The organism is Kitasatospora phosalacinea, from assembly GCF_030268885.1.
GTDB classification, from domain to species: domain Bacteria; phylum Actinomycetota; class Actinomycetes; order Streptomycetales; family Streptomycetaceae; genus Kitasatospora; species Kitasatospora phosalacinea_C.
The window spans coordinates 341,101-398,771 of the sequence record NZ_BSSA01000003.1 but is presented as its reverse complement, the minus strand read 5'-3'; the positions used below and the strand labels follow the sequence as shown (position 1 = coordinate 398,771).

Below are 57,671 nucleotides of genomic sequence, written 5' to 3'. Positions count from 1 at the left end.
CGGGCGATGTGCACCAGCAGCCGGTCGCCCGCGGTGTGGCCGAGGGCGTCGTTGAGGGAGCGGAAGCGGTCCAGGTCGAGCAGGATCAGGCCGACGCCGTGGCCGGGTTCGGCCTCGTGCCTGGCCAGCGCCTCCTGGGTGGCGATCAGCAGGGCCTGCCGGTTGGGCAGGTCGGTGAGCGGGTCGGTGAGCTGGTCGCGCGCCCGGTCCCGGGCGATCCGCCAGGCGGCGACCAGCACGGCGAGGGGAACCGCGAACAGCGGGAGCAGTTCGGGTTCGTAGCGGTACACCAGGACGGCCAGCGGGATGAGCGGCGCGGCCCCGGCCAGCAGCACGCCGAGCAGCAGGACCGCCCCTGCCACCCCCTGCGGCGGGCGTGTGGGCGCGCCGCCGGTCGTACGATCCATAAGCCCAGTCCTCCGTCGGGCCCGCCCCCCGGCGGGGCCGCCTCACGGTGAGGCACCCCTCTCCGGGAGGTGCCGGTGGACGTCAGACGAGGGCGTGTCCCCGGGGCTCCGGCACAGGGCCGGCTCCACACACTCCTGCTGACAGTTCGTAGCGCCCAGGGTAAGCCGGGGTGCCCCACCTGGGCGCACTTTCGGGCCAGCTCCGGGCGCAACGTCATATCCGCGCGTTGTTCAGTGACACAATGCCCGATTTCCTTCTCGAACACCCGGCTGACGCGGCATCAGGACGATAACGACCCGTCAGGAAACCTTCTTCTCCGCCCCTTCTGCGACATTCTCCCCCACCGCGTCCGGCTCGTTCGCACCGGTTCCGACGGGTTCCGGGGCGGCGAGCGGCTCCAGGCCGAGGTGTTCCCGGGCGGCGTCCGCCCCCCGGTCGAGCAGGACGGCGAATCCCTCGTCGTCCAGCACCGGAACGCCCAGTTGCAGGGCCTTGTCGTGCTTGGAGCCGGGATTGTCGCCGACCACCACGAAGTGCGTCTTCTTCGACACCGAGCCGGTCACCTTGGCGCCGCGCGAGGTCAGCGCCTCCTTGGCGCCGTCCCGGGTGTGCCCGGCGAGGGTGCCGGTGACCACCACGGTCAGGCCCTCCAGCGGGCGCTCGGCCGGCTCGTCCCCGGCCTCCTCGGTGAAGACCACGCCCGCGGCGCGCCACTTCTCCAGGATCTCCCGGTGCCAGTCCTCGGCGTACCACTCCTTGACGGCGCGGGCGATGGTCGGGCCGATGCCCTCGACGGCAGCGAGTTCGCTCTCGTCGGCGGCGAAGACCCGGTCCAGGTCGCGGAACTCGCGGGCCAGCGCCTGGGCGGCGACCGGGCCGACGTGCCGGATCGACAGGCCGTTCAGGAAGCGCCACAGCGGGCGCTCCTTGGCCCTGGCCAGGTTCTCCAGCAGGACGCCGGTGTTCTTCTTCGCCGTGCCCGCGTTGTTCGCGAAGAAGAACACCTCCTTCTCCTCACCGGTCTCGTCGTCCAGCCTGGGCATGCCGGTCTTCGGGTCGCGCACCAGGACCTTGATCGGCAGCAGCTGCTCCTCGGTCAGGTCGAAGAGGTCGCCCTCGTTGCGCAGCGGCGGCTCGACCGGCGGCAGCGGCTGGGTGAGCGCCGTGGCGGCGACGTAGCCGAGGCCCTCGACGTCCAGGCTGCTGCGGCCGCCGAGGAAGGCGATCCGCTCGCGGATCTGGGCCGGGCAGTACCGGGCGTTGGGGCAGCGCAGGTCGATGTCGCCCTCGGACATCGGGCGCAGCCCGCTGCCGCACTCCGGGCACTCGGCGGGCATCACGAACTCCCGCTCGCTGCCGTCCCGCAGGTCGTAGACCGGGCCGAGGATCTCCGGGATCACGTCGCCGGCCTTGCGCAGCACGACGGTGTCGCCGAGCAGCACGTCCTTGGCCTTCACCACCTGCTGGTTGTGCAGGGTGGCGTACTGCACCATCGACCCGGCCACCTTCACCGGCTCGGCCAGCACCGCGTACGGGGTGGCCCGGCCGGTGCGGCCGATGCCGATCTTGATGTCGGCGAGCTTGCCGGTGACCTCCTCCGGCGGGTACTTCCAGGCGATCGCCCAGCGCGGCGACTTGGAGGTGGCGCCGAGCCGGCCCTGCAGCGGGATCTCGTCGACCTTGACCACCACGCCGTCGATCTCGTGCTCGACCGAGTGCCGCTGCTCGCCGAAGTGCTTGATGAACGCCCGCACCTCCTCCAGGCTGCCGACCACCTTGTTGTGCTTGGCGGTGGGCAGGCCCCAGTCGTGCAGCAGCTGGTACGCGTGCGACTGGCAGTCGATGTCGAAGCCCTTCCGGGCGCCGATGCCGTGCACGACCATCCGCAGCGGGCGGGCGGCGGTGACCAGCGGGTCCTTCTGGCGCAGCGACCCGGCGGCGGCGTTGCGCGGGTTCATGAACAGCCGGATCATCGCCCGGGGCCGCTTGCCCTCCCTGGCGCGCTCCTCGTTCTCCTGCCGGCGGCGCTCGTTCTCCGCCGCGAAGGAGGCGTTCAGCGCGTCGAACTCCTCGGTGGGGAAGTAGACCTCGCCGCGGATCTCCACCAGCTCCGGCAGGTTCTCGCCGTGCAGCCGGTGCGGGACCTCCCCGATGGTGCGGACGTTGGGGGTGATGTCCTCGCCGACCCGGCCGTCGCCGCGGGTGGCGGCCTGCACCAGCACGCCGTTCTCGTACGTCAGGTTGACGGCCAGGCCGTCCACCTTCAGCTCGCACAGGTAGTGGTACTCGATGCCGGACAGCTCGGTGGCGACCCGCTCGGCCCAGGCGGCCAGCTCCTCGCCGTCCATCGCGTTGTCCAGGCTGAGCAGCCGCTCCCGGTGCTCGACCGGGGCGAACAGCACGGTCGGCGCGCCGCCGACCTTCTGGGTGGGCGAGTCCGGCGTCACCAGCGCCGGGTGGGCGGCCTCCAGCGCCTCCAACTCGCGCATCAGGGCGTCGAACTCGGCGTCGGTGACGACCGGCGCGTCCTGCTCGTAGTACCGGGCCCGGTGCTCCTCGATCTCGGTCGCCAGCTCGGCGTGCCGCGTCCGCACCTCCGCCGGGATCTCCTCCCAGCCCTCCACAGCCGCCACCGCGCCGTCCTCCTCGTCTCGCTACTCCGGGTTGTCCACCAGGCTCCGGGCGGCGCGGACCGCGGTGGCCAGCGCCCGGCGCGCGTACGCCGGGGAGGCCCCCGCCAGCCCGCACGTGGGCGTCACCACCACTCGTCGGCCCAGCAGTTCGGGGGCCAGACCGAGCCTGCGCCACAGCGTCCTGACACCCTGGACACTACCGGCCGGGTCCGACCTTTCGACGTCGGTGGCGGGCACCACACCGGCGAGGATCAGCGTGCCGCCCTCGACGGCCTCGCCCAGGTCGTCGTCGTCGCGTTCGGTCAGCAGGCCGAAGTCCAGGCTGATCCCGGCCACCCCGGCCCGGCGCAGCAGCGGGATCGGCACCCCGGGCGCGCAACTGTGCACCAGGACGGGCGCGTCGAGGCCGCCGACCAGCTCGCGCAGGGACTGCTCGGCGAGTTGGCGGTCGACCGCGCGCAGCCGCTGGAAGCCGCTGGCGGTCTTCACCGACCCGGCGAGGACGGCGGGCAGCAGCGGCTCGTCGAGCTGCAGGACGACGGTGGCGCCGGGCACGCGGCGGCGGACGTCGGCGAGGTGGCGGCGCAGGCCCTCGGTGAGCGAGCCCGCGATGTCGCGGCACGCACCGGGGTCGCTGAGCGCCTTCTCGCCGTGCCTGAGCTCGATCGACCCGGCCAGCGTCCACGGCCCGGCGGCCTGCACCTTGAGCAGGCCGGTGTAGCCCTGGGTGTACTCCTCCAGCGCGTCCAGGTCCTCGCCGAGCCGGGACACCGCCCGCCTGGTGTCGCGCCCGGGGCGGTCGGTGAAGCGCCAGCCGCTGGGCTCGGTCTGCACGAACAGCTCGGTCAGCAGCCCGGCGCCGCGCCCGATCATGTCGGCGCCCGGCCCGCGCGCGGGCAGTTCGGGCAGGTGCGGCAGCTGCTCCAGCTCGGCCACCACGCCCCGGGCCATCTCCCGCACGTCCCCGCCGGGCATCGAGCCGACCCCGGTCGCCGCGCCGGACAGTTCCGCGAAAACGTCCACGTCAGTCACGGGGAGAGCCTACGAGGCGCGCCGGGGGCGCGGGAAACGACCCGCGCCCCCTTGCGGTCGTGCTACCTGCCAGGCCGGACGGTGATCTCGGTGATCTCGGCGTCCCGCGGCAGGTCGAGCGCGGTGAGGACGGCGGTGGCCACCGACTCCGGCGCGATCCAGCGCTCCGGGTCGTACTCCGCGCCCTCCTGCTGGTGCACCTTCTGCTGCATCGGGGTGGCCGTCCGTCCCGGGTAGACGCTGGTCACCCGGACGCCGTTGGCGTGCTCCTCCTGGCGCAGCGCGTCGGCCAGCGCACGCACCGCGAACTTGCTGGCCGCGTACGAGCCCCAGGTCGGGTCGGCGCGCAGCCCGGCACCGGAGTTGACGAACACCACGTGGCCGCGGGCCAGCCGCAGCGAGGGCAGCAGCAGCCGGGTGAGCTCGGCGGGCGCGACCGCGTTGACGTTGAGCTGGTGCTGCCACGCCTTGACTGGGGTCTCGGCCACCGTGCCGAGCTCGACCACCCCGGCGACGTGCAGCAGCGAGTCGAGCTCGACCGGGAGCGTCTGGTGCCCGAAGGCCCAGGACAGCTTGGCCGGGTCGTCCAGGTCGCCGACCAGGGTCCTCGCGTCGGGGTGGCGCTCGCGCAGCTGGGCCGCGCGGCGGGCGTCCCGGGCGAGCAGCCAGAGCTCCTCGCCGCGGGCGGCGAGCCTGTCGGCGACGACGGCGCCGATGCCGGAGCCGGCGCCGGTGATCAGGTGAACACCCAATTCGATCTTCCTTACTGGGGCTGGTGGGCGGACAGGTGGGCGAGCGCCTCGGCGGGGGTCCGCACGAAGGTGACCAGCTCGGCGAGCGGACGGGGCAGGAAGCCCTCGGCGTCCATCCGCTCCAGCTGGAGGCGCAGGCCGGTGTAGAAGCCCTCGCTGTCCAGGACCACCACCGGCTTGTCGTGCAGGCCGTGCTTCTTCAGCTCCAGCACCTCGGTGATCTCGTCCAGCGTCCCCACCCCGCCGACCAGCACCACCAGCGCGTCCCCGTGCGCCAGCAGTTCGGCCTTCCGGGTCGGCAGGTCCGGCATGGTCACCAACTCGTCCGCGCCCTCGTACGCCTTGTGCCGCAGGAACTCCACCGAGATCCCGACCAGCCGCCCCCCGGCGGCCTTGACCCCGTCCGCGAGCTCGCCCATCAGCCCGGCGTGCGACCCGCCCCACACCAGCGTGTGCCCGGCCTCGCCGAGCAGCCGGGCGAACTCGGCCGCCGGGGCGGTGTACTTGGCGTCGAGGGGGTTGGCGGAGCAGAAGACCGTGATGTTCATAGTGCCTCCAGTCCTACCACCGCCCCGCGCGCCCGGGTCAAACCGGTTTCGCCGGACCGCCGCGCCCCCGACCGCTCCGCTGCCGCCCGCGCCGCTCCGCCCGGCCGGGCGGGAACGGTCCGAGTGAGGTGCGTCACAACGCCTGACCGTTCTGCGGCGCTTCGTGGCGGATGGCCGTTTCCATCGGTTCGACCGGGGTCGGGCCGCTGGCTACGGTCTGCGCGATGAGATCCCTTCGCACACTTCCCTTGGGTGCGGCCGTCGCCACGCTGGCCGTGTTCCAACTGGGCGCGGCGGGCTACGCCCACGCCGCCGACCCGTCCGACTACGCGTTCTCCATCGAGTGGGGCGGCACCGACACCCACCCGGTCTCCGTGTTCGCCCCCGGCAGCGACGTCGGCTACGGCCTGACGATCGTCAAGGGCGGGTCGATCCCGATGGCGCCCGCCACCGACGGCAACGTGCTCCTGGTGGTCCGCCCCACCGGCGCCGCCCAGCCCGGGCTGCCCACCGGCGTCACCGTGGACTTCCCGTACGGCAACTGCGCCGGCACCGGCGAGCCCGGGGTGTTCCTGTGCGACAACTCGAAGCCGAGCCGTTCGGGCGGCCCCGGGCTGTACGGCCAGGCTTCGGTGAACGTGCACATCGGTGCGAACACCCCCGACCGGACCCGGTACGACCTCGACGCCCTGATCGTGCCGAGCGCCGACACCACCTATGCCAAGGTGCTCGCCGACCAGGCCGGTGGCAAGCGGTTCCCCGCCCAGCGGACCCAGCACATCGAGGTCGAGTCCCAGGAGCGGGTGGCCAAGGACACCGTCGCCTTCGAGACCAAGGACCTCACCGGCGGCGGCACCGTCGTCCAGACGGTCAAGGTGCACGCCGAGGACAGCCCCGACTTCATCCTGTGGACGGAGAGCGGCGATCCGAAGGCGCCCTGGCAGGACTCCGAGGGCCGGCCCGCCAACGCGGTCGACGGCCTGGACCTGGTCGGCCTCACCTCCGACAACGGCGGGAGCTGCCAGGTGCGTCCGGTCGCCGACCAGCACAACTCGGTCGGCGAGCGCCCGATGCTGGCCCAGTGCCGCCTGAATCCGGGTGACAGCACGCTCAAGGCCACCTTCAAGGTCGCGGCCGCGCTGAAGCAGACCGTCAAGCTGAACGGCGACTACCTGGTCTACGCGGACAAGGGCGGCTGGCCCGAGTTCACCCGCAGCGCCACCTTCGCCGTGCGCCCCGCGGCCGCGTCGACCGCCCCCTCGCCGACGGCCAGCGCCTCGCCCACGGCCAGCGCCTCGCCCACGGCCGACGCCACCCCGACCTCCGGCACCTCCGGCACCTCCGGCACCTCCGGCGGCACCGGCACCGGCACCACCTCCACCTCCACCGACCAGGAGCTCGCCACCACCGGCTCCTCCGGCACCGGCTGGTACGCCGGCGCGGGCGCCGCGCTCGTCGTCCTGGGCGCCGGGACGGTGGCCCTCACCCGTCGCAAGCGGCGTTCCGCCCGGGCCTGATCCCGGACACGCCACGGGGCCGTGCCCTCCCCGCCGGGCGACCGGCGGGGAGGGCACGGCCCCGACTGCTTCCCCGTGCTCCTGAACTACTGGACCCCGACGGCCCGCTCGGTGCTCGCGATGGTCGCCGAGCCGACCACCCGGGTGCCGTCGTAGAGCACCACGGCCTGCCCGGGGGCGATGCCGCGGGCGGGGGCGTCGAGCCGGACGTGCAGCTGGTCGTCGCTCAGCACGGCGGTGACCGGCACCTCCTCGCCGTGCGCCCGCAGCTGGGCGGTGTAGCGGCCCTCGCCGGTGGCGGGGGTGCCGCACCAGCGGGGGCGGATGGCGGTGAGGGCGTGCACGTCGAGTCCTTCGACCGGGCCGACGGTGACGGTGTTGTTCACCGGGGAGATGTCGAGGACGTAGCGGGGCTTGCCGTCGGCGGCGGGGCGGCCGAGCCGCAGGCCCTTGCGCTGGCCGATGGTGAAGCCGTACGCGCCGTCGTGCTCGCCGAGCTTGGTGCCGTCGGTGTCGAGGATGTCGCCGGGGGCGGTGCCGAGGCGCTCGGCCAGGAAGCCCTGGGTGTCGCCGTCGGTGATGAAGCAGATGTCGTGGCTGTCGGGCTTCTTGGCGACGGCGAGGCCGCGCCGTTCGGCCTCCGCGCGGATGACGTCCTTGGTGGTGTCGCCGAGCGGGAAGAGCGAGTGGGCGAGCTGTTCGGCGTCGAGCACGCCGAGGACGTACGACTGGTCCTTGGCGGCGTCGACGGCGCGGTGCAGTTCGCGGGTGCCGTCGGGGTGGTCGACGATCCGGGCGTAGTGGCCGGTGCAGACGGCGTCGAAGCCGAGGGCGATCGCCTTGTCGAGCAGCGCGGCGAACTTGATCTTCTCGTTGCAGCGCAGGCACGGGTTGGGGGTGCGCCCGGCGGCGTACTCGGCGACGAAGTCCTCGATCACGTCCTCGCGGAAGCGCTCGGCCAGGTCCCAGACGTAGAACGGGATGCCGATCACGTCGGCGGCGCGGCGGGCGTCCCGGGAGTCCTCCAGGGTGCAGCAGCCGCGGGCGCCGGTGCGGAAGGACTGCGGGTTGCTGGCGAGCGCCAGGTGGACGCCGGTCACCTCGTGGCCCGCTTCGACGGCCCGGGCGGCGGCGACGGCGGAGTCGACGCCGCCGGACATCGCGGCGAGCACGCGCAGGCGGCCGGTGGACGGGGTGGTCGGGGCGCCGGGGAAGTCAGTCATGGTGCCTCCAAGCGTAACGGTGGCGGGCGGCGCCCCGACGGTCAGCCGTGCACCAGGACGGGCGGTTCGGCGTCGGCGGGCGCGGCCGGGCGGCCGGGCCGGGGCAGGGCGAGGGCCAGCAGGAAGGCGGCGGCCAGCAGGGCGGCTCCGGTGCCGAAGGCGAGGTGGAAGCCGCCGGTGCCGCGTCCGGCGGCCAGTGCGGTGAGGACGGCGACGCCGAGCGCGGCGCCGACCTGCTGGGTGGTGTTGAGCAGGCCGGAGAGCAGTCCGGCGTCCTCGGGCCGGGCGTCGGCCATGCCGAGCGCGGTGAGGGCGGTGGCGGCGAGGCCGAACCCGGCGGCGCTGAGCGTGGTGGGGAGCACGTCGGCGGCGTAGTCCAGGTGTCCGGCCGGGAGCCGGGTGAGCAGGCCGATGCCGACGGTGAGCAGGGCCAGACCGAGCAGCAGGGTGCGGCGTTCGCCGAGCCGGGCGATGGTGCGGGCGGCGAGCAGCAGGGAGACGGCGGCGATGGTGAGGGCGGCGGGCAGCATGGCCAGGCCGGTGGCCAGGGCGCTGTAGTGCTGGACCTGCTGGAGGTACAGGGCGAGCAGGATCTGGAAGCCGAACAGGGCGGCCAGCATGAGGAGTTGGATCAGGTTGGCGAGCGCGGTGGTGCGCCGGGCGAGGATCCGCAGCGGGAGCAGCGGGGTGGCGGTGCGGGCCTGTCGGCGCAGGAAGGCGGCGAGCAGGACGAGGGCGGCGGCGCCGGTGGCCAGGGTGCGGGCGGAGGTCCAGCCGGCCGGGCCGCCCTCGACGATGGTGTAGACCCCGAGCATCAGTCCGGCGGTGACCAGGACGGCGCCGGGGGCGTCGGCGCCCGCCTTCAGGCCGGGGCCGCGGTCGTCGGCGAGCAGGCGGCGCCCGGCGAGCAGGGCGGCGGCGCCGATCGGCAGGTTGATGAAGAAGATCCAGTGCCAGCCGAGGCCCTGGGTGAGGACGCCGCCGAGCACCTGGCCGAGCGAGGCGCCCGCGGCGCCGGTGAAGCCGACGGCGCCGAAGGCCCTGGCCCGGTCGGCGGGGTCGGGGAAGAGCGCGACGACCATGCCGAGGCCGACGGCGGAGGCCATCGCCCCGCCCGCGCCCTGGAGGAACCGGGCGGCGATCAGCGTCCCGGCGTTGACGGCGAGGCCGCACAGCACGGAGGCGGCGGTGAAGGCGGCGATCCCGGCGAGGTAGACCCGGCGGCGGCCGAGCAGGTCGCCGAGCCGTCCGGCGAGCAGCAGCAGTCCGCCGAAGGCGACCACGTAGGCGTCCACCACCCAGGCCAGTCCGGCCGGACCGGTGTGCAGGTCGGCCTGGATGGCGGGCAGCGCGACGGTGGTGATGGACCCGTCGAGGATCACCATCAGCATTCCGGCGCACACCACCGCGAGGGCCAGCCAGCGGGCGCGTGACGGGTTCTCGGACACGGTTCTCTCCCTCCCCGGGGGTGCGCGGGCGTGCGCTCCCGATAAGAGAGACCGTAGCAGATAGTTTTGTAATAGACGATCTGGAGCGGGACGGCCTTCGGGGCTAGCCCTACCGGGACCGCCGCGGTCGGCGCACCACGCCGCCCTCGCCGACCATCGGGAACTCCGTCGCCTGCTGCAGCCGGTCCAGCGCGTCCACGAACACCTGCCGCTCCCCCGCCGACAGCTCGCCCAGCGCCTCGCCGTGCACCCGGTCGACGATCACCTCGCCGCGCCGCACCAGCTCCGCACCCGCGGGGGTCACCCGGATCACCTTCACCCGCCGGTCGGTCGCGGACGGGTGGCGCTCGGCCAGGCCATCGCGCTCCAGCTCGTCGGCGGTGACCACCATGGTGGTCTTGTCCAGTCCGGCGATCGCGGCCAGCTGCGACTGGGTGCGCTCGGCCTCCATGGCGTGCACCAGCACGCAGTGCTTGCGCGGGGAGCTGTCGATCTCGGCCAGCGCCAGCGACAGCCGGGTGTTCATGGCGTGCGCGGCCTGGGCCAGCAACCCGGTGAGGTCACGGACGGTGCGCTCGGGCAGGGGTGCGTTCATGTCCCCAGAATACGACCGGAAGCAGAAGGTTCCGCCGTGGAGGAAATCGGGCCTCAGCGGGCGGCGCGCACCAGCCCGGCCCGCCGGGCCCGCTCCACCGCGCCGGGCAGCGCCGCGGCCAGCGCCGCCACGTCGGCGGCGGTGGAGGTGTGGCCCAGCGAGAAGCGCAGCGAGGCCCGGGCCAGCTCCGGGTCGACGCCCATCGCCAGCAGCACGTGGCTGGGCTGCGGGACGCCGGCCGAGCAGGCCGAGCCGGTGGAGCACTCGACGCCCGCCGCGTCCAGCAGCATCAGCAGCGCGTCGCCCTCGCAGCCGGGGAAGGAGAAGTGCGCGTTGGCGGGCAGCCGCCCGTCCGCGCCCGGGTCGCCGTTGAGCACCGCGTCCGGCGCGGCCGAGCGGACCACGGCCAGCAGCTCGTCGCGCAGCGCGCCGACCGCGCCCGCGTACCCGGGCTGCCGCTCGACGGCCAGCGCGGCGGCCACCGCGAACCCGGCCGCGCCCGGCGCGTCCAGCGTGCCGGAGCGCACGTCGCGCTCCTGGCCGCCGCCGTGCAGCAGCGGGACGGGCTTGGCGGAGCGGGCCAGCAGCAGCGCGCCGACCCCGTACGGGCCGCCGACCTTGTGGCCGGTGACGGTGAGCGCGGTCAGCCCGGAGTCGGCGAAGGAGACCGGCACCTGCCCCAGCGCCTGCACCGCGTCGGAGTGCATCGGCACGTCGAACTCGGCGGCGACGGAGGCGAGTTCGCGGATCGGCTGGACGGTGCCGACCTCGTTGTTGGCCCACATCACGGTGACCAGCGCGACCGTCTCCGGGCCGCGCCCGATCGCCGCGCGCAGCGCCTCGGGGTGCACCCGGCCCAGCCCGTCCACCGGCAGGTACTCGACCTCGGCGCCCTCGTGCTCGGCCAGCCAGTGCACCGCGTCCAGCACCGCGTGGTGCTCGACCGGGCTGCACAGCACCCGGCGGCGGGCCGGGTCGGCGTCGTGCCGGGACCAGTACAGGCCCTTGACCGCCAGGTTGTCGGACTCGGTGCCGCCACCGGTGAACACGATCTCGCTGGGCCGGGCGCCCAGCGACTCGCCGAGCGACTCCCGGGACTCCTCGACCACCCGGCGGGCCCGCCGACCGGCGGCGTGCAGGGAGGAGGCGTTGCCGACGGCCCCGAACTGCGCCGTCATCGCGGCGATCGACTCGGGCAGCATCGGGGTGGTGGCGGCGTGGTCGAGGTATGCCATAGCGGGACCCAGTGTAGGCGGCCGAAGAGTCACGATTTGGCCATTGCACCCTCTGCAACGCGCCGTTACCCTTCCGGCCACGCCGATGTGAGAGGGAGGGGACGTGTCCCAGACGGTCGACCGTGCGCTGACCATCCTGGCGTCGCTCGGCGAGGGCCCGGCGTCGCTGGAGCAGGCCGCCGCGAAGATCGGCGTGCACAAGTCCACCGCGCTGCGGCTGCTGCGCACCCTGCAGGAGCACGGCTTCGTCCACCGGCAGTCCGACCAGCGCTACCGGCTCGGCGGCCGGCTGTTCGCGCTCGCCCACCAGGCGCTGGAGGGCATCGACATCCGGCAGGTCGCCGCCCCGTACCTGGCGGTGCTGAACGAGCGCTACGGGCACACCGTGCACCTGTCCGTGCTGGAGGAGGACGAGGTGCTGTACCTCGACAAGGTCGAGGCCAAGTACCCGGACCACGGCCGCAGCTGGCTCGGCGAGGCCAGCCGGATCGGCAAGCGCGCCCCCGCGGTGGCCACCGCGGCGGGCAAGGTGCTGCTGGCCGACCTGCCCGCGGAGAAGCTGGCCGCGTTCCTCGCCGAGGCCGACTTCCCGGCCCGCACCCCGCAGTCGATCCGCGACCCGGAGGAGTTCCGGGCCGAGCTGGCCGAGGTGCGCCGCCGCGGCTGGGCGGTGGACCAGGCCGAGTACCAGGAGTCGGTGAACTGCATCGCCGCCCCGATCGCGGGCACCGAGGGCACCGCCATCGCCGCCTGCTCGATCTCCGCCCCGGTCCGGGTCGCCTCGGTGACCGAGCTGAGCAAGCTGCTGCCGGAGCTGCTCTGCACGGTCGAGGCGATCTCGCTGGCGTACGGCGGCTCCCCTACTCCTCGCTGGTGCGAGAACCGTTGCGGTGCCAAGCACGAGGTGCGCGCCAGCCGTACCTGAGCGCCAGCATCCGCATGGTGAAGGCGACCACGGCGGCCAGCGAGGCGTTCAGCGGGGTCAGCTGCCCGGTGCCGATCAGCACCGCCACCACGGCCGAGCCGACCAGCGCCGGGACGGCGTAGATCTCGCGGTCCCAGCGCAGCAGCGAGGGCGGCTCCATCGCCAGCAGGTCGCGGATCACGCCGCCGCCCGCCGCGGTCAGCATGCCGCAGGCCACCGAGGGGACGGCGCCCAGCCCGTAGGTGTGCGCCTTGATGGTGCCGGTGACGCAGAACAGGCCCAGGCCCGCCGCGTCCAGCACCATCACCGCCCGGGTGATCCGCTCCACCTCGGGGTGCAGGAAGAACACCACCACCCCGGCGACCAGCGGGGTGGGGAAGTACCCGAAGCTGGTGAACGCGGCCACCGGCAGCGCCCCGATCACCAGGTCCCGCAGCACGCCGCCGCCCAGCGCGGTGGCCTCGGCCAGCACGCAGATGCCGAAGATGTCCATGTTCTTGCGGACGGCCATCAGGCCGCCGGACAGCGCGAACACGAAGATGCCGACCAGGTCGAGGACCTGTTGGACGGTGTGCGGGAAGATCTCGGAGGTCACCTGGTCAGTGTGCACACCGGCCTCCCGCGGTCCGCCGCCGGGCGGTCAGGCGAACTGCTCGTGCGGCGCGGGCCCGCCCAGCGCGTTCAGCCGGGCCGGCATCTTCAGCGTGGTCATCCGCCGCCAGCCGCCCGCCCGCTCGTACGCGTACACCGCGTGGATGCCCGCCGCCAGCGCCGCCGACTTCGCCCTCGGCCAGCGCAGCAGCTCCCCCAGGTGCGCCATCACGGCCAGGCTGACGTCCCGGTAGGTGCGGATCTCCGCCCGGGCGGTGGCCTGCAGGGTGTCCAGGATCGCCCGACCGTGCCCGTGGTACGCGAGCCGCAGCAGCTCCTCGTGGCAGAACGCCAGGTGGTTGTCCTCGTCGTTGGAGATCATCCGCACCGCCCGCCCCAGCTCCGGGTGGTCACCGAAGATCCGCTTCAGCATCAGCATCTGCTCGGAGGCCCGCTGCTCGGTGACCCGGCTGTGCGCCAGGTACGTGATCACGTCCTGCTCGGTCAGCGGCTCGTCGCGGCGCAGCCGGGCGTGCGCCAGGCCGATGCCCTGCCGCTCCAGGATCATCGTGTAGTCGGTGTCGTCCGGGACGTCGCGCTCGGTCAGGCCGCGCTTGTGCATCAGCGCCTTGAAGATCCGGCCGTGCTTGTCCTCGTCGGCGCCGTGCCGGGCCACCTTCGGCGCCAGCACCGGGTCGGGCACCAGCCGGGCGATCCGGCCGTTCTCCCAGCCGCCCTGGTCCTCGCCCTTCGCGGCGATCGAGCAGAACAGCCGGAACGCCTGGTCGTCGTCGTGGATCTCCTGGAACAGACTGCGGGCCGACAGCATGGTGACCTACCCCTCGCGCGGGAGCTGGGACATTCCGCTCCAGTCAAGGCACCGCCCCGGCCCCCGGCAACAGCTCGGACCGCGGGCTGCGCCGGACGAAGGACGGCCCGGCCCGCGGGGGCTAGCCGACCAGTCGGCGCCGCCAGTCCAGGCCGGTCACCCGGATCGCCTCGTCCGGCTCCCCGTTCCAGGCGGTCGTCAGGCCCGCTCCGGCCAGCGCCGCGACGACCTCCCGGCCGACGGCGGCGGTGGTCCGCCCGGAACCGTCGAAGCCGCCGTAGTACAGCCACAGGTCCCCGCCCTCGGCGACCGCCGCGGTCGACTGGGCGTGGAAGAAGACGAACCCGCGGGCGCCCGGCGCCGCCTCGTCGCCGATCCCGGCGTAGCCGCAGCTCCCGCAGCAGGCGTAGTCCTCCCGGGCGGTGATCCCGGCCGCGTCCAGCGCCCGGAAGGCCCGGGTGAGCCGCTCCGGGTCGGTCTCGCCGCTCCAGGTGCGCTGCTCGGCGACGCGCTCCCGCCACATCCGGTCGGCCAGCTGCCTGGCCTGCTCCCTGCTGACCGGTCGCTCCTCCCCGTCGACCAGGCACTCCTCGGCGACCTCGGCCGCCTGCGCGAGCGTCGCGTACCCGCCCACCAGCAGCCGTCGCACCTCGGCGACCAGGACCTCCTCGTCCTGCGCCGACAGCTCCAGCGGCGCGGGCTCCGGGTCCGGCCCGAGGTCGAGCCGCTCCCACTCCTCCCCCGCCGCCCAGTCCGCGTCCTGCCGGGCCCACCCGGTCAGCAGCTCGGCGACCCGCTCCAGCTCGGTCACCCGCGCGGCGAAGTGCCGCGACGGCGCGCCGTCCCGGTACTCGACCGTCCAGGCGCCGTCCTGCGGACAGGCCTGCGCATAGGTGTCCGGCAGGTCGGGGACGCGCTGGAGCACCAGGAAGGCGCCCGGCCACTGCCCCATGTCCCGTACCAGGTCACGGAGTTCGTCCTCCGAGACCCGCACCCCGACCCGACCGGACCTGTCCTGCACCGCGATCTCCAGCATGCCCCCACCCTGCCATCCGCCCCTGTCACTCCCGCACGGACGACGAGGTCCGCCCGGCGAAAGGGACCCCCGCCGGACGGACCTCGTGGACGGAGGACTACTCGCCCGCGTTCTCCGGGAAGTGGCAGGCCACCTGGTGCCCGGCCTCGGTGGTGGCGAGCGGCGGCTCCTGGCTCGCGCACACGTCCTGCGCCTTCCAGCAGCGGGTGCGGAAGCGGCAGCCGGACGGCGGGTTGAGCGGGGAGGGGACGTCGCCGGTGAGCAGGATGCGCTCGCGGCGCTCCTTGCGGCGCGGGTCGGGCACCGGCACCGCGGACATCAGCGCGTTGGTGTAGGGGTGCATCGGCCGGGAGTAGAGCGCGTCCCGGTCGGCGATCTCGACCACCTTGCCGAGGTACATGACGGCGACCCGGTCGGAGACGTGCCGGACGACCGAGAGGTCGTGCGCGATGATCAGGTAGGTGAGGCCGAGCTCCTGCTGGAGGTCGTCCAGCAGGTTGACCACCTGGGCCTGGATGGAGACGTCCAGCGCGGAGACCGGTTCGTCGGCCACGATCATCTTGGGGCGCAGGGCCAGTGCGCGGGCGATGCCGATGCGCTGGCGCTGGCCGCCGGAGAACTCGTGCGGGTAGCGGTTGTAGTGCTCGGGGCTGAGGCCGCAGAGCTCCAGCAGGTCCTGGACGGCCCGCTTGACGCCGTGTTCGGTGGCGACCTTCTGGAGGCGGAAGGGCGCGCCGACGATGGTGCCGATGGTGTGCCGGGGGTTCAGCGAGGAGTACGGGTCCTGGAAGATCATCTGGATGTCGCGCCGGTACGGCCGCATCGCCGCGACGCCCAGGTGGGTGATGTCCGCGCCCTCGAACTCGATCGTCCCGCCGGTGGGTTCGTCGAGCCGGGTGACCAGCCGCCCCATGGTGGACTTGCCGCAGCCGGACTCGCCGACCACGCCGAGGGTCTCGCCGGCCCGGACCTCGAAGTCGATGCCGTCGACCGCCCGCACCGCGCCGACCTGGCGCTTCAGCAGCCCCTTGGTGACCGGGAAGTGCCGGGTCAGTCCGGTGACCTTCAACAGGGGTCCGCGGTCGGGCCCGGGCGCCTGGGCGGGCACCTTCGCGAGCTGCGGCACCGCCGCCTGACTGTCCGTCATCGCTGCTCTCCAAATGGGTGGTACGTGCTCACAGCCGGGGCGCGATCTCTTCGGTGAAGATCCGGTGGCGTTCGGCGATCGGCAGGTGGCAGGCGGCGTGGTGCCGGGGCGCGGCCTCGGCGAGCACGGGCACCTCGCTGGTGGAGCGGCCGCCGGTGAGCTCGGCGTACGGGCAGCGCGGGTGGAACGCGCAGCCGGACGGCACGTTGATCAGGCTCGGCGGGGTGCCCTTGACCGGGATCAGCCGGTCCTGGAGCTCCCGGTCGAGGCGGGGCATCGAGCCGAGCAGGCCCCAGGTGTAGGGGTGCTCGGGGGATTCGAAGATGGTGGCGGCGGGGCCGCGCTCGACGGGCTTGCCGCCGTACATGACCAGGATGTCGTCGGCGAGTTCGGCGACCACGCCCAGGTCGTGGGTGATGATGATGACCGCCGAGCCGAACTCCTTCTGCAGGTCGCGGATCAGGTCGAGGATCTGCGCCTGGACGGTGACGTCGAGGGCGGTGGTCGGCTCGTCGGCGATCAGCAGCGAGGGGTCGTTGACCAGCGCCATCGCGATCATGGCGCGCTGGCGCATGCCCCCGGAGAACTCGTGCGGGTAGTTGTCGACCCGCTTGTCGGGCTGCGGGATGCCGACCCGGTCGAGCATCTCGACCGCGCGCTTGCGGGCCTCCTTCTTGGAGGCGCCGGGGTGGTGGGCCCGGTAGCCCTCGACGATCTGGGCGCCGACCGTGTAGTAGGGGTGCATCGCGGTCAGCGGGTCCTGGAAGATCATCGCCATCTTCTGGCCGCGGAGCTTGCGCACCCGGTCGGGGCCGGCCGCGACCAGGTCCTCGCCGTCCAGCCAGATCTCGCCGGAGATCCGCGGGGCGCCGCGCTTGGTGCCGGTGCGGTGCAGGCCCATGATCGACAGCGAGGTGACGGACTTCCCGGAGCCGGACTCGCCGACGATGCCGAGCGTCCTGCCCCGCTCCAGGTCGAAGCTCAGTCCGTTGACGGACTTGACCAGTCCGTCGTCGGTGGGGAAGTGCACCTTCAGGTCGCGAACGGAGAGGAAAGGCTTGTCGGTGTTGCTCATGTCAGCCTCACCCGGGGGTCGACGACGGCGTACAGCAGGTCAACCACGAGGTTGGCCATGACGATGAAGAAGGCGGCGAACAGGGTCACGCCCATGATCACCGGGAGGTCGCTGGACTGGATCGAGGTGACCGCCTCGTAGCCGAGCCCGCGCAGGTTGAAGGTCTTCTCGGTGAGCACGGCGCCGCCGAGCAGACCGCCGAGGTCCATGCCGAAGATGGTCAGGATCGGGGTCAGCGTGGAGCGCATGGCGTGCTTGCCGATGACCACCGGCTCCTTGAGGCCCTTGGCCCGCGCGGTGCGGATGTAGTCCTCGCCGAGGACGTCCAGCAGGGTGGCCCGGCTGAGCCGGGCGTAGGTGGCGGCGTACAGGAACGCCAGGGTCACCCAGGGCAGCACCAGCCCCTCGAACCAGGCGACCGGGTCGTCGGCGAGGTCGGTGTAGTTGATGGGGAACCAGCCGAGTTGGTGACCGAAGACGGCGAGCGCGACCAGGCCGGTGAAGTACATCGGCAGCGAGACGCCGGCCAGCGCGACGGTCATGGTGAGGCGGTCCAGCGCGGTGCCGCGGCGCAGCGCGGAGACGACGCCGGTGGCGGTGCCGAAGACCAGCCAGAGCACGCAGGCGCCGGCGGCGAGCGAGAAGTCCACGCCGACCCGGTTGAGCAGGAGCGGCCAGACCTCCCGCTCGGTCTTGAACGAGTAGCCCAGGCAGGGGGCCGCGCAGTGGGTCATGTCGGTGCCGGCGTTGTAGTCGCGGCCGACGAACACGCCCTTCAGGAAGAGCCAGAACTGTTCGATGATCGACTTGTCGAGGCCCATCTTGTGGCGGATGCCCTCGACGGCCACCTTGTCCGCGATCTTGCCCACGTAGAGCATCGCGGGGTCGGTCCCGGTGAGTTTCGGCACCATGAAGAAGATGCCGAAGGTCACCGCGGCGACCACCAACAGCATGAAGACGACGTTGACCAGTCGCCTGAAGAGATACACGAGCACTGCGGTCGGCCCTGCCGCGGGCCGGCCGGGTCCCCCGGTGGGGGGCGTCCCGGCCGGCCCGGGCAGGGCCTTCACCTGCCCTTCGGACTAGCGGTGAGAACTAAGGGGCGGGCCAGGTCACTTGCCGTCGGAGACGCCGAGCGCCTGGAAGTCCACCTCGCCGAAGGCGTCGGAGATGTAGACGTTGGTCAGGCGCGGGTTGCGCCAGTTGAGGGCCTTGTCGGCGACCATCGGCAGGTAGTAGGCGCCGTCGACGACCTTGTGGTTGATCTTCTTGTAGAGCTCGGCGGCCTTGGCCGGGTCGGTCGACTGGGCGGCCTCGTCGAACCAGCCGTTGATCTCCGGGTCGTTGATCTCGGCGTAGTTGTTGTTGCCGTTCTGGGTGATGAAGCGGCCGTCGACCAGCGGCTGCAGGTAGCCGGAGCCGGTCGGGTAGTCGGCGCCCCAGCCCATCACGATCAGGCCGTAGCCCTTGGACTTGACCACGTCGGGCGCGCCGATGACCGAGGAGATCAGCTTGCCGTCGTACTGGTCGACGGTGACGTCGATGTTGACCGCCTTGAGCGCGGTCTGCAGGGCCACCGCGGAGTTGACCTCCTTCGGCTTGTTGCCGCGCACCGCGATGGTGGTCTTGAAGCCCTCCGGCTTGCCGCAGGCCTTCAGCTCCTCCTTGGCCTTGTCCAGGTTCGGCTTGCCCTTGGTCAGGCCGAACGGGTCGTAGTCGTCGGAGCCGAGGATGTTCGGGGGCAGCATCGAGCCGTACAGCGAACCGGCCACCGAGCCGCCGCGGGCGGTCTGCAGGGCGGTGGTGTCGGCCGCGTACAGCACCGCGTTGCGGCAGTGCTGGTTGTCGAACGGGGCGACCGACGGGGCCATCGTGACGTACCGGATGAAGCCGTTGTACGGGTCGTCGGTGTTGGCCTTGAGCGCCGGGTCCTGCAGCACCTTGACCTGGGCGGCCTGCGACAGGCCGGTCTGGGCCCAGTCGAGGTCGGCGGTGTTCGCCAGCAGGCGGGCGTCCATGTCGTCGGCGTTGGTGGTGACGGTCAGCTTGACGACGTCCGGCAGCGCCTTGCGGAACGGGTCGGAGGCCGGGTCCCAGTTCTCGTTGCGGACCAGCTCGTAGCCCTTGCCCGGCTCGACCGACTTGAACTTGTACGGGCCGGAGGAGACCGGCTTGTCGCCGTACTTGGAGCCGGTGTCCAGCTTCTGCGGGACGGGGGCGGCGGAGCCCATGGCCAGCAGGAACGGGAAGTCCGAGTTCGGCTTGGCCAGGTGGAAGACGATCGTGGTGTCGTCCGGGGTCTCCACCGTCTTGAGGCCGAGCTTGTTCGGGTCGGAGTCGGTGTAGGGGCCCTTGTAGTCCTGGCCCTGGTCCAGCTCGTTGATCAGGTAGGTCGGGCCGCCGGAGACGACGTCCTGCGCGAAGATGCGCTCGATGCCGTACTTGATGTCCTTCGAGGTGATGACCGAGCCGTCCTCGAACTTCAGGCCGGGCTTGAGCTTGAAGGTGTAGGTCTTGCCGTCGGCGGAGATCTCCGGCTGGGCGGAGGCCAGGTCGGGGACGAGCTTCAGGCCGTCCTTGCCGGGCTTGGCGTCGAAGGCGAGCAGGGTGCGGGTGTAGAAGCGCTCGTAGTTCCACACCGAGGCGTAGTACGCGCGACCGGGGTCGAGCGAGTCCACGTCGGTGGTGGTCCACATCTCCAGGGTCCCGCCCTTCTTGGTGGACGGGTTCACCACCTTGTCGGCCGCCGCGTTGAAGCCCGCCGCCGCACCGGCCTTGCCGGAGGCGTTGTCGCTCCCGCCGTTGCTGCCGCCGCCCTTGCTGCCGCCGCAGGCGGCCGTGGTGAGGGCGAGGGTGGCCACCAGCGCGGCGGCCGCGAGCGTCCTGTTTCGCTTCATGGGTTGGGGAACCTCCAGAGTTGCGGGCTCAGTTGCCCTTGGGGTCGAGAGCGTCACGCAGGCCGTCACCGAAGAGGTTGAAGGCGAGCACGGTGATGAAGATGGCGAGACCGGGGACCACCATGTACGTGGGGTCCGCCTGGTAGATCCCGACCGCGTCCGAGAGCATCTGCCCCCAGGACGGGGTGGGCGGCCGGACGCCGGCCCCGAGGAAGCTGAGCGCCGCCTCGTTCAGGATGTTGGTGGGGATGATCAGGGTCGCGTAGACCAGGATCGGCGCCGTCAGGTTGGGCAGCAGCTCGCGGAAGAGGATGTGCGCACGCCCCGCACCGAGGCTGCGGGCGGCGTCCACGAACTCGCGTTCGCGCAGCGACATGGCCTGGCCGCGGACGATGCGCCCGATGTACGGCCAGCCGAAGAAGCCGATCACGGTCACCAGGACCGCCACCCGCACGCCGGTGTCGCCCAGGCCGAGCAGCTTGTTGGGCATCACCGAGACCAGCGCGATGCTGAACAGCAGCTGCGGGAAGGCCAGCAGGACGTCCATGACCCGGCTGATGGCCGAGTCCACCCAGCCGCCGAAGTACCCGGCCATGATGCCCATCACGACGCCGATGCAGACCGACAGCGCGGCGGCGAGGAAGGCCACCAGCAGCGAGATCTGCGCGCCGTAGACGATCCGGGAGAACACGTCGCGGCCGAAGGTCGGGTCGACGCCGAGCAGGAAGTCGCCGCTGATGCCGCCGAACGCGCCCTTGGGCAGGCCCAGGTCGGGGTTGATCTGGTCCGGGTGCGGCTCGTCGACCGGGTGTCCGAACAGCGCGGTCAGCACCGGGGCGAAGACCGCCGCCAGGATCAGCAGCACCACGACGGCGCCGCCGGCCAGCGCGACCTTGTCGCGCTTGAGCCGGCTCCAGGCGATGCGGCCCGGCGAGCGGCCCTCGATCTTCTTGGGCGGCTCGGGAGTTGACGCGCCATCAGGCTGCGCCCCGGACGCCGGACCCGAGGTCTCGATGGGTGTGGTCATGAGTCAGTTCGTTCCCCTCGCCGACGGTGGCCGGCCCACGGAGTCGCGTGCGGTGCGGAGGTGCAGAGCGGTTCGGTGGTGCCGGGTGCCGATGCGGCGGTGCAGAAGTGCGTTGAGCAAGCAGGGCGTTGCTGGTGGTGCCGGGTTCCTCCGGGCAACCCTCCGGTCGGGGGGCGCCCGGCACGGTGGCGGTCCCGGGCGGGACGCCTCCGACGTGCACGTGCGGCCGCACGAGATGCGCATCGTGCGGTTCATGCTCTGGCGGGGTCGCGTTCACCTTCGTGAGGCTCTGCTCGCACCCCGCATTGCGCAGCACTCTCTGTCATGGGAAGTGCCCGACGGAAGACCTCCATGCCGAAGGATGCCCAACTGTGATCTGTCCGCATGCACTTCCGTTGCGCACGCATATCGCTCTTCACACAGCTGTTACGCGTCCGTCAAGGGGCACACTGACGACACCCCGCCACTGGCGGGAAAACGCCAGTTGGCGCCGGGGGTTGCGCGCGTAGATCACGAGTGGGCAAGGGGAGGCAAAAAACCCCCGCCGACCCTGGGAAGGATCGGAACGGGGGTTTCTCGGGAGTGCGTCAGGGTAGGTTCAACGGCTCGGGTAGCCCGGCCAGGGGGCCTGCGGCCAGCCCTGGGCGGGCCCGGCGGGTGGTTGCGCTCCGTAACCGAAGCCGGTCGGGTGGGCCTGCGGGGCGCCCTGCCGGTCGAAGAACGGGCGGGCGTTGGCCCACATCCACATCGCCACCGGGTCGTACTCGTCCGCCATCATCACGGTGGACACCCCGGGCCCCTCGGGCGCCTGCGCGGCGGCCCGCTGCACCAGCGCCCGGGCCGCCTCCACCGACGGCGGGGAGGCGTCGTACAGGTCGAGCCCGATCGCCAGGTACGCCTCGCCCAGCACCGGCTGCACCCAGGCCCGCCGCAGCGAGCGCAGCGGGCGCACCTCGCCCGCCTGCTGCTCCAGCACGGCGAAGAACGGGGAGGCCTGCACGGCGGGTTCGGAGATCCGCAGCGGGCCGGCCGGCAGCCGGTCCAGGCCGAGCGCGATCCGCCGCAGGTCGGCCCAGGGCACGCCTACGCCGCCGCCGGGGCGGTGCGGGTCGAGCCACAGGCCCCAGCGCGTCCGGTACAGCGCGGCGGCGATCTCCGGGCCGGAGACCACCTCGTGGGCCCGCGTCCAACCGCTGGCCGCCAGCTGGGCCGGGGAGGTGGCGCAGGGCGCGTAACCGTGCCCGCCGACGTCCATGTTCCCGTACTGGGCGTCCGGGCTGCCGGGGCTGCCGTGCCACAGCAGCATCCAGACCTGCCCGCCGGCCAGTGCGCGCAGCAGGCCCTCGTACGCCTCCCAGCGCTCCGGTGCGACTGCTGCGAGGGCGTGCTCGACCGCCCCCGGGTCGCCGGCTGCTCCCGTCACGTCGCCGCCCTACTCTCTCGTCCGCTCGCCACCGCGCTCCGGTGTGCCGGGGCAACCCTATGGGGCGCACCCGACGGCCGTCATGCCGCCGTACCGCGTGCGGCCGAGGAGCGGGCGCGAGCGGCCGTCACGGGCGCACGTAGAAGGGCTGCACCCGCCCCAGCAGCCAGTCCACCACCGGATCGGCCACCAGGTCGAGCAGCACCAGGTGGACGCCCCAGGCGGGCGGCGCGGTTCCCAGCGCCCGGCCCAGCGCGGTGTTCACCTCGACCGGGTCGGCGGGGGCCACCGGGTCGAGCTGGACGCCGACGTACAGCAGGGTCGGCTCGCCCTCCACCCGGGCCAGTGCCCGGCGGGCCGTCAACACCCCCGGCAGTGCGACGAGTTCGGTGGTCGCGGCGGCCAGGAAGGCGAACGGCTCCTGGTGCGGCTCGGGCTCCTTGAGCGCGACCCGGGCGCCCTCGGTGACGCCCTGCGCCTCCCACTCCTCGCCGCGCGGCCCGCGCCGCAGCTCGCCGACGCCCTCCGGCGGCACCGGGATGCCCACCGGCGCCTCCGGGTTGACCGCGATGCCGATGCCCAGCGGCAGCCCGCGGGCGAACTCCCACATCGGGGCGATCGCGAACGGGATGCCCGGGCAGTGCTGCAGGTACTGCTCCTGCGAGGAGTACACCGGCACGTACGGCGCCCCGGCCAGCTCCAGCGTCGGCAGGTCGAGCGCCTCGGCGTCCGGGGTGGTGCCGGAGGGCAGCGGGATCCACACCTGGCTGCGGGCCAGCACCTCGATCACCCGGGGCGTCGCGCCCGGGTCGCCGAGCGCGGCGGTCAGCACCCGCTCCAGCTCGTTGACCGGCCAGGCCCCGCCCTCCGGAACCCCACCCAGCGGGAACCCCATGTCGCCCCTCCACGTCCGCAGTTGCGATCAGGTTAGCGGCGCGCGGGGGCACCCCGGTGCGCCGGCCGTCGGCCCCCTCTCCCACGAGCGGGCCCCGGCATGCCATGATGGGCCCGCCCAAACTTCATACCGGCCGCTCGAACCCGCGCGGGAGAGCCGGAACGGCCTGCTCAGGCCGCAACCGGCGCCGAAGGAGCAAGTCCTCCCCGGAATCTCTCAGGCACCCCTACCGCCCGGGCTAGGCAGATCTGGAAAGTGGACACGGCCGCGCCGTGCGCCCACCCACGGTGCAAGCCGCCATCCTGTTCAGGAGGCGGCGAAGCTCTCAGGTTCGACGACAGATGGGGGAGATTCGCCCCAGCCTGCCCGTTTCCAGATCCCGGGAGTCCCGTCGTGTCCCTCCGCCTGACCGCGCTCGACGCGCTGCACCGCTCGCTCGGCGCCACCATGACCGACTTCGCGGGCTGGGACATGCCGCTGCGCTACGGCAGCGAGCGCGAGGAGCACCTCGCCGTCCGCACCCGGGCCGGCCTGTTCGACCTCTCGCACATGGGCGAGATCACCGTCTCCGGCCCGCAGGCGGGCGAGCTGCTCGACCACGCCCTGGTCGGCTTCATCTCCGCGCTCGGCGTGCTGCGCGCCCGCTACACCATGATCTGCCGCGAGGACGGCGGCATCCTGGACGACCTGATCGTCTACCGCACCGCCGAGGACGAGTACCTGGTGGTCGCCAACGCCTCCAACGCCCAGGTCGTGCTGGACGCGCTGACCGAGCGCGCGGCCGGCTTCGACGCCACCGTCCGCGACGACCGCGACGCCTACGCGCTGCTCGCCGTCCAGGGCCCGGAGGCGAACGGCATCCTGGCCAAGCTGACCGACGCCGACCTGCCCGGCCTCAAGTACTACGCCCTGCTGCCCGCCACGGTGGCCGGCCGCGAGGTCTGGCTGGCCCGCACCGGCTACACCGGCGAGGACGGCTTCGAGGTGTTCTGCGCCCCCGCCGACGCCGAGCACCTGTGGACGGCGCTGACCGAGGCGGGCACCGCCGAGGGCCTCGTCCCGTGCGGCCTGTCCTGCCGCGACACGCTGCGCCTGGAGGCGGGCATGCCGCTGTACGGGCACGAGTTGTCGACCGAGCTGACCCCGTTCGACGCGGGCCTGGGCCGGGTGGTGCGCTTCGACAAGACCACCAACGGCGGCGAGTTCGTCGGCCGCAAGGCGCTGGAGGAGGCCGCGGCGCAGGCCGAATCCAACCCGCCGCGCAAGCTGGTCGGCCTGGTCTCCGAGGGCAAGCGCGTCCCGCGCGCCGAGTACGCGGTGGTGGACGCCGAGGGCACCGTGATCGGCCGGATCACCTCCGGCGCGCCGTCCCCGACCCTGGGCAAGCCGATCGCCATCGCCTACGTGGACGCCGCCCACGCCGAGCCCGGCACCGCCGTCGCGGTGGACGTCCGCGGCAGGGCCGAGCCGGTCGAGGTCGTCGCGCTGCCGTTCTACAAGCGCGCCCGCTGACCCCCGCCGCACCCCCGAGCAGTCCTTTTCCGGTTCGTCCGCCCAGCGGACGGCCGCGCCCTCCCCTCCCGCGATCCTGGAGAATGACGCCATGAGCAACCCCACGCACCTGCAGTACACCAAGGAGCACGAGTGGCTGGCCGCCGCCGTGGACGGGGTGTCGACGGTCGGCATCACCGCGCACGCGGCCGACGCCCTCGGCGACATCGTCTACGTCCAGCTCCCGGCGGTGGGTGACACCGTCACCGCGGGTGAGACCTGTGGCGAGCTTGAGTCCACCAAGTCGGTCAGCGACCTCTACTCCCCCGCCACCGGCGAGGTCACCGAGGTCAACCAGGCCGTCATCGACGAGCCGGCCCTGGTCAACTCGGAGCCCTTCGAGGGCGGTTGGCTGTTCAAGGTCCGGGTCGAGGCGACCGACGAGCTGCTCGACGCCGACGGCTACACCGCCTTCACCGGCGCCTGACCGGGAGATCCCCTCATGACGGTCCTCAACCAGTCCCTCCACGCGCTCGACCCGGAGATCGCCGCCGCGGTCGACGCCGAGCTGCACCGCCAGCAGACCACCCTGGAAATGATCGCCTCCGAGAACTTCGCCCCGGTGGCGGTCATGGAGGCCCAGGGCTCGGTGCTCACCAACAAGTACGCCGAGGGCTACCCCGGCCGCCGCTACTACGGCGGCTGCGAGCACGTCGACGTGGTCGAGCAGATCGCCATCGACCGGATCAAGGAGCTGTTCGGCGCCGAGCACGCCAACGTGCAGCCGCACTCCGGCGCGCAGGCGAACGCCGCGGCGATGTTCGCGCTGATCCAGCCGGGCGACACCATCCTGGGCCTGAACCTGGCCCACGGCGGTCACCTGACCCACGGCATGAAGATCAACTTCTCCGGCAAGCTCTACAACGTGGTCGCCTACCACGTGGACGAGAAGTCCGGCCAGGTCGACATGGCCGAGGTCGAGCGCCTCGCCAAGGAGCACCAGCCCAAGCTGATCATCGCCGGTTGGTCCGCCTACCCCCGCCAGCTGGACTTCGCCGAGTTCCGCCGGGTCGCGGACGAGGTCGGCGCCCTGCTGATGGTCGACATGGCGCACTTCGCCGGCCTGGTCGCCGCCGGTCTGCACCCCTCCCCGGTGCCGTACGCGGACGTGGTCACCACCACCACCCACAAGACCCTGGGCGGCCCGCGCGGCGGCGTCATCCTCTCCAAGGCCGAGCACGCCAAGAAGATCAACTCCGCGGTCTTCCCCGGCCAGCAGGGCGGCCCGCTGGAGCACGTGATCGCCGCCAAGGCCGTCGCGTTCAAGGTCGCGGCCTCCGAGGAGTTCAAGGAGCGCCAGCGCCGCACCCTGGAGGGCGCGAAGATCCTCGCCGAGCGCCTGCTCCAGGACGACGTGACCTCCTCCGGCGTCTCCGTGCTGTCCGGCGGCACCGACGTCCACCTGGTCCTGGTCGACCTGCGCAACAGCGAGCTCAACGGCCAGGACGCCGAGGACCGCCTGCACGAGGTCGGCATCACGGTCAACCGCAACGCCGTCCCGAACGACCCGCGTCCGCCGATGGTCACCTCCGGCCTGCGCATCGGCACCCCGGCGCTGGCCACCCGCGGCTTCGGCGCCGAGGACTTCCGCGAGGTCGCCGACGTCATCGCCGAGGCCCTCAAGCCCGGCTTCGACGGGGCGAAGGCCGAGGCCCTCAAGGCCCGGGTCACCGCCCTCGCGGCCAAGCACCCGCTCTACCCCGAGCTGTAAGCAGCACCCCGCTCGTCCGGCCGCCCGACCGGTGGCCCACCCGAGCTTTCCCGGGGCACCGCGCACACTGGAAGACGTGCGCGCGGTGCCCCGTCCCATGCGCGCCCCCGCCCCGACCGGGCGGGGCGGCACCCCACCACGAGACCGGACAAGGACGTCACCCCGTGGCCATCAGCGTCTTCGACCTCTTCTCCATCGGCATCGGCCCCTCCTCCTCGCACACCGTCGGCCCGATGCGCGCGGCCCGGATGTTCGCCCGCCGCCTCAACACCGAGGGCCTGCTGGAACGGGTCGCCACCGTCCGGGCCGAGCTGTACGGCTCGCTCGGCGCCACCGGCCACGGCCACGGCACCCCCAAGGCCGTCCTGCTCGGCCTGGAGGGCCACTCCCCCCGCACGGTCGACGTCGACCGCGCCGACCTCGACGTCGAGCGCATCCGCGCCGAGAAGCGGCTCAGCCTGCTCGGCCGCCACGAGATCCCCTTCGACCCCGACCACGACCTCGTCCTGCACCGCCGCAAGGCCCTCCCGTACCACGCCAACGGCATGGCCCTGTGGGCGTACGACGCCTCCGGCGAGGTGCTGCTGGAGAAGACCTACTACTCGGTCGGCGGCGGCTTCGTGGTCGACGAGGACGCCATCGGCGAGGCCCGGGTCAAGCCCGACGACACCGTCCTGCGCCACCCCTTCCGCACCGGCGAGGAACTGCTGCGCCTCACCCGGGAGACCGGCCTGTCCATCTCCGGCCTGATGCTGGAGAACGAGAAGGCCTGGCGCACCGAGGCCGAGATCCGGGCCGGACTGCTGGAGATCTGGGCCGTCATGAAGGAGTGCGTCGCCGCGGGCATGGCCCGCGAGGGAATCCTCCCCGGCGGCCTCAAGGTCCGCCGCCGCGCCGCCAGCGCCGCCCGCGCCCTGCGCGCCGAGGGCGTCGGCCCGGGCAACGCGATGGAGTGGGTCACCCTCTACGCGATGGCGGTCAACGAGGAGAACGCCTCCGGCCGCCGCGTCGTCACCGCCCCCACCAACGGCGCCGCGGGCATCATCCCCGCCGTCCTGCACTACTACCTGAACTTCATCCCCGGCGCGGACGAGGACGGCATCGTCCGCTTCCTGCTCGCCGCGGGCGCGATCGGCATGCTCTTCAAGGAGAACGCCTCCATCTCCGGCGCCGAGGTCGGCTGCCAGGGCGAGGTCGGCTCCGCCTGCTCGATGGCCGCCGGCGGCCTCGCCGAGGTCCTCGGCGGCAGCCCCGAGCAGGTCGAGAACGCCGCCGAGATCGGCATCGAGCACAACCTCGGCCTCACCTGCGACCCGGTCGGCGGCCTGGTCCAGATCCCCTGCATCGAGCGCAACGGCATGGCCTCCGTGAAGGCCGTCACCGCCGCCCGGATGGCCCTGCGCGGCGACGGCCGGCACCACGTCTCGCTCGACAAGGCGATCAAGACCATGAAGGAGACCGGCGCCGACATGAAGGTCAAGTACAAGGAGACCTCGCGCGGCGGCCTGGCGGTGAACGTCATCGAGTGCTGAGCCCCGGCGCCCCCCTCCCGGAAACGGTACGGGGCCCCTGTCCGCGGTTGTTCGCGGTCCGGGGCCCCTGTGCGTCATCCGGGGGCCAAGGGGGTGCGTGCCACCGGATGGGGTGTGTCGGGTTGTGCTGCCCGACTTGCATGACTATCGCACGCTATGGGCGGGCGGACAAAATCGAAACCAAGGCGTGTGGCTGAGTTCACCTTCGGATGCCAGGCAGCGGGTGGGATCAGACGGTGGCGGCGGCGGTGGCCCGTTCGCGGATCTTCATCTCGAACCAGACGCCCTTGCCGCGCGGCAGCAGGTCGGCGCCCCAGCGGTCGGCGAGGGACTCGACCAGGCGCAGGCCGTGGCCGTTCTGGTAGCCGACCTCGGGGGCCTGGATCAGGCAGGGCAGCGCACGGGAGGAGTCGCGGACCTCGACCCGGAGCCAGCCGGGGCGGCGGGTGACCTTGAGGCCGATCATCCGGCCCCCGGTGTGCCGGACGGCGTTGGCGACGAGTTCACCGGTGAGCAACTCCCCCGCCTCCATGAGCTGGTGGAGTTTCCACGTCCGTAAGACCGAGAGCACCAGCCGCCGGGCCACCCCGGCGGACTGCGGGCGGGAGGGGAGGCGGACCTCCTCCGCGGCGTCGGGGTCGCTGAGGACGCCGAAGAAGAGGTGCTCCATCTCCTCCGGCGTCAGCCGCTCCAGGTCGGCCAGCACCACGCCGGAGCCGATCCCTGACGGATCGTCACCGGGGGTGCGGGCCGGTGGAAGTGATGACCGCTCTGCTTCGCCCCATGCCGCCATGCGCCCCATCATTGCGGAACGCGAGCAGGCGCGTACGGACAATGAGCAAACGATCACTATTCATGTGGCATATGCCGTCAGCAACCGAACGGACGCCCGAGCGTCACCACTGTCCCCAGGGGATGTTCCAGCCGCCCAGTCCGTTGGACGCGTCGACCACCGGCCCCTTGGAGTTGACCACCTTGAACACGTCCCCGACCAGGCTGGAGTCGTAGAGCTTGCCCGCCGGGGTGCTCGGGCTGCCGGACTTGGTGTCGGTGACGCCGATGCAGCCGTGGCTGGCGTTGGAGCTGCCGATCGCGCTGCCGCTCCACGAGTTGCCGTGCACGTAGGTGCCCGAGTCCGTCAACCTCATGGCGTGCGGAACCACCAGGTCGTACTCGTCGCCGGAGCCCTCCTTGGTGACGCCGGCCGAGGTCATCCGGGTGGTGCCCTCCTTGGCCTCCACCACCATGACGCCGTTCCAGGTGTCGTAGCCGGGCTTGCCCGCGGTGAACGCGACGGTGTCGACCTGCTGGCCGTCCCGGACGACCGCCATCTTGTGGGTGCTGACGTCGACGGTGGAGACCTGCGAGCGGCCGATGGTGAACGGCTCGTCCTTGTCCACGTCGCCGTAGACGCCGGGCGCGGTCTCCACGTTCTTCAGCTTGTAGTGGATGGTGACCTTGGTGCCGGGGTTCCAGTAGTTCTCCGGCCGGAAGTCGACCCGCTTGTCGCCGAACCAGTGGCCCTTGACCTTGGTGCCGTCGGAGGCCTCGAAGGTGATGCCGGCCTCCACCGCCTCCTTGTTCTTCACCGACCGGTCGAACCGCACCGAGACGATCATGCCGACGCCGTAGGTCCCGTCGTCGGCGATGTTGTCGCTGGTGCCGGCCTCCTTGTCGGGGGTGAGGGTGGTGAAGGTGGAGCGCGCGTTGGCGACCACGCCCTTGGCGTCCTCGGCGAGCGCGTCCACGGTGTAGGCGGTGCTGACCGCCAGGCCCGCCTTGGGGGCCCAGCCGGTGCCGTCGGCGGTGAGCTCGCCCGGGACCTCGGTGCCGTCCGGGCCGGTGACCTTGACCGAGGTGAGCTTGCCGTTGGCGGCCGAGACCTTGACCGCGCCGGTCGGCTTGACGCCGGTGGTGCCGTTGGCGGGTTCGATCGCGATGCTCGCGGCCGAGGCCGCGGGGCTCGCGCCCCCGGAGGCCGCGGCGCCGGCGGAGGCCGGGCCCGTGGGGCTGTCGGCCTTCGCCGAACCGGTGCTGCACCCGGCCGTCGTGACCATCAGGACCAGGGCGCCCGCGAGCGCCCCCACCGCGTGTCCCGCGCGCATCGCCTTCACGTTTCCGCTCTCCCCACACCGCGCACCCGGGCCGGTCGGGTGACCGGCCTTTCGGTTGATATGACGGGTCGGGCGGCGGAAACGTTGCGGGTGAAGTGTCCCGGTACGGTCACGAACGGCCGACGGCCCGGCGGTCGGCTGACCACCGGGCCGTCACCGCACGGGCGCCGGGCCTACCACTTGCTCCACGGGATGGTCCAGCCGCTCCAGCCGTTGTCGCCGGAGACGGTCTGGCCCTTGGAGTTCTTGATCTTCACCACGTCCCCGACCATCGAGGACTTGAAGAACTTGCCGCCGTTGGTGCTGTCGCTGCCGCCCTTGGCGTCGGCCAGGCCGACGCAGCCGTGGCTGGCGTTGGACTTGCCGAAGGCGCTGCTCCAGTAGTTGCCGTGCACGTAGGTGCCGGAGGTGGTCAGGCGCATCGCGTGCGGCACGTCCTGGACGTCGTACTCGGCGCCCTTGACGTTGGCGACGGTGGCCGAGTTCATCCGGGTGACCACCTCCTTGGAGGAGATCACCATGGTGCCGTTCCAGGACGGGTTGTCGTCGTTGCCCGCGGTGATCGGGATGACCTCGGTCTTGCCGCCGCCGTGGTCCACCGTCATGGTGTGGGCCGCCGCGTCCACCGTGGAGACCTGGTAGCGGCCGATGGTGAACGGCTCGTCCTTGTCGATGTCGCCGTACACGCCGGGGGCCACCTCGACGTTCTTCAGGCGGTACTTGACCGTCACCTTGGTGCCGGGCGCCCAGAAGTTCTCCGGCCGGAAGTCCAGCCGCTGGTCGCCGAACCAGTGGCCGCGGGCCACCGTGCCGTCGGAGCCGGTGACGGTGACGCCCGCCTCCACCGCCTGCTTGTTCTTGATCGACTTGCCGAACCGCACCGAGACGATCATGCCGACGCCGTAGGTGCCGTTGTCGGCGATGTTGTCGTTGGTCGAGGCGGTCTTCGCCGGGGTCAGCGTGGTGAAGCTGGTGGTCGAGGCGGCCACCAGGCCCGCGGAGTCCACCGCCTGCGCGGCGACCGTGTAGGTGGTGCCGACGGCCAGCTGGCCGGTGGGCTTCCAGCTCAGGCCGTCGTCGGCGATCTTGCCCTCGACCGTCTTGCCGTTCTTGTCGGTCACCGCGACGGAGGTGAGCTTCCCGCTCGCCACCGCCACCTGCAGGCCGTCCTTGGGCTGCACGTCGGTCGCGCCGTCGGCGGGCGTGACGGTCAGCTGCGCCGCCGAGGTCTTCGGGGTGGTGTCGGTCGTGGACCCGCCGCCCCCGCCGCCCGCGGTCGCGCCCGCGCTGCCCTTGGCGTCGGTCGAACCGCCGCCGCCGTTGTCGTTGCAGGCCGCGGTGCCGAGCAGCAGCGCGCCGCCCACCAGCAGCGCCGTCGCGGACCGCCTGGCCCGCCGTCCGCGTCCCGCCACCGCCCCGGCCGTACGAACCGTCTCCACTGCGCTGCTCCCCTCCCGGTATTCCCGACGAATACACGTGCTGACGCCCGGGATCGGTTGCACCGGGTCGGCGCCGATCCGGGGTCCGTCCTGCTCTGCTCCGGTCGCGCGCGGTCAGGATAACGGGCCCGTCCGGGTGAATCTTCGGCGGGAGCCCGGTGCCGGTTCGGTGAACCCTCAGCCGCGCCCCAGGGCGCTGCCCGCGGTCCAGTGCGCCCAGTCCAGGTTCCAGTCGGAGAGGCCGTTGTCGGGGGCGACCCGCTCGCCGCGGGAGCCGCGGACCTCGACCACGTCGCCGGTGATGGTGCGGCGGTACAGCCAGCCGGCCGGGGAGTCGTCCGAGCCGCCCTTGGCGTCGGGCAGGCCGATGCAGCCGTGGCTGGTGTTGGCGGCGCCGAAGACCGCCGGGTCGCTCCAGTAGTTGCCGTGGACGAAGGTGCCGGAGGCGGTCAGCCGCAGCGCGTGCGGGACGTCCTTGATGTCGTACTCGTCGCCGAGCCCGACCGTCTGCGAGTTCATCCTGGTCTCCTCGAAGCGCTCGGAGACCACCATGGTGCCCAGGTAGGTGGAGTGCTCGGGGCTGCCGCCGCTGACCGGCAGGGTGCGCAGCACCCGGCCGTCCTGGCGGACGGTCATGGTGTGGGCGTCCAGGTCGACGACGGCGACCAGCGAGCGGCCGACGGTGAAGTGCACGTCCTTGTCCTGGGTGCCGAGGTAGCCGGGCGCGCCCTCGACGTCCTTGAGCCGCAGCAGCAGGGTGACCCGGGTGCCGGCCGGCCAGTAGGCGCGGGGGCGGAAGTCCAGCCGCTGGTCGCCGAACCAGTGCGGGGCGACCTCCAGCGGCGGGTCGGCGGTGACGGCGACCGCCTTCTCGACCGCGGCCCGGTTCGCGATCGGGTGCGAGAAGCGCAGCGCGACGGGCATGCCGACGCCGACGGTGGAGCCGTCCTCGGGGGCGAAGAAGCCGACGAAGGTGTGCTCGGGGGCGGCGGTGGCGAAGGCCGCGTGCTGGACGGCGCGCAGGCCCGCGTCGTCCTCGGCGACCGCGTCCAGGGTGTACGCGGTGGCGGTGGCGAGCCGGTGGTCGGCCCGCCAGCCGGTGCGGTCGGCGGTGAGCGTGCCGGGGACGGCCGCGCCGCGGTCGTCGGCGAGCCGGACGGTCAGCAGCCGTCCGCCGGTGACCGAGACCGCGACCCGGCCGTCCACCGGGACGTCCTGCGCGCCGTCGCCGGGCTCCACCGCGAGCTGGGCGCGGGAGACCGGCGGGGCCGCGTCGCCGTCCGGGGCCCGGTCGCCGCCGGAGCAGCCCGCCAGCAGCACCAGTCCGAGCGCCGCCGCCCGCCGTGTCCAGAGCCGTACCGCGGCGCGCATGCCGTCCTCCGTGTCCGCATTCGTGAGCTACCACCCGATACCGGACACAACGAGCGATTCCGCTCGCCGGACACGGCCGAATGGTTTCCGCACCCGGCTCCACTGGGCACATGATCGATCACGGTGCGTCACACTGCCCGACCCGGGGTGACGAGGGCCGTCGGACAGGGAACAACCGGAAGAACGGGGACGGGCCCCCGGATGGCTGGGAGGGTCGCCATGACGGCGTGGCAGGAGCTGGGTGCGGGCACGGCCCGGGAGGCGCGGTCGGCCGTCCGGTGGAACGGCTCGGCGCCCCGGCCCGAGGCCGCCCCGCCGTGGCCGGGCAGCTGGCAGCCGCTGGGCGCCCGGTTCCGCACCGACGCGGAGGGCGGCCGGGGCACCAACTTCGCGCTCTGGGCACCGACCGCCGAGGCCGTCGACCTGTGCCTGTTCGACGAGCGCGGCCGGGAGAGCCGGCACCGGCTGACCGAGCAGACGTACCAGACCTGGCACGGCTACCTGCCCGGGGTGCTGCCCGGCACCCGCTACGGCTTCCGCGTGCACGGCCGGTGGGACCCGTGGACCGGCGCCCGGCACAATCCCGCCAAGCTGCTGCTCGACCCGTACGCCCGGGCGGTCGACGGCGCCTACACCGCCCACGACGCGACCTGCGCGGCCGTCCGCAACTGGCCCGAGCGGGACGTGGCGGACACCGTCCGCGACGACCGGGACTCCGCGCCGTACGTGCCCAAGGCCGTGGTGGTGCACGACGACGACGACTGGTACGACGACCAGCGGCCGAAGACCCCGTGGGCCGAGACGGTGCTGTACGAGCTGCACGTGCGCGGCTTCACCATGCGCCACCCGGAGGTGCCGCCGGAGCTGCGCGGCACCTACGCGGGGCTGGCGCACCCGGCGGCGGTCGCGCACCTGACCCGGCTGGGGGTGACGGCGGTGGAGCTGCTGCCGGTGCACCACCACGTCAGCGAGGACCACCTGCAGGCCCGCGGGCTGGTCAACTACTGGGGCTACAACACGCTCGGCTACTTCGCCCCGCACGCGGGCTACTCGGCGAGCGGCAGCCGGGGCCAGCAGGTCGGCGAGTTCAAGCGGATGGTGCGGGCGCTGCACGCCGCGGGCATCGAGGTGATCCTCGACGTGGTCTACAACCACACCGCCGAACAGGGCGTGATGGGCCCGACGCTCTCCCTGCGCGGCATCGACAACGCGGGCTACTACCGGCCGGACCGCTCCCGCCGCGGCTACGCCGACTACACCGGCTGCGGCAACACGCTGGACACCCGCCGCCCGCAGGTGATCCGGCTGATCACCGACTCGCTGCGGTACTGGGTCGCCGAGATGGGCGTGGACGGCTTCCGCTTCGACCTGGCCGCCGCGCTGGCCCGCGGCGGGGACGGCGTGGAGATGGAGCACCCCTTCCTCGCCGCCGTCTCGCAGGACCCGCTGCTCAGCCGGGTCAAGCTGATCGCCGAGCCGTGGGACGTCGGCCCGGGCGGCTACCAGGTCGGCGGCTTCCCGCCGCTGTGGGGCGAGTGGAACGACCACTACCGGGACACCGTCCGGGACTTCTGGCGCGGCGCCCGGCCGGACGTGCGGGAGCTGGCGACCCGGCTCTCCGGCTCCTCCGACCTGTACCAGCGCGGCGGCCGCCGCCCGTACGCCTCGGTCAACTTCGTCACCGCGCACGACGGCTTCACGCTGCGCGACCTGGTCAGCTACGACCGCAAGCACAACGGCGCCAACGGCGAGGACAACCGGGACGGCACGGACGACAACCGGTCCTGGAACCACGGCGCGGAGGGCGACAGCGACGACCCGGCGGTCCGCTCGCTGCGGGTGCGCCAGCTGCGCAACCTGCTGACCACGCTGCTGCTCTCCAGCGGGGTGCCGATGATCACCGCGGGCGACGAGATGGGGCGCACCCAGGGCGGCAACAACAACGCGTACTGCCAGGACAACGAGACCAGTTGGCTGGACTGGTCGCTGCTGGACGACCCGGACTGGCGCTCGCTGACCGAACTGACCGCCAAGCTGGTGCACCTGCGCCGGGCCCACCCGGTGCTGCGGCAGCGGGCGTTCTTCTCCGGCCGCCCGGCCGGGCCGGACGGGCAGCGGGACCTGACCTGGCTGACCCCGGCGGGCCGGGAGATGACCGACGCGGACTGGTTCTCGCCAGGGCAGGCACTGGCGATGCGGCTGTCCGGCCGGGCGATGTCCGAGCGCGACCAGCAGGGCCGCGAGGTCCGGGACGCCGACTTCCTGCTGCTGCTGAACGCCGCCGCCGAGCCCCGGCGCTTCACCCTGCCCGGCCCGCACGTCCCGGTGCTGGACACCGCGCTGGCCGGGGCGCCGGACGCGGTGCCGGTGACGGAGGTGCTGCTGACCGGCCGCTCGGCGGTGCTGCTGACCGCGGGGTGAACCCGGCGGGGCCGATCCGCCCGGCCCCCGCCCGGCCCCCGTCCGCAGCCTGGCCGGATCTCGCCGACAGGGGCAAAAAACCGGATGAGAAATGTCGGCGGGACGGCCTACCCTCTCGGCGATGGCCGAGAACCAGACCCCCGCTCCGCCCACCCCCGCGGACCCGAACGAACCGTCCACCGACGGCGCCCAGGCCCCACCCGCACCGGCACCCCGGTCCGCGGTGCGCTCGCTGCTGCGCCTGTGGCCCTACGCGCGCGAGGCCCGCTGGCGGATCTTCGGCTCGATGGCCGCCGCCGGGCTCGCCTCGCTCAGCGTGCTGGCCGTCCCGGTCGTGCTGCGCCGGATCGTCGACGGCCCGGTCGCCGAGCGCGACCTGTCCGGCCTGTGGCCGCTGGCCGGGGCGCTGCTGCTGCTCGGCGTCGCCGAGGCGGCGCTGTTCGGCGTCCGCCGGGTGATCGTGGCCCGCCCGCTCGCCAGGGTCGAGACCAGGCTCCGCGGAGACCTGTTCGCCAAGCTCCAGCGGCTGCCGATCTCCTTCCATGACCGCTGGCCCTCCGGCCAGCTGCTCTCCCGGGCCACCTCGGACCTGTTCGTGCTGCGGCTGTTCCTGGCCTTCCCACTGGTCTTCCTGGTGGTCAACTCCACGGTCTTCCTGACCGGCACCGCGCTGATGTTCGCGCTGGACTGGCGGCTGGCCCTGATCACCCTCGTCCCGGCCGTCCCGCTGCTGTTCTTCACCCGCCGCTTCGAGGCCGGGTACTCGGCGGCCTCCCGGCTCGCCCAGGACCAGAACGGCGACCTCGCCACGGTGGTCGAGGAGTCGGTGCTCGGCATCCGGATCCTCAAGGCGTTCGGCCGGCACCGCACCATGGCCGAGGAGTTCCGCCGCCGCAGCGCCGAACTGCGCGGGACCGAGCTGCGCAAGGCCGGCCTGCTCGGCAACCTCTGGGCGGTCATCGTCGGTCTGCCCGAGCTCGCCCTCGGCGCCGCCCTGGCCACCGGCGCCGTCCTGGTCGCCCACGACCAGCTCTCGGTCGGCACCCTGGTCGCCTTCCTGTCCACCGCGCTCGCCCTGCGCTGGCCGGTCGAGTCGATCGGCTGGCTGCTCGGCTTCGCCGCCGAGGCCGCCAGCGCCGCCAACCGCTACTTCGAGGTGATGGACGAACCGGAACCGGCCGACCCGCCGTCCGGCCTCGCCCCCTCCGGGGACCGCGGCATCCGCTTCACCGGCGTCCGCTTCCGCTACCCCGACGCGCCCGCCGACAGCCCCGACCTGCTGGCCGGCGTCGACCTGCACGTCCGCCCCGGCGAGACGCTCGCCCTGGTCGGCGCCACCGGCAGCGGCAAGACCACCCTCACCGCGCTGCTCCCCCGGCTGTACGAGCCCACCGCGGGCTCGATCACCCTGGACGGCACCGACATCCGCGACCTGCCGCGCGAGCGGCTGCGCCGCGAGGTCGCCGTCGCCTTCGAGGAGCCCACCCTGTTCTCCGCCACCGTCCGGGAGAACGTCCTGATGGGCGCCCCCGACGCGGCCCCCGAGCAGGTCGCCGCCGCCCTCGCCACCGCGCAGGCCGGTTTCGTCGACCGGCTCCCCGACGGCCTCGACACCGAGGTCGGCGAGCAGGGCCTGAGCCTGTCCGGCGGCCAGCGCCAGCGCCTCGCACTGGCCCGCGCCGTGGTCGGCGGGCCCCGCTTCCTCGTCCTGGACGACCCGCTCTCCGCGCTCGACGTGCACACCGAGGCCCTGGTCGAGCGCGCCCTGCGGCAGGTCCTGGCCGACACCACCGCCCTGGTCGTCGCGCACCGCCCGTCCACCGTGCTGCTCGCCGACCGGGTCGCGCTGCTGGCCGACGGCCGGATCGCCGCCGTCGGCACCCACCAGGAGCTGCTGCGCTCCTGTCCCGCCTACCGGGCCCTGATGTCCGGCGAGCCCGAGCTGGAAGGGGCGCTGGCCCGATGAGCACCGCCGTCGCCGAACCCGCCGTCGCGGAGGACGACCTCCTCCCCCCGGCCGCCGACGACCAGGACATCCCCGTCCCGCCCGGCGCCCCGCGCGCCCTGCTCGGCTCGCTGCTGGCCCCGCACCGCCGCCGGATCGCCGTCGCCGTCCTCGCCGTCCTGCTCCAGCAGGCCGCCCTGCAGGCCGGTCCGCTGCTGGTCGCCGTCGCCATCGACCGCGGCATCCCCGCCCTGCGCGACCACGACTCCGGGCCGCTGGTCGCCGTCACCGCCGCGTACCTCGGCTGCGCGCTGCTCGCCACCCTGCTGCAGCGGGCGTTCATCCGGTTCGCCGCCCGGATCAACCAGGACGTCCTGCTGGACCTGCGCGGCCGGATCTTCCGGCACGCCCAGCGGCTCAGCCTCGACTTCCACGAGCGCTACACCTCCGGCCGGATCATCTCCCGCGCCACCAGCGACGTGGACACCCTGCGCGAACTGCTCGCCGAGGGCCTGCAGGAACTCCTGATGGTCTGCCTGTCCGTCGGCTACATCACGGTCGTGCTGGTCGTGGTCGACTGGCGCCTCGGCCTGGCCGCGCTGGTCTCCTTCCTGCCGATGTACCTGATCATCCGCTCCTTCCGGCGCCGCTCCCAGCAGGTCTACCGCCGCTCCCGCACCGTCACCGCCGCGCTCATCGTCCGCTTCACCGAGACCATGAACGGCATCCGCCCGGTGCAGGCGTTCCGCCGCGAGGCCGCCAACGAGGAGGCGTTCGGCACCGTCAACCGGCAGTCCGCCACCGCCACCGCGGACGGCCTGCTGGAGATGGCCCGGTACGTCTTCCTCTCCCGGCTCACCGCCAACGTCTGGATCACCGGCGTGGTCGTCCTCGGCGCCTTCCTGGTCACCGACGGCAGCCTCGAACTCGGCGTCCTCACCGCCTTCGTGCTCTACCTGCGCCGCCTGTACGACCCGATCGACCAGCTGGCGATGTTCCTCAACAGCTACCAGTCCGCGGCCGCCGCCCTGGAGAAGATGGCCGGCCTGCTCGCCCACGAGCCGTCCGTCCCCGAGCCCGCCGAGCCCGCCGAACTGCCCGCCGCCGCGGGCAAGGGCCGCGAGGTCGCCTTCCGCTCGGTCTCCTTCGCCTACGCCAACGGCAAGCAGGTGCTGCCCGCGTTCGACCTGCGGCTCCCGGCCGGTCGGACCACCGCCGTGGTCGGCGCCACCGGCGCGGGCAAGTCCACCCTCGCCAAGCTGCTCGCCCGCTTCTACGACCCCACCTCCGGCACCGTCGCCCTCGACGGCGTCGACCTGCGCGAACTCTCCACCGCCGACCTGCGCGCCAACGTCGTGATGGTCACCCAGGAGTCCTTCCTCTTCTCCGGGACGGTCGCCGAGAACATCGCCGTCGGCAAGCCCGACGCCACCCGCGCCGAGGTCGAGGCCGCCGCCCGCGCGATCGGCGCCCACGCGTTCATCGCCGCCCTCCCCGACGGCTACGACACCGACGTCCGCAAGCGCGGCGGCCGCATCTCCGCCGGGCAGCGCCAACTCGTCGCCTTCGCCCGCGCCCTGCTCGCCGACCCGGCCGTCCTGATCCTGGACGAGGCCACCTCCTCGCTGGACGTCCCCGGCGAACAGGCCGTCCAGCACGCCATGCGGACCGTCCTGGCCGGCCGCACCGCCGTGATCATCGCCCACCGCCTCTCCACCGTCGAGATCGCCGACCGCGTCCTCGTCATGGACCAGGGCCGCATCGTCGAGGACGGCACCCCCGCCGCCCTCGTCGCGGGCGAGGGCCGCTTCGCCACCCTCCACCGGACCTGGAAGGACAGCCTGGTGTAGGGACGAGCACCGCCGGGGGCTCGGGAGAGCCCCTGATCGGGCTTCCCGTGAGGAGAAGGCAACTCCCGGGCAACTCCCGGGCAACATCCGGGAATCCGCAGGCCCCTAATTTCTGTCACCCGACAGAAAACGCCTGCGGAAGGCCGGTGCCCCATGACCACCAGCACGACGTCCGCGCCCCCGGCCGCCGCCGTCGCGGCCGACTACCCCCAGCAACTGCACCGCACCATCGGCCGGTTCGGCTCCTTCGCAGCCGGCTTCTCCTTCATCTCGGTGCTCACCACGGTCTTCCAGCTGTTCGCGTTCGGCTACGGCGCCGCCGGCCCGGCCTTCGTCTGGACCTGGCCCGTCGTCCTGCTCGGCCAACTGCTGGTGGCCGCGTGCTTCGCCGAACTCGCGGCCCGCCACCCCTTCTCGGGCGCGATCTACCAGTGGGCGAGCCGGATGGCCGGCCCGGTGTACGGGTGGTTCACGGGCTGGCTGATGGTGCTGGGCCAGGTCGTCGTGGTGGCGGCGGCCGCCCTCGCGCTGCAGGTGGTGCTGCCCGCCCTGTGGTCCGGCTTCCAGCTGCTGGGCGGCGACCCGTCGCCGACCACGGCGAGCGGCGCGGCGAACGCCGTGCTGCTCGGGGCGGCGCTGATCGCGCTGACCACCGTGGTGAACGCCGTCGACAACCGGGTGCTGACGCTGGTCAACGGGGTCGGGGTGGGCGCGGAGATCCTGGGCATCGCGCTGATCGTGGTGGCGCTGTTCGGCCACGCCGAGCAGCCCCCGCGGGAACTGCTGCACACCGCGCCGGGCAGCGGCGGCGGGTGGGCGCTGCTGGTGGGGGCGTTCACCGCGGCGTACGTGATGATCGGGTTCGACAGCGCGGGCGAGCTCTCCGAGGAGACCCTGGCCCCGCGCCGGACGGCGCCCCGGACGATCCTGACCGCGCTGGCCGCCGCGGGCCTGGCCGGCGGGCTGCTGCTGCTCGGCGGGGTGCTGGCCGCACCGAGCCTGACCGACGGGCGGCTGGCGGCGGAGGGGCTGCCGTACGTGCTGACCAGCCGGCTGGGCGACGGGCTCGGGCGGGTGCTGCTCGCCGACGTCGCGGTCGCGGTGTGCGTCGGCACCCTGGCGATGCAGACGGCGGGCGCCCGGATGGTGTTCTCGATGGCCCGCGACGGTGCGCTGCCGGGGTGGCGCCGCCTGTCCGCGGTCGCGCCGCGCAGCGGGATGCCGCGCTGGGCGGCGCTCGCGGTGGGCGCCCCGGCGGTCGGTTTCCTGCTGCTCAACCTGGCCGCCCCGGCGGCGTTCGTGGCGCTCTCCTCGACCTGCGTGGCCCTGGTGTACGCGGCGTACGCCCTGGTGGTGGGCGCGGTGCTGGTCCGCCGCCTGCGCGGCCTGCCGCTGGGCGAGGGCGCGCCCGCGACGGACGAGACGGGCCGCCCGCTGTTCTCGCTGGGCCGCTGGGGCCTGCCGGTGAACGCGGCGGCGCTGCTGTACGGGGTGGCGATGACGGTGAACCTGGCGTGGCCGCGCGCCGCCGTGTACGACCCGGAGGGCGGCCACTGGTACCTGCGCTGGTTCGCCCTGCTGACCTTCGCCGCCGCCCTCGCCACCGGCGCGGCCTACCGCCTGCGCCGCCGACGCCCCTGACCGCCCCGCCCCGCCACCGCCCCGCCCACGGCCGCCCGCACCCCGGGCGGCCTCCGCGCGTCCGCGCCGCCCGGCCCCCTCCGCCCCCACCGTGAGGGGACGGTAACTCCCGCGTCACGCCGGGGCAATGACGCCGAATCCGCCCCTCCCTAATTTCTGTCGCATGACAGAAACCCCCCACGCCGAGGCCGGCACCGCCACCACCACGGCCGCCCGCGCCCACGCCAGGTCCCAGGCGGGCACGGTCGTGGACTGCATGCCGCAACTGCCGCCGCCCGCAGGCACGTTGTGGTCGGAGACCGTCGCGGGCGGCGGCTACACCCACCTGGTCCTCCCGGCGGGCGCGCACGTCGCGCTGACCGATCGGGACGGCGACGCCTGCGCGCACCTGCTGCTGTTCGTGACCGACCGCCCCTGGGAGCGGCTGAACCCGGCGGACACCGTGAAGGTGCAGTGGAACGCCTACCTCCGGCTCGGCAGCCAGCTGCTCTCCGACCAGGGCCGGGTGCTGGCCACCCTGGTCGCGGACACCTCCGGTCGGCACGACGCCCTCGCGGGCGCGTCGACCGCGGCCCGCAACCGGGCCCGCTACGGGGACGGCGCGGCGCACGGCCCGTCCCCGGCGGGGCGCGAACTGCTGCTGCTGGCCGCGGCCAAGCAGGGGCTGGCCCCGCGCGACCTGCCCGCCCCGGTCTCGTTCTTCCGCGGCGTCACGGTGGACCCGGACGGTTCGCTGCGCCCCACCGGTTCGGCCGGCCCGGGGGCCGAGGTGGTGCTGCGGCTGGAGCAGCGCACCACTCTGCTGCTGGCCAACACCGCCCACCCGCTGGACCCGCGTCCGGCCTGGCACTGCACCCCGCTGCGGGTCACCGTCACCCCGGGCGCCGTGACCGCCCCCGGCGACCCGCACTGGGACGCCACGCCCGAGCGCCACCGCGCCCACCTCAACACCGCCGCCCTGGGGGCCCGATGACCACCACCGCCATCCCGGAGAGCACCACCCCGGAGACCGTCGTCCTGGACGAGGTCGTCCCCGCCCGCGCCGCCTGGTCCGCCGTGGTCCGCCGCGGACAGTTCCTGACCGTCACCGACCTGCACGGCAACCAGGCCGTCGACTGCCTGCTGTACGACGCGCACGACACCGCGGTGCGCTACAGCGCCGCCGACACCCTCCAGGCGTCCGGCAACGTCTTCGTGTCCACCGGCACGGTCCTGATGTCGAACGAGCACACCCCGCTGATGACGGTGGTGGCGGACGACTGCGGGCGGCACGACACGATCGCGGGCGCCTGCTCGAAGGAGTCGAACACGCTGCGCTACGGCCACCACACCTGGTCGCAGCACGCCTGCGTGGAGAACTTCCTGGCCGAGGGGGCCCGGCACGGGCTGGGCAAGCGCGACCTGGTGTCGAACCTCAACTGGTACATGAACGTGCCGGTGGAGGCGGACGGCACGCTGGGCATCGTGGACGGCCTCTCCGCGCCGGGCCTGCGGGTGGTGCTGCGGGCCGAGGCGGACGTGCTGGTGCTGGTGTCTAACTGCCCGCAGGTCAACAACCCGTGCAACGGCTTCGACCCGACCCCGGTGCGCATGACGGTCACCGAGCCCACCGGGGCCACCGAGCGCCCCGGAACCACCGAGGGGGGCCCGCGATGAGCTTCGACACCCTGCTGGTCGCCAACCGGGGCGAGATCGCGGCCCGGATCATCCGCACCGCCCGCCGGATCGGCCTGTCCACCGTCGCGGTGTTCTCCGACCCGGACCGCTCGGCCCCGCACGTGCGGATGGCCGACCGCGCGGTGCGGCTGGGCCCGGCCGCGGCGAAGGACAGCTACCTGCGGGCGGACCTGGTGCTGGCGGCCGCGCTGGAGGGCGGGGCGGGCGCGGTCCACCCGGGGTACGGGTTCCTCTCGGAGGACGCGGCGTTCGCCCGCCGGGTGGAGGCGGCGGGCCTGGCCTTCGTCGGCCCGACCCCGGCCCAGCTGGAGGTGTTCGGCGCCAAGCACACCGCCCGCGCGGCGGCCGAGGCGGCGGGGGTGCCGCTGCTGCCGGGCACCGGGCTGCTGGCCGACCTGCCCGCGGCACTGGCCGCGGCGGAGCGGGTGGGGTACCCGGTGATGCTGAAGGCCACCGGCGGGGGCGGCGGCATCGGCATGCGGGCCTGCCGGGACGCGGCGCAGCTGGCCGACGCCTGGGAGGGCGTGCAGCGGGTGGCGGCCGCGAACTTCGCCACCGCGGGGGTGTTCCTGGAGCGGCTGGTGGAGCGGGCCCGGCACGTGGAGGTGCAGGTGTTCGGCGACGGCACCGGCCGGGTGGTGACCCTCGGCGACCGGGACTGCTCGCTGCAGCGCCGCAACCAGAAGGTGCTGGAGGAGGCCCCGGCGCCCGGCCTGCCCGACCGCGTCCGCCGCGAACTGGCCGACTCGGCCCGGCAGTTGTGCGCCTCGGTGGGCTACCGCTCGGCGGGCACCGTGGAGTACGTGTACGACGCGGCGCGCGAGGAGGCGTACTTCCTGGAGGTCAACACCCGGCTGCAGGTGGAGCACCCGGTCACCGAGGCGGTGTACGGGGTCGACCTGGTCGAGTGGATGCTGCGGCTGGCCCGGGGCGAGCGCGGGGTGGTGCGCGAGGTCGGCCCGCCGCGCGGGCACGCGGTGGAGGCCCGGGTGTACGCCGAGGACCCGTCGCGCGACCACCGGCCGAGCGCGGGCCTGCTGACCGAGGTGGCCTTCCCGACCGACGTCCGGGTGGACACCTGGGTGGAGACCGGCACCGAGGTGACCACCGCGTACGACCCGATGCTGGCGAAGGTGGTCGTGCACGGCGCGGACCGCGCCGACGCGCTGGAGCGGCTCACGAAGGCCCTGGCGGACACCCGGATCCACGGCATCGAGACCAACCTGGGCCTGCTGCGGGCCGTCCCGGCGGTGGCGGAGGTGGCCGCGGCCGCCCACCACACGGGGACGCTGGCGCACGTGGCGGACCCGACGCCGCGGATCGAGGTGGTCCGGGCGGGCACCCAGACCACCGTGCAGGACTGGCCGGGCCGCACCGGCTACTGGCACGTCGGGGTGCCGCCGTGCGGGCCGATGGACGACCTGTCGTTCCGGCTCGGCAACCGGGCGCTGGGCAACCCGGAGGGCGCGCCCGGCCTGGAGTGCACGCTGCTGGGCCCGGCGCTGCGGTTCACCGCCCCGACCTGGGTGTGCGTGACCGGCGCGCCGACGGCGGTGACGGTGGACGGCGCGCCGGTGCCGCAGTGGGAGCCGGTGCTCGTCCCGGCGGGCGGGCTGCTGGACGTCCCGGCGCCGCCCGGCCCGGGCCTGCGCTGCTACCTGCTGGTGGCGGGCGGCCTGGACGCCCCGGCGTTCCTGGGCAGCGCGGCGACGTTCACGCTGGGCGGCTTCGGCGGCCACGGCGGCCGGGCGCTGCGCACGGGGGACGTGCTGCACGGCGGTACCGGCCCGCTCGGCCCGGGCGCGGGCCCGGTCGCCGACCGTCCGGAGTTCACCTCGTCCTGGCTGCTGCCCGCGGTCGAGGGGCCGCACGCCGCACCGGAGTTCTTCACCGAGCAGGACGTCACCGAGTTCTACGCCGCCGACTGGTCGGTGCACTTCAACAGCGCCCGCACCGGGGTGCGCCTGGTCGGCCCGAAGCCCGCCTGGGCGCGCCGGGACGGCGGCGAGGCGGGCCTGCACCCGTCGAACATCCACGACACCCCGTACGCGGTCGGCGCGGTCGACTACACCGGCGACATGCCGGTGCTGCTGGGGCCGGACGGGCCCTCGCTGGGCGGGTTCGTCTGCCCGGCGACGGTGGTCTCCGGGCAGCGCTGGAAGCTGGGCCAGCTGCGCCCGGGCGACACCGTCCGCTTCGTGCCGGTGACCACCGACGACGCGGCGGCGCTGCGCCGCACCCCGGCCGCGGTGCCCGCCCCCTCGCGCCCGGCGGTGCTGGACGGCGGCGTGCTGGCCCGCCGCCCGGCCGGCCCGGACCGCCCGTCGGTGACGTACCGGCGCAGCGGGGACGACAACCTGCTGGTCGAGTTCGGGCCGATGCAGTTGGACCTGGCGCTGCGGATGCGGGTGCACGCGCTGGCGGAGCTGGTCGCCGGGCGGCGCCCGGCGGGGGTGGTCGACCTGACGCCGGGCATCCGCTCGCTCCAGGTGCACGTGGACCCGGACGTCCTCCCGGTCGCCGAACTCCTGTCCCTCGTGCGCGAGTTGGAACAGCAGCTGCCGCCCGCCGAGCAGCTGGTGGTGCCCAGCCGGACGGTGCACCTGCCGCTGTCCTGGGACGACCCGGCAACCCGGGAGGCGATCGAGCGGTACGTGGCGGGGGTGCGCGACGACGCGCCGTGGTGCCCGTGGAACATCGAGTTCATCCGCCGGATCAACGGCTTGGCCTCGGTGGACGAGGTGTACCGGACGGTCTTCGACGCCGAGTACCTGGTGCTGGGCCTGGGCGACGTCTACCTGGGCGCGCCGGTGGCCACCCCGCTGGACCCGCGGCACCGGCTGGTCACCACCAAGTACAACCCGGCCCGGACGTGGACGGCGGAGAACTCGGTCGGCATCGGCGGCGCCTACCTGTGCGTGTACGGCATGGAGGGCCCGGGCGGCTACCAGTTCGTCGGGCGGACGGTGCAGATGTGGTCGGGCTGGCAGCAGCGCGGTCCGTTCACCCCGGGTGCGCCGTGGCTGCTGCGGTTCTTCGACCGGATCCGCTGGTACCCGGTGTCGGCGGAGGAGCTGCTGGAGCTGCGCGCCGACATGGCCGCGGGCCGGTTCGAACTCCGGATCGAGGAGGGCGAGTTCGCGCTCGCCGAGCACCTGCGCTTCCTGGCCGACAACGCCGGTCCGATCGAGGAGTTCCGGGCGGTGCAGGCGGCGGCGTTCGCGGCGGAGCGGCGGGCCTGGGAGGAGTCCGGCGAGTTCGACCGGGCCGACCGGGCGGCCGGGGCGGCGCCCGCCGCGCCGCGCGCGGTGGAGGTGCCGCCGGGCGGCGGCGTGGTGGAGGCCGAGTTCACCGCCTGCGTGTGGAAGGTGGACGTGGCGCCGGGCGAGCGGGTGCGCAAGGGGCAGCGGTTGATGGCGTTGGAGGCGATGAAGATGGAGTCCGCGGTGTTCTCGGACCGGGACGGCGTGGTCGCCGAGCTGCTGGTCGGCTCGGGCGACCAGGTGCAGGCGGGCAGCCCGCTGGTGGTGCTGGGGGCTCCCGCGTGAGCGCCGCGGAGCGGGTGCGCCGGGCGTACGCGCGGATCGCCGCGGTCGACCGGCCGGAGGTGTGGATCGACCTGCGCCCGCAGGCCGCCGCGGAGGCCGAGGCGGCCGGGGTGGACGCCCGGGTCGCGGCGGGCGAGCGGCTGCCGCTGGCGGGCACGGTGTGCGCGGTGAAGGGCAACATCGACGTGGCGGGCCTGCCGACCACGGCGGGCTGCCCCTCGTACGGGTACCTGCCGGAGCGGGACGCCCCGGCGGTGGCCCGGCTGCGGGCGGCGGGCGCGGTGGTGCTGGGCACCACCAACCTGGACCAGTTCGCCACCGGCCTGGTCGGCACCCGCAGCCCGTACGGCGCGGTGCGCGGCGCGGTCGACCCGGGCCGGATCTCGGGCGGCTCCAGCTCGGGTTCGGCGGTGGCGGTGGCGCTGGGCCTGGTCGACCTGGCGCTGGGCACCGACACGGCGGGCTCGGGCCGGGTTCCGGCCGCGCTGAACGGCGTGGTGGGCCTGAAGCCGACCCCGGGCCTGGTGCCGACCGCGGGCGTGGTCCCGGCCTGCGCGAGCCTGGACTGCGTCTCGGTGTTCGCCCGCACGGTGGACGAGGCGCAGGCCGCGCTGCGGCTGCTGGCCGACCCGGCCCCGGCCGCCCCGGGCCGCCGCCCGGGCCCGTGGCGGGTCGCCGTCCCGGCCGCCGCCCGGCTGGGCGTGCTCGCGGACGGCTGGGCGGCGGCGCACGCGGCGGCGGCCGACCGGCTGGCGGCGGCGGGCGCCGAACTGCGCGACCTGGACCTGTCACCGTTCGACGCGGCGGCGGCGCTGCTCTACGAGGGCGCCTTCGTGGCCGAGCGGTACGCCGCGGTGGGCGCGTTCCTGGACGCGGCGGCCGAGCGGGGCGATCCGGGGCTGGACCCGGTGGTGGCGGGCATCGTCCGGGCGGCCCGGGAGGTGCCCGCGCACCGGCTGTTCGCCGACCGGGCCGAGCTGGAGCGGCTGCGGGCCGCGGCGCTGGCCGAACTCGGCGACGCGGACGCCCTGTTGCTGCCCACCACCACCTGGCACCCGACCTTCGCCGAGGTGGCGGCCGACCCGGTGGGCGCCAACGCCCGGCTGGGCCGGTTCACCAACTCGGCGAACCTGCTGGGCCTGTGCGCGCTCGCCGTCCCGGCGGGCACGGTCGACGGCCTGCCGTTCGGCGTGATGCTGGTCGGCCCGCCCCGGACCGAGGAGCGGCTGGCCGCGCTGGCCCGGCTGCTGACCGCCCCGCCGGTGCGGCTGGCGGTGTTCGGCGCGCACCTGACCGGGCAGCCGCTGAACGGCCAACTGACCTCGCTGGGCGGCCGGTTCGCCGCCGAGGTGCGCACCGCCCCGGAGTACCGGATGTACGCGCTGGACACCGTCCCGCCCAAGCCGGGCCTGGTCCGGGTGGCGGAGGGCGGGGCGGCCCTGGCGGGCGAGCTCTGGGAGCTGCCCGCCGCCGGGCTGGGCGCGCTGCTGGCCGCGCTGCCGCAGCCGATGGCGCTGGGCCCGGTCCGGCTGGCGGACGGCGCGACCGTGCCGGGCTTCCTGTGCGAACCGGCCGCGCTGGCGGGCGCGGTGGACGTCACGGCGTCCGGCGGTTGGGCCGCCCACCTCGCCAGTCGAACTCTTTCGAGCTAGCTATCGGATTCTTGCAATATCTGTCGAACATATTGCCGCCCGATGTCAGCGCCGTTACGCTCCCGGGGCGTCGGGTCGCGGACCTGACAAGACGTCGTCAACCGGGCGGAGGCAGCGGCATGGTGGTATCGCGACGGGTGTTCCTGCAGGCGGCGGCAGCGGCGGGCCTCGCGACGGGCCTGGCCCTGGGCGAGGCCCCGGCCGGCGCCGCGAGCGCGCCGGGCGACGTGGTCGGCAAGGTGACGGTCGGCTACCAGGGCTGGTTCGCCTGCCCGGGCGACGGCGCCCCGATCAACGGCTGGTGGCACTGGGCGCAGAACTGGGGCCAGGCGCCCTCGAACACCAACAAGTCCATCGTCGCCTGGCCGGACGTCCGCGAGTACCCGAAGACGTACGCCACCGCCTTCGCGAACCTGGGCAACGGTCAGCAGGCCGCCCTGTTCTCCTCCTACGACCAGTCCACCGTCGACCTGCACTTCCGCTGGATGAAGCAGTACGGCATCGACACCGCCGCCCTGCAGCGCTTCAACCCGACCGGCGGCGAGGGCCCGACCCGGGACGCCATGGCGGGCAGGGTGCGCAGCGCGGCGGAGTCCCAGGGCGTGAAGTTCTACCTCATGTACGACGTCTCGGACTGGACCACCATGCAGTCGGACATCAAGACCGACTGGACGAACAAGATGAGCGCGCACACCGCCTCGCCCGCGTACGCCCGGCAGAACGGGAAGCCGGTGGTGTGCATCTGGGGCTTCGGCTTCAACGACGCCCAGCGCCCGTTCACCCCCGCGCAGTGCCAGGACGTGGTCAACTGGTTCAAGGCGCAGGGCTGTTACGTCATCGGCGGGGTGCCGACCTGGTGGCGCACCGGCGACCGGGACTCCCGGCCCGGCTTCTCGGACGTCTACCACTCCTTCGACATGCTCTCGCCCTGGCTGGTCGGCCGGATCGGCAGCGCGGCGGACGCCGACAACTTCTACACCGTGGCGACCGTCCCGGACCTGGCGGAGTGCGCCGCGCACGGCATCGACTACCAGCCGTGCGTGCTGCCCGGCGGGGTCGGCGACCGGCAGCGGGCGCACGGCGACTTCATGTGGCGGCAGTTCTACAACATGGCCCGGGCGGGGGTGGCGTCCGCGTACGTCTCGATGTTCGACGAGTACAACGAGGGCAACCAGATCGCCAAGACCGCCGAGTCCCTGGCCTGGGTGCCCGCCGGGTCCGGGTTCCTGGCGCTGGACGAGGACGGCACCGCCTGCTCCTCGGACTACTACCTGCGGCTGACCGGCGACGGCGGCCGGATGCTCAAGGGGCAGCTGCCCGTGACGGCGGCCCGCCCGACCCGGCCGCTGCCGACCGCGCCGGACACCACCGCCCCGAGTGCGCCGGGCGGCCTGCGGGTGACCGGGCTGAGCGACACCACCGTCTCGCTGGCCTGGAACGCCGCCACCGACGACGTGGCCGTCACCGGCTACCGGGTCCTGCGCGGCGACGCGGTCGCGGCCACCACCGCCGCCACCTCCTGCACCGTCACCGGCCTGTCCCCCGCCACCGCGTACGGCTTCACCGTCCGGGCCCTGGACGCGGCGGGCAACCTCTCCCCCGCCTCCGCCCAGGTCACCGCGACCACCTCCGCCGCCACCGTCCCCACCGGCGACCTGGCGCTGCACCGGCCCACCGCGGAGAGCAGCCACACCCAGGTCTACGGCTCCGGCAACGCGGTCGACGGCGACCCGAACAGCTACTGGGAGAGCGCCAACAACGCCTTCCCGCAGTGGCTGCAGACCGACCTCGGCACCGCCCTCCCGGTGCGCCGGATCGTCCTGTCCGTCCCGCCCGCCGCCGCCTGGTCCGCCCGCACCCAGACCGTGGAGGTGCAGGGCAGCACCGACGGCACCACCTTCACCCGCCTGCTGCCCCCCGCCGGGTACGTCTTCGACCCGGCCACCGGCAACCGCACGACGCTCACCCTCCCCGCCGCCCCGACCACCCGCCACGTCCGCCTGGTCTTCACCTCCAACACCGGCTGGCCGGCCGGCCAGGTCGCCGACCTCCAGGTCTACGCCTCGTAGTCCCCACCACCGGCGGGGTGGAATTATTGGCTCCGCCCGATCGATCGTGTGCGCTACGCTCCCCGGTGCCCGGGCTCACAGCACGTCAGCCCGGGCCTTCCGGAGGGGAATCCATGACGCACACCCCGGCCCGACGCCTGCGCGCCGGCCTGGCGGCGGCCTCCGCCGTCGCCCTGTCCCTGCTCGTCCCCGGCACCGCGGGGGCCACCACGGGCACCCCGCTCACGCCGACCGACCTGACCAACGGCGGCCGCCCCTGCGCCACCGACCCGGCCGCCCCGGCCGTGGTGCACGACGGCCCCTACGGCGGCCCCTCGGTCTCGGGCACCGCCAACCACACCGACCCGTCGGCGTGGCCGCTGGACGAGGAGTTCGCGTACTGGCGGACCACCGACCCGGCGCAGGGCGGCACCCTCGTCCGGCACGGCGCCACGCCGGGCTCGCCCACCACCGCCTACCTGCCGGGCCTCCCCGACGGCCAGGGCTACGCCTGGCGGGCCCGCACCGTCGACCCGGCCACCGGCGCGGCCTCCGACTGGTCGGCCGTCTGCTACCTGACGACCGACAACACCGCCCCGGCCACCGCGCCCACCGTCACCTCGTCCAACTACCCGGAGGGCCAGTGGGCCGCCGGCGGCAGCCCGGTGCGGTTCACCTTCGCCGCGAACGGCACGGCCGACGTGGTCGACTTCCGGTACAGCTGGCCGACCGGTCAGTCGGGCACCGTCCACGCGGACGCCCCCGGCGGCTCGGCCACCGTGGACCTGGTCCCGCCGGCCGGCACCGAGGGCCCGACCCCGTTCCAGGTCCAGAGCCTGGACCGGGCCGGCAACGTCTCGCGGCCCAGCAGCTACGTGCTGGTGTTCCTCCGGACCTCGCCGACCGTCACCAAGACCTCCCACTCGCCGATGTTCGGCAAGCCCGCCACCTTCCGGCTCACCCCGGACGCGGGCGTGCAGGCCCTCTCCCCGGTGGTCAGCTACACGGTGACCGACACGACGACGCACGAGTCGACCACCGTCCCGGCCGGCCCGGACGGCACCGCCGAGCTCACCCTGGTCCTGAAGAGCCCCCGGGGCGACAGCCTGGAGGCCACCTCCACCAGCGCCAACGGCTGGATGAGCAGCCGGGGCCACTGGTCGGAGGCGATCGACACCACCCCGACGGTCACCTCCGCGGACTTCCCGGAGGAGAACTACGGCGGCGCGGCCGGCACCCCCGGCACGTTCCACTTCGCCCCGAAGATCAAGGACGCCCAGATCGCGAGCTACACCTACCGCTTCGGCTGGTCCGACGAGTGGACCACCGTCCCGGCCGGCCCGCACGGCGAGGCGGACGTCAGCTGGACCCCGCCGGCCGGCGACTGGTACGTGCTGGAGTCCTACGCGACCACCAAGGACGGCATCGAGCTCAGCCACCGCGAGTACTACTTCGCCGTCAACTGACCGCCCCGCGGGCCCCGGTGGCCACCGGGGCCCGCCCCCGTCCACCGGCCCCTCCCGGCCCGGAATTCGTTCGAGCCGCCCCGGCGCCCCCCGCTACGCTCGCTCCGTGAACGACCCGACCGTCGGCGACCCCGGCGAACCCGACGTCCGCAGCCCGCTCCGCTACCTGGGCTGGCTGGCCACCAGCCAGCTCCGGCGTTCACTGGCCGGCACCTTCTTCGGGACCGCCTGGATGCTCGGGCTGACCGTCCAGCCCTACCTGCTCTCCCGCGCCGTGGACGACGGCCTGCGCACCGGCCGGACCGGCCCGGTCCTCGGCTGGGCCGCCGCGATGCTCGCCTTCGGCCTGCTCAACCTGCTGCTCGCCTGGCACCGCCACCGCGTGATGACGCTGGTCCGCAACGACGCCACCTTCCGCACCGTCGCCGTGGTGCTGCGGCACAGCACCCGCCTGGGCGCGGAGCTGCCCCGGCAGGTGACCGCGGGCGAGGTGGTCACCATCGGCATCTCCGACGTGGTGCGGATGTCCCTGGCGCTGACCTTCATCGGGCCGGGCGTCGGCGCGGTGGTCTGCTACCTGACGATCGCCGCCGTCCTGCTCACCCTCTCCCCGCTGCTGGCCCTGGTCGTCCTGCTCGGCCTGCCGCTGCTCGGCCTGACCCTGCGCCCGCTGCTCTCCCGCCAGCAGCACGTCGAGGACGCCTACCGCGACCACCAGGCCCGCCTGACCGCCCGCTTCGAGGACCTGGCGGGCGGGCTGCGGGTGCTGAACGGCCTCGGCGGCAAGGACGTGTACGCGGCCCGCTACCGGGACGACTCCCGGCGGCTGCGGGCCGCGGGCTACCGGGTGGGCGCCGTCACCAGCTGGATCCAGGCCCTCGGCGGCGGCCTGCCCGTCCTGCTGCTGGCCGCCGTGACCTGGATCGGCGCCCGCCTCGCCGTCGCCGGGGAGCTGACCCCCGGCCAGCTCGCCGCGGTCTTCGGGTACACGGCCGTGCTGGTCGCCCCGGTCTACTTCCTGCTGGAGAACAGCCAGGACATCGGCCGCGCCCTGGTCTGCGCCCGCCGGGTCGTCGCCTTCCTCTCGCTGGCCCCCGCGGCCGACACCGGCACCGCCGGACCCCCGCCCGGACCGGCCGGGTTGGCCGACCCCGAGTCCGGCGTCCGGCTCGCCCCCGGCACGCTCACCGTGCTCGCCTCCGCCCGCCCGGCCGAGAGCGCCGCCGTCGCCGAGCGCCTCGCCCGGCTCGACGCCGCCGCCCGCCCCGGCGCCGGACCGGCCGGGCCCGCCCCCGAGTGGGACGGCACCCCGCTCACCGACCTGCCGCTGACCGCCGTCCGCGACCGGATCACCCTGGCCGAGAACGAGGCCGCCCTGTTCGCGGGCACCCTGCGCGAGACCGTCCGCGGCCGCACCGGCGCCGGTGACGACGCCCTGCTCGCCGCGATCGACGCCGCCGCCGCCCGCGACGTCCACGACGCCCTGCCCGGCGGCCTGGACGCCCCGCTCGCCGCCGACGGCCGCAACCTCTCCGGCGGCCAGCGCCAACGCCTGCGCCTGGCCCGCGCGTTGACCGCCGACCCGGAGGTGCTGCTGGCCGTCGAACCGACCTCCGCGGTCGACGCCCACACCGAGGCCGCGATGGCCGCCGGGCTGCGCGCCGCCCGCGCCGGCCGCACCACCCTGCTCACCTCCACCTCCCCGCTGCTGCTCGACCGGGCCGACACCGTCCACTACCTGGTCGACGGCAAGGTCGCCGCCACCGGCACCCACCGCGAGCTCCTGCGCACCCAGCCCGGCTACCGCACCCTGGTCACCCGCGACGCCGACTCCCGCCCCGAGCCCCCCGCCGCGGCCGCCGCCCGCCCCGAACCTCCCGCCGAGGACGCCAGTTGAGCACCCTTCCGATCGCCTCCCCCCGCCAGGTCCGGCGGGCCGCCGTCGCCCTGGTCCGCTCCGACGGCCGGGCCTTCGCCGCCGTGCTGGCCCTCAACGCGGCGGCCGCCCTGCTCGGCCTGGCCGGGCCCTGGCTGCTGGGCCGGCTCATCGACCGGGTCCGCGACGGGGCCACCACCGGCGACGTCGACCGGGTCGGCCTGCTGCTGCTCGGCTGCGCCCTGGCCCAGATCCTGCTGAGCCGTCAGGCCCGCTACCTGGCGCACCGGTTCGGCGAGCGCTCCGCCGCGAAGGTCCGCGAGCAGCTGCTCGACCGGGTCCTCGCCCTGCCCGCGGGCACCGCCGAGCGCGCGGGCACCGGCGACCTCACCTCCCGCGGCACCGCCGACTCCACCGCCGTCGGCGAGACCCTGCGGGACGCCGCGCCCGAACTGCTGGTCGCCTGCGCGCAGATCCTGTTCATCCTCGGCGCGATCCTCACCGTCAGCCCGCTGCTGGGCGCCTGCGGCCTGCTCGGCGTGCTGGGCATCGCGTTCGCCGCCCGCTGGTACCTGCGCCGCTCCCGCCCGGCCTACCTCGCCGACCGGGCCGCGACCGCGGGCCTGGCCGAGACCCTCTCCGCGACCGCGCACGGCGCCCGCACGGTGGACGCCCTCGGCCTGGGCCCGCAGCGCCTGGCCGCCGGGCGGGCGGCCGTCGCCGAGGCGCACCGGGCCCGGATGCGCACCCTGCACCTGCGGCTGCGGTTCTTCGCGGGCATCAACCTCTCGTACGCCGTCCCGGCCGCGCTGGTCCTCCCGCTGGGCGCCGTCCTGGTCGCCCACGGCGCCGTCACCCCGGGCGCCGCCGTCGCCACCGCGCTGTACCTGCAGCGCATCGTCGACCCGCTGGACACCGTGGTCGTCCTGCTGGAGGGCCTGCAGAGCAGCACCGCCGCCTACGCCCGGGTCGAGGGCCTGGCCCCGGCGCCCGCGTCCGTCCCCGCGCAGGGCGGCGGCCCGGCCGCCGCCCCCGCGCACGAGCCCGCCGACGACCGGATCCGGGTGTCCGGCGTCCGCTACGCCTACCCGGACGGGCCGGACGTCCTGCACGGCCTGGACCTCGACCTGACCCCGGGCGAGCGCCTGGCCGTGGTCGGCCCCTCCGGCTCCGGCAAGACCACCCTGGGCCGCCTGCTGGCGGGCGTCGAGCGCCCGCGCACCGGCAGCGTCACGGTCGGCGGCGTCCCGCTGGCCGACCTCGCGCCGGAGCGGCTGCGCCGCCAGGTCGTCCTGGTCACCCAGGAGCACCACGTCTTCCTCGGCACCCTGCGCGACAACCTGCGGATCGCCGCGCCCGGGGCCGACGACGCCGCGCTGACCGCCGCCCTGGACGCGGTCGGCTGGCAGCACGACCTCCCCGACGGTCTGGACACCGACCTGGGCCCGGCCGCGACCCGCCTGGACGGCGCCCGGGCCCAGCAGCTCGCCCTGGCCCGGGTCATCCTCGCCGACCCGCACACCCTGGTCCTGGACGAGGCCACCGCCCTGCTCGACCCGACCGCCGCCCGGCACACCGAGCGCGCCCTCGCCGCGGCCCTCACCGGCCGCACCGTGATCGCGATCGCCCACCGCCTGCACACCGCGCACGACGCCGACCGCGTCGCCGTCCTCGACCGGGGCCGCCTGACCGCCCTCGGCCCGCACGAGGACCTGCTCGCCGCCGAGGGGCCGTACGCCGACCTCTGGCACACCTGGCGCACGGCGTGACGGCGGGGCCCGGGGCGGTGCGTCGCCCCGGGCCCCGCCGTGCGGTGCCGGACGGCTACCTGAGCACGCCCGCGTCCATCCCGCCGGTCTCCGCCGGGGCGGCCAGCAGGCCCATCTCGGCGACCGAGGCCAGCCTCGGGTGGGTGGGCAGGACGCGGACGGTGTAGCCGAAGGGGCCGGTGCGGGAGAGTTCGAGGTGGCCCTCGTAGCGGATCCGGCCGTCGAGGTCGGTGCCGCCGCCCGCGGGCTTGAGCGCGAGGGTGGTGGCCTCGGAGATCCGGTCGCTCTCGTCGACCCGGCCGGAGACGACCTGCACCTCGACGTCCTCGGGCCTCAGCCGGCCGAGGTTGACCAGGACGCGCAGCGCGAGGGTCGCGCCGAGCTCCTGGGCCTCGCCCGCCCCGTCGGCCTCCACGTGCTCGACCCGCACCCCGGACCAGGCTTCCCGGACGCCGGCCTTCCAGCCCGCCAGGGCCGCCGCGGCCGCGTAGTCGCCGTCCGGGCCCGCCAGCCGCCGCTCGGCCGCGGCGGCGGGGGCGTACAGCCGCTCGACGTACTCGCGGACCATCCGCCCGGCCAGCACCTTGGGGCCGAGGGTGACCAGGGTGTGCCGGACCATGGAGATCCAGCGGTGCGGCAGGCCGTCCGCGCCGCGGTCGTAGAACCGGGCGGCGACCTGGTGCTCGATCAGGTCGTAGAGCGCGGCGGCCTCGATGTCGTCGCGCCGCTCGGCCTCCTTGCTCTCCGGGTCGAGGACCCCCTCCCCGGTGCTGCCGTCGGCGGTGGGGATGGCCCAGCCGTTCTGGCCGTCGTACCACTCGTCCCACCACCCGTCGAGGATCGACAGGTTGAGGCAGCCGTTCAGCGCGGCCTTCATCCCGGAGGTGCCGCAGGCCTCCAGCGGGCGCAGCGGGTTGTTCAGCCAGACGTCGCAGCCGGGGTAGAGCGTCTTGGCCATCGCCATGTCGTAGTCCGGCAGGAAGACGATCCGGTGCCGCACCGCGGGGTCGTCGGCGAAGGCGACCAGCTTCTGGATCAGCCGCTTCCCGCCGTCGTCCGCGGGGTGGGCCTTGCCCGCGATGACGATCTGCACCGGCCGCTCGGGGTGCAGCAGCAGCGCACGCAGCCGGGCCGGGTTGCGCAGCATCAGCGTCAGCCGCTTGTACGAGGGGACGCGGCGGGCGAAGCCGATGGTCAGCACGTCGGGGTCGAGGACGGCGCCCGTCCAGCCCAACTCGGCCTCACCGGCGCCGCGTTGGCGCCAGGAGGCGCGCAGTCGGCCGCGGGCCTCCTCGACCAGCTGGCTGCGCAGCGTGCGGCGCAGCTCCCAGACCTCGGCGTTGCCGATCCGCTCCAGGCCGGTCCACTGGCCCGCGGTGCCGACGGCCATCGCGTTCTCGGCGCGCTCCTGGCCGATCTCGGTGGCGCCGAGCCGGACGACGGCGGGGTCGATCCAGGTGGGGGCGTGCACGCCGTTGGTGATCGAGGTGATCGGGACCTCGGGCGCGTCGAAGCCGGGCCACAGGCCGCGGAACATCTCCCGGCTGACGGCGCCGTGCAGGGTGGAGACGCCGTTGGCGCGCTGGGCCAGCCGCAGGCCCATCGCGGCCATGTTGAACAGCTTGGGGTCGCCGCCGCTCCAGCTCTCCGCGCCGAGCGCGAGCACCTGCTCGACGGGGACGCCGGGCAGCGCCGCGTCGCCGCCGAAGTGCCGGGCGACCAGTTCGCGGTCGAAGCGGTCGATCCCGGCCGGGACGGGCGTGTGGGTGGTGAACACGGTGCCGGCCCGGACGGCCTCCAGGGCGTCGGCGAAGCCGAGCCCGGGGTGGGCGGTGACGAGTTCGCCGATCCGTTCCAGGCCGAGGAACCCGGCGTGGCCCTCGTTGGTGTGGAAGACCTCGGGCGCGGGGTGGCCGGTGAGGCGGCAGTAGGTGCGGACGGCGCGGACGCCGCCGATGCCCAGCAGTATCTCCTGCATCAGCCGGTGCTCGCTGCCGCCGCCGTAGAGCCGGTCGGTGACGTCGCGCTCGGCCGGGCCGTTGGCCTCGACGTCGGAGTCGAGCAGCAGCAGCGGGACGCGGCCGACCTGGGCGCGCCAGACCTGGGCGGCGAGGGTGCGGCCGCCGGGGAGGGCGAGGTCGATCCGGCAGGGGGTGCCGTCCTCCTCGCGCAGCAGGGTGACGGCGAGCGCGTCGGGGTCGAGCAGCGGGTAGCGCTCCTGCTGCCAGCCGTCCCGGTCGAGGGACTGCCGGAAGTAGCCGTGCCGGTAGAACAGGCCGACGCCGATGATCGGGACGCCGAGGTCGGAGGCGGCCTTGAGGTGGTCGCCGGCCAGGATGCCGAGGCCGCCCGAGTACTGCGGGAGGGCGGCGGCGATGCCGTACTCGGGCGAGAAGTAGGCGATGGCGGCGGGCAGGGCGCCGTCGGGGTCGGCGGGGTCGGTCGCGCCCTGGTACCAGCGCGGGCCGGTGAGGTAGTCGCGCAGTTCGTCGGACAGGTCGCCGAGGCGGCGCAGGAAGCGCCGGTCCGCGGCGAGCGCGGCGAGTCTGGTCGCGGGGACTTCGCCGAGCAGTCGGACCGGGTCCTCTCCGACGGCGGCCCAGACGTCCGGGTCGACGGAGCGGAACAGCTCCCTCGTCTCGGCGTGCCAGGACCATCGGAGGTTCAGCGCGAGCTCGTGCAGCGGCTGCAACTGTTCGGGCAGGACGGTGCGGACGGTGAACCTGCGGATTGCCTTCACGCCATGGAGCGTAGCCCCGACCGTACGCCTGAAGGGGCGTCAACTGGCGGGCGGCACACCCGTTCGGAGCAGTGTTCAGATCGT

At 73.9% G+C, this 57,671-nt stretch carries 41 protein-coding genes, 1 pseudogene and 1 riboswitch (1 of these 43 running past the window's edge); of the genes and pseudogenes, 18 read left to right on the top strand and 24 right to left on the bottom strand.

From position 1 onward, the window contains the following. The 5 genes and pseudogenes from QSK52_RS07820 to QSK52_RS07800 all read right to left on the bottom strand — a co-directional run. Positions 1 to 344, bottom strand: a pseudogene (locus tag QSK52_RS07820) (putative bifunctional diguanylate cyclase/phosphodiesterase); its annotated part reaches 1,317 nt to the left of the window's first position; the annotation flags it as partial. A 363-nt stretch (positions 345 to 707) separates the two neighbouring features. Beyond that, positions 708 to 3,032 carry an NAD-dependent DNA ligase LigA gene (gene ligA / locus QSK52_RS07815; RefSeq protein WP_285735123.1) on the bottom strand — a complete coding sequence of 775 codons (2,325 nt, stop codon included), beginning with the start codon at positions 3,030 to 3,032 and terminating at the stop codon, positions 708 to 710. Between the two features lie 30 nt (positions 3,033 to 3,062). Beyond that, positions 3,063 to 4,064, bottom strand: coding sequence for a methionine synthase (locus QSK52_RS07810; protein WP_285735121.1), 1,002 nt, complete (start codon positions 4,062 to 4,064; stop codon positions 3,063 to 3,065). Positions 4,065 to 4,135: 71 nt separating this feature from the next. After that, the gene (locus tag QSK52_RS07805; RefSeq protein ID WP_285735037.1) at positions 4,136 to 4,825 is read right to left on the bottom strand and encodes an SDR family oxidoreductase; all 690 of its coding nucleotides are present in this window, start codon (positions 4,823 to 4,825) and stop codon (positions 4,136 to 4,138) included. An 11-nt stretch (positions 4,826 to 4,836) separates the two neighbouring features. Next, entirely contained in the window at positions 4,837 to 5,373 is a 537-nt protein-coding gene (locus tag QSK52_RS07800; RefSeq protein WP_285735035.1) for a TIGR00730 family Rossman fold protein, read from the bottom strand. A 224-nt stretch (positions 5,374 to 5,597) separates the two neighbouring features. Here QSK52_RS07800 and QSK52_RS07795 point away from each other — a divergent pair, with 224 nt between their 5' ends. Then, positions 5,598 to 6,890: an LPXTG cell wall anchor domain-containing protein gene (locus tag QSK52_RS07795; RefSeq protein ID WP_285735033.1), complete on the top strand. Its 1,293-nt coding sequence runs from the start codon at positions 5,598 to 5,600 to the stop codon at positions 6,888 to 6,890. Positions 6,891 to 6,976: 86 nt separating this feature from the next. Here QSK52_RS07795 and mnmA read toward each other — a convergent pair whose 3' ends face one another. The 4 genes from mnmA to QSK52_RS07775 form a co-directional block, all read right to left on the bottom strand. After that, on the bottom strand, positions 6,977 to 8,113 hold the full coding sequence (mnmA, locus tag QSK52_RS07790) for a tRNA 2-thiouridine(34) synthase MnmA (protein WP_285735031.1): 1,137 nt from the start codon (positions 8,111 to 8,113) through the stop codon (positions 6,977 to 6,979). A gap of 41 nt (positions 8,114 to 8,154) precedes the next feature. Then, a complete protein-coding gene (locus QSK52_RS07785) occupies positions 8,155 to 9,561 on the bottom strand; it encodes an MFS transporter (RefSeq protein ID WP_435053183.1) in 1,407 nt (468 codons plus the stop codon). A 109-nt stretch (positions 9,562 to 9,670) separates the two neighbouring features. Beyond that, positions 9,671 to 10,156: a MarR family winged helix-turn-helix transcriptional regulator gene (locus QSK52_RS07780; RefSeq protein WP_285735029.1), complete on the bottom strand. Its 486-nt coding sequence runs from the start codon at positions 10,154 to 10,156 to the stop codon at positions 9,671 to 9,673. A 53-nt stretch (positions 10,157 to 10,209) separates the two neighbouring features. Next, a complete protein-coding gene (locus QSK52_RS07775; protein WP_285735027.1) occupies positions 10,210 to 11,391 on the bottom strand; it encodes a cysteine desulfurase family protein in 1,182 nt (393 codons plus the stop codon). Positions 11,392 to 11,494: 103 nt separating this feature from the next. Here QSK52_RS07775 and QSK52_RS07770 point away from each other — a divergent pair, with 103 nt between their 5' ends. Continuing rightward, positions 11,495 to 12,316 (top strand): IclR family transcriptional regulator, encoded by an 822-nt coding sequence (locus QSK52_RS07770; RefSeq protein WP_285735025.1) that lies wholly within the window; start codon positions 11,495 to 11,497, stop codon positions 12,314 to 12,316. Here the strand turns inward: QSK52_RS07770 and QSK52_RS07765 are convergent. The 10 genes from QSK52_RS07765 to QSK52_RS07720 all read right to left on the bottom strand — a co-directional run bounded on the left by QSK52_RS07765 (position 12,252) and on the right by QSK52_RS07720 (position 23,236). Beyond that, a complete protein-coding gene (locus tag QSK52_RS07765; protein WP_285735022.1) occupies positions 12,252 to 12,911 on the bottom strand; it encodes a trimeric intracellular cation channel family protein in 660 nt (219 codons plus the stop codon). The two genes, QSK52_RS07770 and QSK52_RS07765, sit on opposite strands and share 65 nt — an antisense overlap. 45 nt (positions 12,912 to 12,956) lie before the next feature. Next, positions 12,957 to 13,736 (bottom strand): ferritin-like domain-containing protein, encoded by a 780-nt coding sequence (locus QSK52_RS07760; RefSeq protein WP_285735020.1) that lies wholly within the window; start codon positions 13,734 to 13,736, stop codon positions 12,957 to 12,959. A gap of 121 nt (positions 13,737 to 13,857) precedes the next feature. Then, complete coding sequence (locus QSK52_RS07755) at positions 13,858 to 14,772, bottom strand: DUF6891 domain-containing protein (RefSeq protein WP_285735018.1); 915 nt, start codon at positions 14,770 to 14,772, stop codon at positions 13,858 to 13,860. A 97-nt stretch (positions 14,773 to 14,869) separates the two neighbouring features. Further along, complete coding sequence (locus QSK52_RS07750) at positions 14,870 to 15,919, bottom strand: ABC transporter ATP-binding protein (protein WP_285735016.1); 1,050 nt, start codon at positions 15,917 to 15,919, stop codon at positions 14,870 to 14,872. 28 nt (positions 15,920 to 15,947) lie between these two features. Beyond that, the gene (locus QSK52_RS07745) at positions 15,948 to 16,994 is read right to left on the bottom strand and encodes an ABC transporter ATP-binding protein (RefSeq protein WP_285735014.1); all 1,047 of its coding nucleotides are present in this window, start codon (positions 16,992 to 16,994) and stop codon (positions 15,948 to 15,950) included. Then, on the bottom strand, positions 16,991 to 17,989 hold the full coding sequence (locus QSK52_RS07740) for an ABC transporter permease (protein WP_285735011.1): 999 nt from the start codon (positions 17,987 to 17,989) through the stop codon (positions 16,991 to 16,993). The genes QSK52_RS07745 and QSK52_RS07740 overlap by 4 nt, the downstream gene beginning before the upstream one ends. 117 nt (positions 17,990 to 18,106) lie before the next feature. After that, a complete protein-coding gene (locus tag QSK52_RS07735) occupies positions 18,107 to 19,891 on the bottom strand; it encodes an ABC transporter substrate-binding protein (RefSeq protein WP_285735009.1) in 1,785 nt (594 codons plus the stop codon). A 28-nt stretch (positions 19,892 to 19,919) separates the two neighbouring features. Further along, positions 19,920 to 20,918, bottom strand: a complete 999-nt coding sequence (locus tag QSK52_RS07730; protein ID WP_285735007.1) for an ABC transporter permease — start codon at positions 20,916 to 20,918, stop codon at positions 19,920 to 19,922. Between the two features lie 598 nt (positions 20,919 to 21,516). Continuing rightward, complete coding sequence (locus QSK52_RS07725; RefSeq protein WP_285735005.1) at positions 21,517 to 22,341, bottom strand: enhanced serine sensitivity protein SseB C-terminal domain-containing protein; 825 nt, start codon at positions 22,339 to 22,341, stop codon at positions 21,517 to 21,519. Positions 22,342 to 22,468: 127 nt separating this feature from the next. Further along, positions 22,469 to 23,236 (bottom strand): enhanced serine sensitivity protein SseB, encoded by a 768-nt coding sequence (locus tag QSK52_RS07720; RefSeq protein ID WP_285735003.1) that lies wholly within the window; start codon positions 23,234 to 23,236, stop codon positions 22,469 to 22,471. A gap of 138 nt (positions 23,237 to 23,374) precedes the next feature. Next, a riboswitch (glycine riboswitch) is annotated at positions 23,375 to 23,478 on the top strand. Positions 23,479 to 23,629: 151 nt separating this feature from the next. On the opposite strand from QSK52_RS07720, the gene gcvT reads away from it, so the two are divergent. From gcvT to QSK52_RS07700, 4 genes are all read left to right on the top strand, one after another. Beyond that, on the top strand, positions 23,630 to 24,748 hold the full coding sequence (gcvT, locus tag QSK52_RS07715) for a glycine cleavage system aminomethyltransferase GcvT (RefSeq protein WP_285735001.1): 1,119 nt from the start codon (positions 23,630 to 23,632) through the stop codon (positions 24,746 to 24,748). Between the two features lie 91 nt (positions 24,749 to 24,839). After that, positions 24,840 to 25,214, top strand: coding sequence for a glycine cleavage system protein GcvH (gcvH, locus tag QSK52_RS07710; RefSeq protein WP_285734999.1), 375 nt, complete (start codon positions 24,840 to 24,842; stop codon positions 25,212 to 25,214). A gap of 15 nt (positions 25,215 to 25,229) precedes the next feature. Further along, entirely contained in the window at positions 25,230 to 26,498 is a 1,269-nt protein-coding gene (gene glyA, locus QSK52_RS07705; RefSeq protein WP_285734997.1) for a serine hydroxymethyltransferase, read from the top strand. A gap of 164 nt (positions 26,499 to 26,662) precedes the next feature. Continuing rightward, a complete protein-coding gene (locus QSK52_RS07700) occupies positions 26,663 to 28,030 on the top strand; it encodes an L-serine ammonia-lyase (protein WP_285734995.1) in 1,368 nt (455 codons plus the stop codon). 229 nt (positions 28,031 to 28,259) lie between these two features. On the opposite strand, the gene QSK52_RS07695 is transcribed toward QSK52_RS07700, so the two are convergent. From QSK52_RS07695 to QSK52_RS07680, 4 genes are all read right to left on the bottom strand, one after another. Next, on the bottom strand, positions 28,260 to 28,700 hold the full coding sequence (locus QSK52_RS07695) for an ATP-binding protein (protein ID WP_285735117.1): 441 nt from the start codon (positions 28,698 to 28,700) through the stop codon (positions 28,260 to 28,262). Positions 28,701 to 28,926: 226 nt separating this feature from the next. Beyond that, entirely contained in the window at positions 28,927 to 30,135 is a 1,209-nt protein-coding gene (locus QSK52_RS07690; protein WP_285734993.1) for a L,D-transpeptidase, read from the bottom strand. Between the two features lie 182 nt (positions 30,136 to 30,317). Next, on the bottom strand, positions 30,318 to 31,583 hold the full coding sequence (locus QSK52_RS07685) for a L,D-transpeptidase (protein WP_285734991.1): 1,266 nt from the start codon (positions 31,581 to 31,583) through the stop codon (positions 30,318 to 30,320). A gap of 177 nt (positions 31,584 to 31,760) precedes the next feature. Beyond that, positions 31,761 to 32,954, bottom strand: coding sequence for a L,D-transpeptidase (locus QSK52_RS07680; protein WP_285734989.1), 1,194 nt, complete (start codon positions 32,952 to 32,954; stop codon positions 31,761 to 31,763). A 219-nt stretch (positions 32,955 to 33,173) separates the two neighbouring features. Here QSK52_RS07680 and glgX point away from each other — a divergent pair, with 219 nt between their 5' ends. The 12 genes from glgX (at position 33,174) to QSK52_RS07620 (ending at position 54,847) form a co-directional block, all read left to right on the top strand. Further along, on the top strand, positions 33,174 to 35,375 hold the full coding sequence (glgX, locus tag QSK52_RS07675) for a glycogen debranching protein GlgX (protein WP_285734987.1): 2,202 nt from the start codon (positions 33,174 to 33,176) through the stop codon (positions 35,373 to 35,375). A gap of 121 nt (positions 35,376 to 35,496) precedes the next feature. Next, complete coding sequence (locus QSK52_RS07670) at positions 35,497 to 37,341, top strand: ABC transporter ATP-binding protein (RefSeq protein ID WP_285734985.1); 1,845 nt, start codon at positions 35,497 to 35,499, stop codon at positions 37,339 to 37,341. Further along, a complete protein-coding gene (locus tag QSK52_RS07665) occupies positions 37,338 to 39,170 on the top strand; it encodes an ABC transporter ATP-binding protein (RefSeq protein WP_285734983.1) in 1,833 nt (610 codons plus the stop codon). Before QSK52_RS07670 ends, QSK52_RS07665 begins: the two co-directional genes overlap by 4 nt. 153 nt (positions 39,171 to 39,323) lie before the next feature. Further along, positions 39,324 to 40,811, top strand: a complete 1,488-nt coding sequence (locus QSK52_RS07660) for an amino acid permease (protein ID WP_285734981.1) — start codon at positions 39,324 to 39,326, stop codon at positions 40,809 to 40,811. 163 nt (positions 40,812 to 40,974) lie between these two features. Further along, on the top strand, positions 40,975 to 41,784 hold the full coding sequence (locus QSK52_RS07655) for an urea amidolyase associated protein UAAP1 (RefSeq protein WP_285734979.1): 810 nt from the start codon (positions 40,975 to 40,977) through the stop codon (positions 41,782 to 41,784). Further along, on the top strand, positions 41,781 to 42,467 hold the full coding sequence (locus tag QSK52_RS07650; RefSeq protein ID WP_285734978.1) for an urea amidolyase associated protein UAAP2: 687 nt from the start codon (positions 41,781 to 41,783) through the stop codon (positions 42,465 to 42,467). Before QSK52_RS07655 ends, QSK52_RS07650 begins: the two co-directional genes overlap by 4 nt. Beyond that, positions 42,464 to 46,036, top strand: a complete 3,573-nt coding sequence (uca, locus tag QSK52_RS07645) for an urea carboxylase (protein WP_285734976.1) — start codon at positions 42,464 to 42,466, stop codon at positions 46,034 to 46,036. Before QSK52_RS07650 ends, uca begins: the two co-directional genes overlap by 4 nt. Next, the gene (locus tag QSK52_RS07640; RefSeq protein WP_285734973.1) at positions 46,033 to 47,688 is read left to right on the top strand and encodes an allophanate hydrolase; all 1,656 of its coding nucleotides are present in this window, start codon (positions 46,033 to 46,035) and stop codon (positions 47,686 to 47,688) included. Before uca ends, QSK52_RS07640 begins: the two co-directional genes overlap by 4 nt. 119 nt (positions 47,689 to 47,807) lie before the next feature. Beyond that, a complete protein-coding gene (locus QSK52_RS07635; protein WP_285734971.1) occupies positions 47,808 to 49,757 on the top strand; it encodes a discoidin domain-containing protein in 1,950 nt (649 codons plus the stop codon). A 113-nt stretch (positions 49,758 to 49,870) separates the two neighbouring features. After that, a complete protein-coding gene (locus tag QSK52_RS07630; protein ID WP_285734969.1) occupies positions 49,871 to 51,202 on the top strand; it encodes a hypothetical protein in 1,332 nt (443 codons plus the stop codon). A 106-nt stretch (positions 51,203 to 51,308) separates the two neighbouring features. Continuing rightward, positions 51,309 to 53,099: an ABC transporter transmembrane domain-containing protein gene (locus QSK52_RS07625; protein ID WP_285734967.1), complete on the top strand. Its 1,791-nt coding sequence runs from the start codon at positions 51,309 to 51,311 to the stop codon at positions 53,097 to 53,099. Beyond that, the gene (locus QSK52_RS07620; protein WP_285734966.1) at positions 53,096 to 54,847 is read left to right on the top strand and encodes an ABC transporter ATP-binding protein; all 1,752 of its coding nucleotides are present in this window, start codon (positions 53,096 to 53,098) and stop codon (positions 54,845 to 54,847) included. Before QSK52_RS07625 ends, QSK52_RS07620 begins: the two co-directional genes overlap by 4 nt. A gap of 55 nt (positions 54,848 to 54,902) precedes the next feature. On the opposite strand, the gene glgP is transcribed toward QSK52_RS07620, so the two are convergent. Next, positions 54,903 to 57,587, bottom strand: a complete 2,685-nt coding sequence (glgP, locus tag QSK52_RS07615) for an alpha-glucan family phosphorylase (RefSeq protein WP_285734964.1) — start codon at positions 57,585 to 57,587, stop codon at positions 54,903 to 54,905. Between the last annotated feature and the right edge of the window lie 84 nt (positions 57,588 to 57,671).

Coding starts and splice junctions, on each gene's coding strand:
- QSK52_RS07800 (WP_285735035.1), bottom strand. CDS start 5,373: ATGAACATCACGGTCTTCTGCTCCGCCAACCCCCTCGACGCCAAGTAC.
- QSK52_RS07795 (WP_285735033.1), top strand. CDS start 5,598: ATGAGATCCCTTCGCACACTTCCCTTGGGTGCGGCCGTCGCCACGCTG.
- mnmA (WP_285735031.1), bottom strand. CDS start 8,113: ATGACTGACTTCCCCGGCGCCCCGACCACCCCGTCCACCGGCCGCCTG.
- QSK52_RS07780 (WP_285735029.1), bottom strand. CDS start 10,156: ATGAACGCACCCCTGCCCGAGCGCACCGTCCGTGACCTCACCGGGTTG.
- QSK52_RS07775 (WP_285735027.1), bottom strand. CDS start 11,391: ATGGCATACCTCGACCACGCCGCCACCACCCCGATGCTGCCCGAGTCG.
- QSK52_RS07760 (WP_285735020.1), bottom strand. CDS start 13,736: ATGCTGTCGGCCCGCAGTCTGTTCCAGGAGATCCACGACGACGACCAG.
- QSK52_RS07755 (WP_285735018.1), bottom strand. CDS start 14,772: ATGCTGGAGATCGCGGTGCAGGACAGGTCCGGTCGGGTCGGGGTGCGG.
- QSK52_RS07750 (WP_285735016.1), bottom strand. CDS start 15,919: ATGACGGACAGTCAGGCGGCGGTGCCGCAGCTCGCGAAGGTGCCCGCC.
- QSK52_RS07745 (WP_285735014.1), bottom strand. CDS start 16,994: ATGAGCAACACCGACAAGCCTTTCCTCTCCGTTCGCGACCTGAAGGTG.
- QSK52_RS07735 (WP_285735009.1), bottom strand. CDS start 19,891: ATGAAGCGAAACAGGACGCTCGCGGCCGCCGCGCTGGTGGCCACCCTC.
- QSK52_RS07730 (WP_285735007.1), bottom strand. CDS start 20,918: ATGACCACACCCATCGAGACCTCGGGTCCGGCGTCCGGGGCGCAGCCT.
- QSK52_RS07720 (WP_285735003.1), bottom strand. CDS start 23,236: ATGGGGTTCCCGCTGGGTGGGGTTCCGGAGGGCGGGGCCTGGCCGGTC.
- gcvH (WP_285734999.1), top strand. CDS start 24,840: ATGAGCAACCCCACGCACCTGCAGTACACCAAGGAGCACGAGTGGCTG.
- glyA (WP_285734997.1), top strand. CDS start 25,230: ATGACGGTCCTCAACCAGTCCCTCCACGCGCTCGACCCGGAGATCGCC.
- QSK52_RS07695 (WP_285735117.1), bottom strand. CDS start 28,700: ATGGAGCACCTCTTCTTCGGCGTCCTCAGCGACCCCGACGCCGCGGAG.
- QSK52_RS07690 (WP_285734993.1), bottom strand. CDS start 30,135: ATGCGCGCGGGACACGCGGTGGGGGCGCTCGCGGGCGCCCTGGTCCTG.
- QSK52_RS07680 (WP_285734989.1), bottom strand. CDS start 32,954: ATGCGCGCCGCGGTACGGCTCTGGACACGGCGGGCGGCGGCGCTCGGA.
- glgX (WP_285734987.1), top strand. CDS start 33,174: ATGACGGCGTGGCAGGAGCTGGGTGCGGGCACGGCCCGGGAGGCGCGG.
- QSK52_RS07670 (WP_285734985.1), top strand. CDS start 35,497: ATGGCCGAGAACCAGACCCCCGCTCCGCCCACCCCCGCGGACCCGAAC.
- QSK52_RS07665 (WP_285734983.1), top strand. CDS start 37,338: ATGAGCACCGCCGTCGCCGAACCCGCCGTCGCGGAGGACGACCTCCTC.
- QSK52_RS07660 (WP_285734981.1), top strand. CDS start 39,324: ATGACCACCAGCACGACGTCCGCGCCCCCGGCCGCCGCCGTCGCGGCC.
- QSK52_RS07655 (WP_285734979.1), top strand. CDS start 40,975: ATGACAGAAACCCCCCACGCCGAGGCCGGCACCGCCACCACCACGGCC.
- QSK52_RS07650 (WP_285734978.1), top strand. CDS start 41,781: ATGACCACCACCGCCATCCCGGAGAGCACCACCCCGGAGACCGTCGTC.
- uca (WP_285734976.1), top strand. CDS start 42,464: ATGAGCTTCGACACCCTGCTGGTCGCCAACCGGGGCGAGATCGCGGCC.
- QSK52_RS07635 (WP_285734971.1), top strand. CDS start 47,808: ATGGTGGTATCGCGACGGGTGTTCCTGCAGGCGGCGGCAGCGGCGGGC.
- QSK52_RS07630 (WP_285734969.1), top strand. CDS start 49,871: ATGACGCACACCCCGGCCCGACGCCTGCGCGCCGGCCTGGCGGCGGCC.